The following is a 57,671-nucleotide window of genomic DNA, read 5'->3' as shown; positions in this document are numbered from 1 at the left end:
GGCAGTACGAGCCCGAGCGTCACGCAGGTGACCGTTGTCGGGCGATTCGATGCGCCCGACACGCTCGACGACCAGCTCGTCGTCCCCCTCGACACCGCTCACCACCTCTCGCTGGAACCCGGCACGGTCCACCTCATCACGACCTCCGGGGGGACGCTCAACGAGACGCCGAGCGCTGGCACCGACGATGGGGTCGCCGTGACCGGACTTTCGACCCCCTCGCCGATCGCCGAAAACGAGACGCTCAACGTCACGGTCGACGTGCGGAACTTCGAGTCGCGGCGCGAGAGCAAAGAGATCGCCGTCCGGGTCGGCGGCGACACGCACACGAAACGGGTGACGCTCGGGCCTAACGAAGAGACCAGCGTCACGTTGCAGGTTCCCGCGCCCGCACCCGGCGAGCGGCGGGTGTCGGCGGGTTCCTACTCCGAGAACGTTACCGTCCTCCCGGCTGACGCGCTCGTCATTCCGGATGGATACCCTGAGCGCGGCCCGCCGGGGGCGAGGCTGGTCGTCCTCGTGGAATCGGTCTCGGGAGAGCCCGTTCGAGGCGCCACCGTCGAAGTAGGCAATCGGACGTTCGAAACCGACGATCGGGGCGCCACTCTCGTGACCCTTCCGGAAGAGGAGGGCGAGTACGCGATCACCGCGACGAAAAGCGACCGTCCGGAAGCGACCCACCGGATGCGCGTGGTCGACGGCGCGACGCGACAGCTCTCCTCGGAAGTGGAGATCTCCCCGGAGGAAGCAAGCGTTCTCACTCGGCCGCAGGTGAACGTCACGCTCGTAAATCCCTGGGCGGAAGAACTCACGCGGGACGTGAGCGTCGTTTCGCCCACGGAGACGGAGACGCAGACCGTCACGCTCAACGCGACTGAAGCCGTCTCTTCCGAAAAGACGCTCGGCGGGGCCTCCGACGACAGAACTTCGCCCGGCGACTACACCGTTCAAGTGGTTTCGGACGGCGAAACCATCGCCCAAGAGCAGTACACGGTCGTCGGCGACGACCGCGTCTTCTCGACGATGGCGAGCGACGCCGAGTTCTCGCCCGGAACCGGCGTGGGGCGCGCAATCGAGAGCGTCTTCGGCAACATCCAGGTCCTGCTAGCGGCGATGGTCGTCCTGGCGGGACTGACGACGATTGGAAGCACGACGGCGACGTTCGCCCAGGCAGTCCACGCTCGACGACGAACAATCGGCATCTACCGGGCGACGGGTGCGGATCCGACGTGGATCCTGAAAACGGTTCTCTTGGACGTCTGTCGGCTCTCGGTTCCGGCGGCGATCATCGCTACCGCGACGACGCTTCTCCTGACTCGGGCGCTGGTCGCGACGGACCTCCTCACTGTCTTTGGGATTCGCGTCTCGCTCGTCGTCTCACCGATCGTCGTCGTCGGGATCATCGCCGGGTCGGTCCTGCTGGCGCTCGTGAGCGCCCTGATCGCGCTGCTCCCCGCCTTGGAGAGCGCGCCAACGCGGTTGTTGACGGATTCGAACGTCGAACCGCCAACGACAGAGCGAACCTCGGAGAGCGACGTTCCTTCTACGTCTGATCGCGCACGCGAATGACGGATCTCCGATTCTTCGTCCAAAGTATGGCATGTCGATGTTCCGTGACGTCGGCGCGAATGATTGCCAAAGATGAACTCCTGACTGGGTATTTAGTAGCCGATTAAACAGTAACCATCCGAGTAGTTTAACAAATCGTTGATGAGGGGTAATACAAGCGACTCTCGTGACCAACAGACAAATCATTGTGGCGTCGTCCGCATTCAGGATGTCATCGTTGAAGTACTCCTTCACGGCCCGTAACGTCGACATTACTGTGACTGGCTTAAGTATCCGATCGACGACGTGCTTCTCACTATCACCCGCGAGCGATCTGAGGATGTGACTACCAATCGGCGGAACAGACGTAAAGGGTATCTCTCGATCGGATTCCAGTCGACGTAGTCTAAGCGACCGCTCTGATCGTACCGCGCTATGGAAAGCGGCCAACTAGTTCATCAACAAGGAAGCCGCTTCCGAATGACCGCTGTTTCTCGGACAGTCGAGCGAGAAACCTCAGTCGACGGATCTGTTCTCCCACGTTCTGTGGTTTGTACAACAGACATCAATTTCATTTCAACGACGATCGTCGTGGACAGCCGAGTACGAAAGTGTACCGACTTTGACCGCCGTTTTCCCGTGGAGTGAAGCAGTACCGCGTGCGCTCGTGCGCTCTCGTGTCTCACTTCCCACCCGGTGAGGGCTTCCAAGGAGATGGTGAGTGATTTTCCGAGTTGTCTGCCGATCGATCCGTAAATTACTTGTTCTTTGAATGAACACAGTCTCCTATGTTTTTTTGTCCGGATAACTGATCACGTAACAGTACAGAATTTTATTCTATAATAGAAGGTTAAATTTTTACCAGTAGAAAAAACACAATATAGTATGGCCGAATATTGTGTCGATGGCTTCCTGTTCGACTGCGTTCGCATGACTCGTCGGAAACTTCTCAAGGTGATGGGCGTAGTCGCCGGGGGTTCAGGGATCACCGTAGGTCAGCGCCAAAGTATTGAAAACGGAGATAGTCACGTCGAGGAGCGTATGAGAGCGCTCACCCAACAGTACACGCGCGATCATTATACCACTGCACCGAAGAGTGGGTTCGATGACAGTGCTATGCAGGCAGGCGAACTGTACTGGCTGACCGATGATGGCGAAATCGGCGTCAAGGATGAAAACGGTGGAGTAATTCGTCCTCCGATGGGATCGCCCAACGGGCCCCTTCCATCGATAAACACGGAACGGCTCTACAACGCTTTTGAGCGCATCGTCAAGCCATCTATGACGACTGGTGAAATTCAGTCAGCTATTGACGAGGTGAGTAATGCTGGAGGGGGGGTTATCCAATTCGGACCTGGAACATACAACCTCTCCGTCCAAGGTCAGGACGCCGACGGTGAGGACTACTGTCTGGCGATGAAATCAAACGTTGTCCTCCAAGGCGCGGGCGACCAAACGGTGCTTTTCTATGACGCCAATTCCAGTGTTCCAGATCTTGCCTCGCCTATCTTGTGTTCGAATGTCACAGACTGGGAAATTCGGAACCTGAAGGTAGACGCGGGCGTTCGCGCTCAAACGACCGAGCGGCACGATTCGATGGGCATCAAAGTTGGTGCCCGTCGGGGAGATGGTACGACGGGGTGTGATCGCTTCCGAATTGATAACGTTACTGTCACTGGAGGTTTCCGTCACGGCATCGAGACCAGTGACGGCAGTACTGTCGGACGTATCGATAACTGTCTTCTGGATGATGCCAGCGGCGACGACGACATTTCAATCTCAGTAAATTGCCGTAACGTTTATGTTAATGAATGCATCAGCATTAACAAGCGCCGTGCTGGTGATTGGACGACTGACTGTTTCGAGATTGAAGACGGTGCGACTGACTGTGCATTCATCGACTGTGTAGCTATCGACCCCGTAGCTGGTGGGTTCCAAGTGGGTAAGACGCACGGACAAACCATCGCCACTTATGGGCCATGTACGGACGTGTGGTGTGATGGGTGTACGGTCATCACGCCCGGCCGTACGGGATTCACCGTTGGAGGATTCCACCAGAGTGTCGAGCGCATACGCCTTGTAGACTGCGAAGTTAGAGCTGCTTCGGGCGTTGGGATTCTCATTAACGCTGGGGCTGCGACGCTGAAGGACGTGACGGTCGCTGATTGTAGAGTGTATAATGGACGCGACAGAGGGCTGCAAGTTCGCGGCGGGACAGTTAGTGACCTCTCCATTACTGATTGCGTATTCGACGCTAACCACCGAGAAGTTGCATTATCCATGGAGAGAGTTGCCACCTCCGCAAATTTCGAGGATTTGATCATTGAAAATTGTCGGTTCAAGAACACGGCTAATGCTGGTCTGAAGTTCGAAAATACGGCAACAGAGTACAGCGGTAATTCGATTGTTCGAAACAACTATTTCAAAAACAATGCTTTCAAAGACATTGTCTTTGCCACTGATGCTAATATCCGGAAATACGTACGGACGCTTCACAACGAGGCCAAAAATGGAGCTGATTACTCACCTGTCGTTCCAACAAATCCTGAGAATGGGACCGAATATCTCGATGATGGGACTAACACGGAAACGGGGGCTCGAGGGAAACGAATTTACAACGGAACGTCATGGCAAGATGCTTGGACAATGTAGTTCATTTTAGACTAAAGAAAAAGCAGCGAGAGTTTCACGGGTCACCAGACCCGCGGTACTTCACTAACGATGATTCTCATGCAGAGAGTGCAGATGGCTATCACCTTTTGAATCCCGGCCTTTTAAGTGTAATGCGAGCGTTAGCGTGCCCATTGATAGCATAGCACAGTCCAAATATGATAAATTATTAAATAATGATCACAGCCACATTCACCGTGAAATTGCCGCTGCTTAAACAAACACTTTCGAACACGCCCGGTCTCATTCTCACGATTGATCCTGGACAGTTCCCATTTGTTGGGGAGCCATCAGCGAAACTCCTTGTCTGGGCCACGGGAGATGAGCCCGATTTCGATCACTTTGAAGCGCGAGTCGAGGATGATCCAACTGTTGAGAAACTAACTCTCCTTGACACACAGGGTTCAAAACGGCTTTATCGAGCGGATTTCCCGCGGGATGACCTCGAGGACCTCTTTGCAACATTGTTCTACGATCACGATACGCTTCTCGTTCGTGGCACGATCACTGAGAACGGGTGGGAATTCAAGGTACGAGCTCTTGATCGCTCTGCTCTTTCGATTATCCATGACGAACTCCAAGAGCAGGAGGCCTCGCTTCATATTCATACGATCCACTCACAGACAGGCGAACAACCGCAAACGCTCCTAGGTCGGTTGTCTGAGAATCAATTTACTGCCTTGAAAGCAGCGGTTGATCGCGGATACTTTGAAGTCCCCCGAAAGGTCACACAGACGGAGTTAGCAACTGAATTTGAAATTTCGAGTCAAGCATTCTCCGAGCGGTTACGCCGCGCGATCGGAGCAGTCCTCACCGACGTTTTCGATGATTCCTCTGAATAAACGGAAACTGAGAAGTAGCGGTCGATATGGATCACCCTCATTGGGTACGTTCAGGGCGTTTAGGATAACCAGACAGAGTTATACGGTATCTATTAATTCTAGATATATAAGTCGGAGGAAAAAGCTATGAGATGTCGATTTGGGCAATGTCATCTGATTGACAATTTATGCACTGTTTATGAGTTGGCTCGAGAGTAGTGCCACATACTCGGCATTCGTAGATGATTTCATCTGACTTGTCGATGGGCACGACTATATATAAAGCTCGTGAAAATAGACTCGTCGAATTTCCCCTTCTAATACTCATTACGGCAATATTCTCTCCTTGTATATTAAATAGCCACAGGATAGTTTATGATCGTTTAGTACACTGGGTAGCGGATCAAAGAAACTCAGCGAGACGCACAATAGTGTGACTTGTTTACGAGATACAGAACACACCCACACCGAACTTCAGATGAATTCTTGGCTTCCTGTAACACGATTTGGTAACTTGGACAGACCCACACCGCATTTCAGATGAATTCACGCGATCACAGAGAAGAATTCGAACGGCTTCGAGATATTGATCTTCCTCATGAAACCCTATGAAACAGCAGCGAGAGGCGTTGTGGGTGAGAAATCATCTGAAATATGGTGTTCGGTTTAGTGGCCGATTGGAACCGCACGGAACATTTACGGGGGTGTCTGCTTATCAGCCAAACTCACGGTTAGTATATAAAGACGGCTAAGACCTCGAACTCTTCTTTGTGAAAATTCGCTGTATTGGTTAAAACCGTGACTCTTAGCAACTCACAACTACTATTACTTTACCTATACAGTTAATTATATAATAACACGGGGAAGCCTCCGTTTTCCACGAGAACAATAACATCAACTATTCAGACGAGAGACGCCCAATCACCGCCAAATTAGCCTCTTTCGCCCCCGTAGTAACAAGCCTCCACGAATCGACCCTCCACTTCCCTTGGAGCCGAATTCATCTGAAATCCGGGGTGGGGGTGTCGCAATTTCTTGGTACGCGTTGCTCGAAAAGACGACAAGGTCAACTATCACTCCGTCTGGAAGGCTTCAGCCAACTGCTCGCGCATGAACTCCCGACGCAGTCGGCGAGACCGCGAGTCTGAGAAACAGTTCTGCCTGATTCAAGGAGAGAGTCCCGCCGTTTACGGCGGGCGTGAATCCGACAACAGGGACACAACCGCCGACGCCGCTCAGTCCGGGGTATCCAAGTCGTCGGCCGCGTGGACAAGCATCCCGCGCCACGTTAGCCCGTACTTGTTCTTCACGTCTTTTAGCCGCTCGTACTGTTCCTCGTCCGGCACTTCGATGTGGATGTTCGTCACAATTCAATCTATGAATAACCATAGATTTATGTTTTACCATCCTGTAGGAGTCGTTGATGAAGCGGACCAACACGTTCGACGTGGTTCCTCAGTCCGACGCGGACGAGGAGTTACTTCGACGCCTGTTGGACGCTTCTGCCGCACTCTGGAACGAGATAAATTACGAGCGCCGCGAGAACTACGCCGACCCAGACGGCAACGTGTGGGACATCAGCGAGTATCGCGGCCGCTACGGAGGTGTCCTCGGCGCGTCGACCGTTCAGCAAATCGAACGCAAGAACCGCGAAGCGTGGCGGTCGTTCTTCGCGCTCCAAAAGAAGGGCGAAGCCAATGGCAAGCCCGGATACTGGGGCAACGCCGAAGACGGCCGCGAACTCCGCACGTACATCCGAAACACGTCGTACTCGGTCGAATGGGGCGAATACTCCCGACTCGAAATTCTCGTCGGCCACGACCTGAAAGACGAGTACGGGCTTGGATACCGAGAACGCCTTCGGCTCGAAGTCCAGGGCGACCCCAACTGGAAAGAGTACGACAAGCAAGGCCAGTTAGAGTTGTACTACGACGAGAACGCACAGAGATTCAGGGCCTTTCAGCCAGTCACCGTGGACGATTCTCGGCTGGCACACCCACTGGCGGACGAAACCGCCGCGCTGGATATTGGTGCGAACAACCTCGTCGCTTGTACGACCACGACCGGCACGCAACTGCTGTACGAAGGACGCGACCTGTTCGACCGCTTCCACGAGACGACGCGAGAAATCGCCCGGTTGCAGTCGCTCTTGGACGACGGCCGGTACAACAGTCACCGGATACGGTCGCTGCACCGACGACGGACGAGACGCCGCGACCACGCCCAAGACGCCCTCGCCCGCGACCTCATCGAACGGTTGCACGCCGAAGGCGTCTCCACCGTATACGTCGGGGCGTTAACGAACGTGCTCGACACACACTGGTCGGTTCAGGCCAACGAAAAAACGCACAACTTCTGGGCGTTCCGCGCGTTCATCAAGCGCCTCGCGTGTACCGCCGAGGAGTACGGTGTCACGGTCGAAGTGCGGTCAGAAGCGTGGACAAGCCAAGAGTGTCCGCAGTGCGGTTCGACCGACCGGACGACGCGCCACCGCGATACGCTGACGTGTCCGTGCGGGTTCGACGGTCATGCGGACCTCACGGCGTCCGAGACGTTCCTAAAGCGGCAGACGACAGTATCACGGCCGATGGCACGGCCTGTATGCCTCAAGTGGGACGACCACACGTGGTCGGAGTCACCACGCTCTCACCGTCCCAACGAGGAGCATGCGAACCCGCAAGTTGCCTCCGTGGGTCGGTAAGCGATACCCCCAGCGCGAGGATACCCCGGCGTTTACGCCGGGGAGGATGTCATTGCCTTGCTCCGTCGCAATCTCTTCGACGTCTTCGAGCAACCATCTGGCTAAGACGTCAAAGAGGAGAGTGAACACGTGTGCGAAGACGAGATCAACCACGGGCGGTTGTACCCGAATTTAGACACACGGTCTAGCAGGACTATGGTCAACTACCCGCCCTGAACGCCTTCGGCGTTCTGAGGACGAGGCTTGCGTGGCTTGGGTCGGGAGTTGTGGTCCCGGACCGACTTGTGTGCCGATGCGGTCGGTCGGCAGAGGCACTTTACTTGGACGTGACCTCGGCGACTTCGCGGCCGGCCGAGCCGGCTCGGAGCGGTCGCGTCGTCGGTCCGTCCTTTGGGGCCGGGTGACGGCGGCCGTCCATCCCGAGATACCGTCCCTTTGCCTCCCGCAATATTGGCATCGGCACCCGTTGCAGGGCTGTCTGAAGCCCGGTATGGACTACAGAAGACGACGGGCCAGCAAATACTCACTGTTTCGCCCTGCTTTGCAACGCGATTCCTCCGCTCGTTGAGGAAGGGGATTCCTCGCTACCGCCCATTGAAAAGGGGACGATCGATCGGCGAACGAACTCCTATGAGATCACTGAGCAGGGCCAAGACGCGATCGATGAGTGGCTTGAGTGGAGTCAGAAAGAGGCGCCACAGCTCTCTCAGTAGGAGAGGGTTCTTTCACCCCTCTCTCATTCCACAAGAGGCGACTTCAATCGCCGAGCGACGCGCTTCGGCTGCTCAAAGCCCATGCTTCCGATTCGCTTCAGCGTGATCAGCCGCGTTGAGCAGCGAACGGCCAAGGAATCGCGCATTCTCTGATTGGATCCGCTCATGGTGAGTGTCCGTCTTTGTCGATGTGAATCCTTTGGCGCCTCTGTATCGATCCTCCGGCATTACCCAGGTCTCCGATACCGTCACTTCACCGAGCGAGTTCGAAGCTGCTCTAATTTTCTCTGACTGCGATCTTGAGCTAAAGTTACTACAGGCGGAAAATAAGTATGATTTTTCGTCCTTACTGGGCGAGTTGTGGACTGTGTGTAGCGCTCCAGTCGATCCATTCTCGGAGGATTTCGCGACCTTGGTCGCTAATTGCGTAGGAGTTCGTCCGCCGATCGATCTCGCCTTTCTCGACATACTCGTTTTCGACGAGGACGTCTAAATTTGGATAGAGCTGTCCGTGGTTGATCTCATCTCCGTATGCGTCTTCGAGGTCATCCTTGATGTCTTGGCCAGACGGTTCGTCTGAACCGCTGATGACGATTAAGAGGTCGCGTTGGAATCCGGTCAGGTCGAACATTGAAATTGATGATAGACAGTGTGCCGTAATTGTTATTCACTCGTATCATTGTGTAGCGTGGGCATACTCTTCGAAGCTACTTCCGTATGCGGCCGTTGCGCTTACCAACCGCACCGAGGATTAACCCAGATCACGATCCTCACTCGTTTTCGAAGATCTTGGACGTCTCCTCGGCGAGTTCGCTAGCCTCAATGTGCGCGTACATCTGGGAGGTCGTTCGGGGATCGGCGTGACGGAGAACCCGTTGCGCGGCCGCCGCACCGCGTTCGCGGTAGATAGTCTCTCCAACCCCACGCCTCGCGCCGTGTGGTTTCAGATAATCGCCGTCGATGTCGATCTCGGCATCTTTGCACAATCGTTTCAGGACAGACCGTCCGCCGTTTGTCGAGAGCGACGGTGGAACCACACCAGATTTCCGCAGTACTTCCAAGGGCTCCCCCGTCGACGGATTTACGTCATCTGGGAGGGCTCTATACAGCGATGGGGCGTGGCCCGTTACGAACACGGGCCACTCTGGAGACGGCGGGTCAAGTGCATGTTCGAGGCGTTCGATTGGTCTATGCGCCTGCGAGGGGAGTTGGACTTCCTCAATCTGTTGGTTCTTTCCGAGGACGAGCAGCTGATTGTTCTCCAGATCGACGTCCGTCCAGTGCAGGCCAGTTCGTCGCTCGTCTCGCGGATCACTGAGAATCTCACCGCCCCGAACGCCAGAGTACGCGAGGACGTAGACGAGTGCACGATCGCGGAGTTCGACGAGTGCGTCAACGCCTTTCTCGTCGACCGCCTCGTGAGCTCGTCGATCGGTGTATCGAAGTAGGGCCTTGCGGTCTTCGGCCGACCAGAACTGTTGGTCACCGCTCTTTTTCTTCGGTCGTGGCGGCAGTTCGTCGAGAGCAATTCCTTTCCGCGCTGGGTTCTCCGTGAGGTATTCCCAGCGGACACAATAGGAAAGAAACGCAGAGACGTAATCGTAGTATGTCCGTGCTGTCGCAGCGGATATTCCTCCTTTGTCATCTTGATTGTTGCGAGCGTCGACGCGCCGAGAGAGATACTGCGCATAGGTCGCCATACTTCGCTTGTCGACGTTTTCGACGGTCTCGACGCCACGCTCACAGAGGTACTGTCGCCATTGAGTGAGGACGCGGTCGAGCGCGTCGGCGTAGTTGCCCGATTTGTTGCCTGAGTCGAGATAGTCGTCGATGACGGTTTTGAGGGCGTGACCCCCGGGAGTAGCGGTGGGCTCAGTGGACGCCATGTGGTTGGATTGTGGTACAGTGTGGGGGTAGATAAATTCACTGTGCATTACGAGTGTAACGCACAGTACCATCTCAAATATCCCTTTCTCCCGATATCGCCACCTACAGGCGATCTACCTTCCTTGTAGCCAACTATAAATGTTATGATGCTATATGAAATCTAAACGTCTAAGACGCCCACAGTTTCGGAGTTTAGGGTTTGATGTGTGTCTTTATCTCATACCGTTGTGGTTGGATAGGCTCTCGTCCGGTGATTTCCGAATCTGCTCGGGAAATGTTTCGGTGAACAGGTTTCTGAGTGATAGGATTATTCAATCGCCGGACAGCGGCTATTTCGCACCCGTCAACAACGAACAAAAGGCACGCATCAAATCACAGTACTTCAGAACGCGTCCTCGGCTAACTGTTTCTGACGCCTGAGTTTATCGTCGAATTGGTTGTCCCGACGATCCTAACGAGGAAGTCATGGACGAATCGGTGGAAGCCGTCGCTCGAGTGACGGTGGACGAAAACGGCGAAAGAATCGATCCCGTCTTCGGATGGTGTCTGACGTGGCCGTTCAATATGACGGGCCACCACGCGGCGTCGGTGCCAGCAGGTTTAGTCAATGGCCTCCCTGTCGGCATGCAGGTCGTCGGTCCTCGATTCCACGACGACCTTGTTCTTATGGCTGCCGCAGCCGTTGAGCGCGAACGCCCTTGGACCGACGCATACCCAAGAATGTGCGATGACTAGGTATTCGCGACCTATCTTTACACAACTGGTTATTTGATCAAAATCAGGTCTGGTGGGTTTCTGACGATCGTTCTGGCTAAAGGAATCAGCCTTATCGAAGTGACAGCGTTAGCCCTGATGTATGCGACGGCTGTGTTGAATCACTAGAGGGCATCGGGATAGGTCGCTTAATCATCCGTGTTCGGTTAAGCACTGGACCTCTCGTGAAGGCTTCAATCACTCGTTCGTTGAGTAAGAGGCGTGATTTCTCTGGTTGGCGGGCGTCATGAAACATCAACTCCAACAGGTTCGGCAGTGGATGCCCGAACGACTGGGCAAGGTCTTCGAGGATGAGCTGGGCGAGAGACCGGAAGGTCTTCGCCCACATTGAACGTAACGAGCAAAACGGTACGCTCGTCGAGATCATGCACAGCGTGAGTGACGGTGAATCCACGCTCGTGCATATCGGCCAGGCGTTGGTCCAGCACAGTCCTGCTGGACATACGACTGAACGTGCTTCTTCCAGTTCTGGTCGTAGCTAGTCGTTTCGAGTTGTCCCCGGCTCTCAAACGGAAGCTACGCAACGAGGTGTCCTCCGTATTTACATTCTACACTAACCCATCATCTTTGTAAGCCGTAATTCGAATACAGGCGATCTCCATTCCCGTATTCTTCGATCAACCACGTCACAAGTGCCGTGATCTCGATTCCGAAACTCCCGACGAGAAAGATAATCGGTGGTTTACCATCGAGATCGAAGTTAGCTCATCCTCACCGTTACTTCGATCTCAGCATCTCTTGAGCCAGTGTTTGAGTTGGCCGAACCAGGAATAAGTTTCGAATAAATCCGATACGAAAATTTTAACAGATTTAATTTATATAATATAAATAAAAATGTATTTCGTGTATTAGGAGAATAATAAATCGTATGTTGGATGATGACATAGGCCAACCGGAAGAATGCGTAGATAGCGATACCGACATATCACTACTGTCACGCCGTCAATTTAGTGGACTAGCTGCTAGTGCGCTAGCAGCTACTCAATTCGTGGGGTTGAGCGCTGCCGATACCAGTGTCAATAAAGACGGACTAGAATCGACCTCATATACCGTTACAGGACTGAAAGAGCCTGCAGAGATTCTCGTCGATCAGTGGGGTGTCCCCCATATGTATGCTGAAGATGTCGAGGATATTGCGTTCGTCCAGGGCTTTAACGCCGCACGTGATCGGCTCTGGCAAATCGACCTCTGGCAACGACGTTCACTGGGGAAACTATCCGAAGCACTCGGTGAAGAATGGATCGAACATGATCGGGCCGCGCAACTATTTAGTTATCGAGCTGATATCGATGACGAATGGGAAGCATACGGCCCCGACGCAGAATCGATTGCAACTGGCTTTGCTAATGGAGTCAATGCATTTATCGATCAAACAAAAGCGGATCCCGATCTCTTACCGATTGAGTTTAAAGCACTTGATTACCAACCTAGGTACTGGAATCCAGCTGATATCGTTCGGATGCGTGTTCATGCGATCACGCTAAACGTCTCAAGTGAAGTCCAGCGAGCGATTACACTCCGAGAATTTGGTGAAGATGTCGAACGGGTCCGTCAGTGGCTCAATCCCAAAGATTGGGAGATCGAAATTCCAGACGGATTAGATTTGGACGTTATTCCTGAGGATGTCCTTGACGTTTTCAGCGAGGCGACCATGTCTCATACGAGTATCTCGTTCGATGAAGACGACGTTCGCAATCCAGATATGCTTGAGGATCTATCGGTTGTTACGAACAGCTGTGGCGGTGATGAGGAAGAACGTCTCAACGAGTCGGATCTTATGGATATGGAGCTTCCAACGGCAAGTAACAATTGGGCAATCGCACCTGAACTCACCGAGACTGGACGGCCCATCCTCGCGAATGATCCTCATCGAGCTCATAATGTTCCCTCACTCCGGTATATTGCCCATATTAGTGCCCCCGAGTTTGACGTTATCGGGGCGGGTGAGCCGGGACTTCCGGGAATCTCGATCGGTCACAATGGGCACACAGCGTTTGGTTTGACGATCATCTATATCGATCAACAGGACCTATATGTTTACGAAACCAACCCTGATGATCCAAACGAATACCGCTATGGGGATGACTGGGAGGCAATGGATATCGAGACTGAAACGCTCGATGTGAGGGATAGCGACGAACGAGAAGTTGAGTTGAAATTCACCCGACATGGACCAGTAATCTACGAGGATCCCGAAGAAAATATCGCGTTCGCGGTGCGAACTGTCTGGACGGATCCTGGTACGACGGCGTATTTCGGTGGCATTGGATATATGCGTGCCGAGAATCTCGAGGAGTTTCAAGCTGCAATGGAGGGCGATCTCACTGAGGAGATGAAAGGGTGGGGCGCCCCACCGGAGAATCAAGTCGCAGCTGACACTGAGGGGAACATTGGATGGTTCCCTGGAGGGAGAACACCGATTCGACCCAACTGGGATGGACTATTCCCTGTCCCCGGTGATGGCCGCTACGAATGGGATGGATACCTCCACCAATCTAACCTCCCGAGAGAGATCAATCCTGATCGAGGATGGGTGGCAAGCGCCAACCAATATAATCTACCAGATGATTATCCAGTAGACGATCCGCCAATTGGTTTTGAGTTTTCAGCTCCGTATCGGTACCAGCGGATCTCCGAAGTGCTCGAAAAGTTCGATGAGGAGAACAAACACTCGCTTGCGGATTCCACCGATCTGCAGACAGATTTACTATCGATTCCCATCCGAATTCTCACGGATGCGCTTGCCGAAACCGATCCTAACGAAGAACGGTTACTGGAAGCTCGTGAATGGCTCATCGAATGGGACAATGTCCTTGATGCGGATTCTGGCGAAGCAGCGTTAGCAGAAGTATGGTTCGAGAACCACCTCCAAGAAGCAGTCACAATCGAGCTTATTGGTGAGGAAGCGTTCGATCATATCGGCACAGGCGACATTCAAGCAATTCTTGGGGCAGTTGCGGACCCCGAAGAGTACTTCGAGGAGGATGCCGTAGCCACCCGAGACGAACTATTGCTCTCGACGCTGCGCGAGGCGATCGACGAGGTCGAAGAGATACTCGGCGATGAGTGGGATGAGTGGGAATGGGGTGATCTGAAAAAAGCGTTCTTCGAGCACGCATTGTCACCCGGCATTGACGAGACTGGTGAAAGGACACTGAATGTTGGACCAAAGCCGATGGGTGGAAGTGGCTATACAGTAGGAAACGCGGATTACGATGAGGACTTCCAACTGGTGTCGGGTGCATCATGGCGAATGGTCATTGATGTCGGCGAATGGGACAATGCGTTGGCGATGAATGTCCCGGGCCAGTCAGGAGATCCTGAAAGCCCGTTCTACGACAATTTGCTCGATATGTTTGTTGAGGGTGAATACTTCCCCCTTCTGTACACGCGTGAGGCTGTCCAAGATGCTTGCGTAATGCGAATCAATCTCTGCCCTCAACACGACTATTAATCCACTATAAATTATTAATTTTAATCTGTTATTAAATTACCTATTTTATAGATAGGTGAATGTTTACTTCTGCTTCTTAGGTGAGAAAATCATCATCGACGGTGAGCACAAGGCGATCTTTGCGCTTGGCATAGGCGGCAATCGTGGCGTCGTCAGCGCCAGGCCCGAGCTCGTCAACATCGACGACCATCTCGGTGTCATGACCGTTGTGCGTGCGGAGGTGCTTGACGAGCTTGTCGAGACCTATGCGATGCATTTGATGACTCGGATGGACGATACACGCGGTCGCGAGCATATCCGCACAGAGTATGGTCGCATTCTGCGCACACAGTTGTGGGCGGACCCCCGGCCGACGTCGGATCTGTACTATACGTCTGAGGAACGTTACCTGACCGCCCTTGCGGTGGTATGCGACGAAACGACTGCCGTTCTTCGAGAGACAACGCCGGCAATCTTTGATCGGCGAGCGTGGGCAGAAGCGACTGACACGCAGAAATCCGAGCGTGAGTGGCACGCGGATGTTGGGTGGGTGCTGAATGCTGTCGCGACGGCGCGGCAGATCGTGGATGACGTTGCGGCGCGGACGCTTCGACAGCTTGAGGTCACCGTCGATGAGGACGCAAAAGATCCGTGTCATCACCTCACCCGGCTGGCTGTCAGTGTGGTGAAGGCGTATCGGACGACGGTTGACCCGGTTGATCGACAGCGGATCAAAGAACACCATATCGCCGATAAGACGCGAGTGCACCTGTAGGTCCTGTGGCGGTTTCAGTGGGCCTGGTCGAGAGCGGCAGCGCTGGGTCTCTAGAGAGGAAGAGCTGTTTTTGAGCCGTTGTGAGGTGAGTGAGTCGCTGGAGACGGCTGTTAGGTGAAGATCAGCGGAGCTACTTGTCGAGAGGTGGTGAGCGGGACAACAAGACGAGTGGGGAGTAGGCTTGGTTTTGAGGCGTGTCTCGACCAGAGTAGTACTACTTCGTGTCGGCGAGAGGTGTGCTATTTGGAGTACACCCGTGCTGTCATGCGATTTCGAGGACACGCAGAGCAAGTGGTACTACAATCGCGTGAATGATTATCGTCGTGGCGAGCCAGATACTTGTACGGGGGCGGTGCCATCTCCACGAACTGCCAGTGAGACACGGCTGAAAGCACGATACGGTGAAAGGCGCGAGAACGTGGCCAAAATTCGCTGCAACGGCCGGATGGTGTCCGTCCTGTGCTTCGCGTTCGCTGCTACGGATTCGTTCGTAGAATACAATTATTAATGTTTCGATTTGTAGTTGCCACTAACTGGGGAGGTTCCGTGTTTTTCAGCGTGAGTGTTCGCGAGATGACGGACGAAGAACCGCCAGAGCGGGCGGATTCACGGGTGGGTCGGGAGGTTTTCTGGGTTTCAGTCGACGACGAGAGTTTGCGTGATTGTAGTACTAGACGTGGTGAGATTCGGTCGCGGGTCGCGGTCGGGAGGGGAGCGTCGGTTAGACAGGCTACACGTGTTGCTGGGCATCGTGTGCTCCGTGAACGCCGCTGTGACAGATTCAGCGGTTTCTTCGCCAATAAACGGGGAGATCAGCTCTCCTACCATGAGTAGACTGAAATCTCAGTGGTCGGGTGCAGATAGCAATCTATTCAGTGTTGATTCTCACTACCACGACTAATGAGTAGCTCACGCGGACTCCTCCTAAGTATCGGTGGAGTGTTGCTTTGTCTACTTCTCAACGCGCGGCTTGCAGACATTGAGCGAAGAGCATGGCTGTGGTATGGAACATACCAGCAACGCAAGGCGATTGCCTACGTTCTTGACGAGAGCACCAATGAATTCGACACTCTCGAGTAACTTAGGGAGCAGCGGGATACTTTCTGAACCAGCTAACGGAGCGAACGTAGATACGTGTCACGGTGCCAGCAGTGAAGCCCTCTGGAAGAACGAGAAGGGGACATGGTCACAGACGAACTTTATGAGTGTAGATCTTGAACGAGTCAGTAAATGAACTCTCGAACACCACTGCCACCGCAGGCGAAAGAGGCGCTTGATGTGCTTCGCTCGCCAGTCGAGAATGCGAGTGGTGACCTCCCTCGTGAGCAAGCTCTCGCAGTGATTGCGTCTGAGTGTAGCGAGGAGTCTGCGGAGGGGCTGTTGAATATCCTGCACAACCGTGGCTACATCTACTATGTTGGCGAGCAAATCCGCATTACGTAGGCTCGGTGTCTCGTGAGGGCTCAGGATTCACTCTGACCGAGGGGGGTTCTCTGCTGTAACGCTCGGAGTTAGGCGAGTGCAGTCTCTTGGAAGTACTGTGCTTCCCACTCGCGGTGCTCTCGGAGTGCAGTACGGCCTTCGTCGGTGATCTGGTAGAAGTTGGTGCGGCGGTCGATCTGGCCCTTCTCGACGTAGCCTTTGTTGACGAGGACGTCAAGGTTGGGGTACAAGCGGCCGTGGTTGATTTCTTCGTCGCGAGCGTCTTCGAGTTCGGTTTTGATCTGTTGGCCGGAGGGCTGGTCGTGGCCGGCGATAATGGTGAGGAGGTCGCGCTGGAAGCCGCTGAGGTCGAAGAGAGTTATCATCGAGAAGGTACACCAGCAAAGGATATAATCGTCAGCATTGTGTGGTGTGAGTCAGTGATTGAGGGAAGGAAGAGTCTTGAATCTATGTTGTCTATCTGTCAAGTCGGGAACTGTTATTATACCGAACGAGGAGATGGTATAGGGAGGTGGATCTCTACTAACCCACATTGAGTTGAAGGGGTAGGTGTGGGTTAGTCAAGTGATTGAGGATGCGTATCGGGCATGAGAGCTTCGTGGAGCTGCATTTCCTGCTCTGTTAGTTTTCGGGCCGGTTGGAACTATATATAAATGGTATTTTTTGACGGTCATTCTGAATATAAGGTGCGAATGCAACATAGATCACGCCCACTTAGAGGGTAGTCCAATCGTTCAATACAGGTAAAGGAGGTACCGGATGGACTGTCGATTTCATTGATCCACGACGAGTCGTCACAACTATCCCGTGTTCGAACTCGTACCTCGACTCCACTCCTCGAGGAACTGCTCGGCGCGTCGTTCGCCCCGACGAATGAGGGTATTGATGAATTCTGGATTTCGGTCGAGTTTCGAGGGTGCCGATAGATCTCCGCCGAGGGCAAGTTTTCTGACCTCGACCTGCTTGTACTCGGCAGGAAGACTCCCTCGCTCGATCAACTGATTGATCCGTTCAATAAAATATATTTCCTGATACAGCGAGAGATTCCCAGCCAGTTCGTTACGGCGATCGCTGATGTCCTCGACCGACTTTGGGACCTTCTCGCGGTGTTTGGGATTGATCTGGATGACCCAAATCTCGTCCGGTTTCGCTCTCGGTTCGTCAGGAATTGTCAAGAAATCGCGGATCGGTGGATTCTGTGAGAACAACCCGTCCCAATACCAGTGGCCACCAATTTCGACCGCCTCAAATAACGTCGGGATCGCCGCCGAGGCGAGGACCGCATCGGCCGTCACTTCTTCGTTCCGGATGGTGTCGAACTCGCCCTCCGTCACGTCAGCCGCCCCGACGATCAGATTAACGTCGGCACCGTCCGCGAGTTCGGGAACCCGATCGAACTCGACGTGCGCTTCGAGAGTGCTGAGAAACCGGTCACGTGCGACTGAGGTGAACGGCAATTCATATGGGCTGACCACCATCAGCGGCCCTCCGCGTGCGGCGAACTGCGCCAGTCTGACGGCCCACTCGTTGGCGACCCTGTCGAACGGAGACTGAGCCGAAAAGTCCCGCCAGATTCCCTCGAGCGTCTCGATAGCACGGTCCGCTCCGCCGGCGAGAAACCCGTACCAGGCGGCGGTCGCGCAGACCGCCCCGCCGGAGGTTCCGCTCAACCCGATGAGTTCGTATGATCGATCGTCGTGTTCGTCGAGGAGTCGTTTGAGTACCCCTGCGGTGTAAGCGGTGTGGCTGCCCCCACCCTGACATGCTATTGCGACCCGAGTGGAGTCATCGATGTCCGTGCTAGCACTCATATCCCACGATACGGCGTATCACTACGTAAAATAGAAACATCGTAGTACGTCCAAGATCCAACACCGGTCGATGCTGTTCCTGTCTCAATAGTTGATGTGAGTCGTGCAAACTTGGGTTCAGCGGAATTTACGATTCCGCTGGTCGCTCGCTCCGGGTAGATCGGCACGCGGTGCTCGTTCTTTGGCTTCTCTCCTTGAACCCTACCAGAGGTGAACCTCCACGAGAGACGGTCTCCCCTCACGTTTCACTTCCAATGTGAGGATGATCTTGGTATCCAGAAGCCCGACGCACTCTCGACTGAGCAGGGCGGTGAAGACGCCCAGCACCTCTCGAAGTTAGAGCGGTTTATCCGCCACGGTGCAGAAGCGATCGTCGATCGCGTCTATCCCGTGCATGAACGCGCGCGTGAGATCGCGCTTCACTTCGGTGAATGGGGGAAGAAGATCAGCGACGCCAACGGCAGGCGCGTTCGGCTGTGCTCGAAGAAGGACAAGCTGAAGACGCATCTAGAAGCGGCGTTCGGCCAGCGCTTCCAGTGGGTCGAAGTGTACAGAGCGATCGAGAAGCTTGCGGAGTTCGCTCATGGGTCACCGTTGCAGTGCAAGCGCGGGCGGCAAGGCGAGGGCAAGTACGTCCTCGAACTCCGGATGAGCGATGGTCGCGGTCCGTCGTTCGCACGGGGAGACGGCGAATGACTCTCGGGCTTACAGCTGTTGTAAGTCGGACGCACCCTCGTGGGTGTAATCGCGGCCGGTTCGTCGGCCGCTTCACGTCACGCTAGGTTCACAATCCCTCGCGGTGTGAGGACTGGGCGGTTAGGTTGGTGGGTTGGGTAGTGGTGAGTACGGCTTCTCGAACGGCAGTCGACGGCAGTCATGGGGACAGCCACGGGAGAATGGTTGCTTACAGCAGGCGTAAGAGACGAGAAAGGGAAAGCCGACATCCGGCGGTGGATCGCCAACCTGGAGGACTCACTCGGCGAACCGGCCGAATCCGAAACGGAAGTGAATGCTTGCCAAGCTGCCTCGCTGAGCACGCCGGTAGTGATGACGGTGGTACGACGGTACTCTACTATATTTCATATATTGGACTAGTGATACTTAAGTGTGGATAATCACCCTTGCTATCAAATGTGGTTGGTGGAGTGTAATGTCGGCTACCTCCCCAAAGTCAGGCCTCGGGGCACCCCGACTTGTGATTCTAGATAGCAAAGACACTCGAAGACGCCCGTGAGGACATGGAGACGCTTCGAGAGTACGTTCACGACCTCGCCGAAGACACCCGCCAGATCCAGCCAACAGACCCACACGGATAGTAATTCTTTTGTGTGTTGCACAGAATTGTGCAACCATAGGATGTATGAAGTATGCGGTGAGAAGGAACTCAAAGTCATCCTCGCGCTCGACCCAGGAGATTCCATCTCCGGCGTCGCGCGAAAAATCGACGAGAACCGGGAGACGATTCGGCGCGTCGTGAATCGCCTTGAGGAGGCTGGATACGTCGCGTACGATGGGGGCCTCCACCTCGTCGATCAGACGCTCCGCGACGCCGGTCTCGAGTTCCTAACGGCGGCAGCAGCCACCTCACCGCCATCGATCTCGGAGGCGTACGTCCTCCCCCAGTTCGCCGGCATGGACTACGCCTTTACTGCCATCGATGCGGTCTACGTCTGGACCCGCGGTGGCTACCAGGTCGCTCGCGACCCGGCGGACTATCCGTTGTTCATCGCCGTCCACGAGTCCGATCTCGACGCCTGGACGGCGTTCTTCGATCGGTTCGGAATCCCGACTGCGGAAGAGCGCCAGCCCGCTGACGACCTCGATGGTGCGATACAGGTGGTCCTCGAGCCGCGGGCACAGACCGAGGCCGAGATGGTCGATGGACGGTCCGTTATCCCGCTCCAGGATACCGTAGCGTTCGCAAACGAGTACTACGCAACTTTCGAATCAGCACTCGATATGCTCGGACGGATGTACGACGACGTTGACACTGACGCGAGCTACCGCATGGAGCCAGCCTGAACATGAGTCAAGAAGACCGAAGCGAGGCACTCATCGAAGTGCTCGAAGAACTGGAGCAGTCAGATATCGGGTTCGTCCTCGTTGGAGGCTACGCAATCAGTCAGTTCGAGACACGGTTCTCGACCGACCTCGACATCGTCATCGCCCCGGACGACTACGACGAAGTCGTTGCCTTTCTCGAAGCACGCGACTTCGAACGACAGGCCGATCTCGAAGTTCCCCCAGAAGAGACCATCTACAATCGTGAGATCGAACTCTTCGAGCGCACTGAGGGGCTTCCTCATCCGGTCGGCGTAGACATCCTTGTGAACGGCCTCGGCTGCCGACAGACCGAAGCAGAGTGGTCGTTCGACTATCTGCGCAAACACAGTTCCCCGACGACGATTTCAGGCGGGACTCAGTTGACGACGGCACGAGCTGCTGACGGCGAAGTGCTCGTTGCCGCCAAACTCCATAGTGGTCGGAAAACGGATCTCGCTGATGTCCTCGCTGCCCTTCCGTCGATCAACCTCGACATGGTCGAGACGCACCTGCATCGCGGCGATGCTGATGCTCTCCGGGAACAACTCAGTGAGGCACACGCGTTCATCGAAGAAGGCGGGCTTGACCACCGGTTCAAGAGTCTGTTCGGACAATCATCAGCCTCAGCAAAGGATATCGAAACGCTTCTCGAATTCCTCAAGCGGCAACAGGAGTGAGATAGCGCTCACTGCGACAGCAACAGCGACGGTATCTGTGAGTGGCCGTCACCGAAATTGAGCTAGAATGAAAGTGAGCAGGTGCTGTTTGTCGTCACCTTAAGAGCGCGGAGGCGAACACCAGTGAGTGACTCGTCAGATCAATCAGTAGAAGCGGATGGTCTTACACCGAAACAGCGTCTCGAGCCCCCAAACACGTGCCTCATCAACGCCGGTATCATGACGATCAACGACATGGAGACGCTGCGAGCGTTCGTCGCCTACGAGAAGGCCCACCAGCAACGCGTCCAGATTCTCCGCCGGCTCGATGACCGGGCCAGCGAACTTCGATCAGAAGATACCTGAATGGACGCTCGCGGGCTGGTTGTCGGCGCCGCCATGGATGGAGACTTCGAAATAGGTGAGCGACCGACCCGAAATCGAGATTCAGCGACAGTCTGCGTTCGGTGAGGATGGCCAGCTCGAAGTTACGGAGACGAGCGTCGAAACGTCACTTGAGGACTTCGGCGCAGACGTCGATCATCGCGGCCGCGATTCGCGGCTCGATCGGCCCGAAGCCAGTGAGTTCGGCGTCGACGACCGGCCAGAAGTAGCGCAGTCCTCGATAGGAGATCAATCCACGCTCTTCGCGGATACGGACGCTGACCAGCAGACGCTCGTAGGTGACGAGGCAGCGATGCAGTGTCTGTTCGAGGATTAACCAACAACCAGTCTTGTTCCCGGATATCGTTGGTTAATCTTGGAGAGGTTTGTCGTGCCCCGTGGAGCACTGCGGGGCGACGGAGTCCCGCAGGAGACTCCTCATGGCCATTCACGACAGCGCAGACCTAATTAGCAACAGTTCTACTGAGACGCACACTGACGCCCGACAAGCGGCGTACGTGGCGTTCCTCCATCGGGTTCCGTTTGCGATCGATGCGCTGACCCTCGGCTTCCGTCCTGGGTTTCGCGAGGACTGCACGTATCAGCGATCGCAATTCGATACCCTCGACTGTCCGGTTGGGATGCTCGACAATGATTTTCGGAATCCCGACCTTGACCGGTACGTCGACCGAGCGGTCGAGTACGAGCCCGACGTGGGTATTATCGGTGACGCCTACGACGCTGCGGAAGCACAATCGTACGTCAACAAGATTCGAGAGCTCCAGGGGAGTCTACCCGAGATAGAGTTCATTATCGTCCCGAAATGCCGGGCAGCCATTGAGGCGATTCCCGACGATATTGTGCTTGGTTACTCGCGAGGCTACGCGGACACACTTGCACACGAGTTCTCTAATCCAGACGAAATCGACAAGCGTCCCGACGATCTTCCCGATGACGTCCCCTCGAAAGCGACGATCACAATCAAGGAAATCAACGACAACCGCTCCTACTACTGGCAGTAGCGAGATGGCGATAAGATCCGCTCCAAATACAAGGGCCCGGTTAATCCCGACGACTAGCTGAGAGAGCGTCAGGGAGAGTCAAGCTGGCATCAATCGCCCCCCCCGTGTTCGAAGTGAAAATCGGAGGGAATTCCTACAAGAATAGCGAGAGAGACCAGTTTACACTTCGATGACGGGGGGTGTGTCTGAGCGAGGTTTATACATCGACGACGGGGGGAGGGAGTGGGGGCCGAATTACTTCCTTAGTAAATCACTCGTAGTAGGGTTTTCGCTCAATCACATCTGCAAAGCCGACTGATTCGCTCACATCAGTGATCTCGACAGTTACTCGTTCGCCTTGTTCAGTGTCAGGGACGACGAGAACGTAGCCACGGTCAGTACGGGCAATGCCATCGCCCTGTTCTCCGATATCTTCGATATCAACGGTCCGCTGATCTCCTTTCTCAACCGGTGCGAGGCTCTCCCGATGCTGCACCCCTTCGTGGGTTGACGGAGTGTCATCGGCGGTGTCAGTCGCAAAGACAGCCACGCGGTGAACATCACCCACTTGTACATCGCCTGTTGTCACTTCCTCTTTGGGCACTTCGAGAACGTATGAGTCTCGCTTCTCATCCACCCGGGCACTCAAGAAGCAAAGTAGGTTATCTGGAATTTGCATTTGAAACGCTCGTCTGTGACATCTTATCGCTCTCTTATCTTAATCTGGTGATTAGCAGTACGGAGGATTCGTCTGTGGCATCTTTGTGAGCTCGGACTATAGGCACCTAGCCGAAGGCTGAGAAACCGCTACTCGCCGGCGAGTTTTTTGCCCCCGAAGGGTGCGGAGCATTCCAAAACTGGAGTGCTCGCGAGACAACTCATGGCGACGAGTGACTACGCAGTGGTGTCGTTCGACGACTCCGACATCCGACGCGACGAGATGCACAGTACTATTGAACAGTGGATCGACGACCTTGTCGACTCCGTCAACGACGCACAAACGAGCGCGGAATTTCAGGAGTGGCTTTACGTCCAACGTCAGTTCCACGATTACTCTTACCGGAACACGCTACTCGTCTAACAGCAGTGTCCTGAGGCCAGTCGCGTTGCCGGCTACCGAACATGGCAAGAGGAGTTCGACCGTCACGTCGAGGAAGGTGAACAGGCCATCTGGATCTGGGCACCAATCATCACCAAGCGGTGTCCCAAGTGTGAGAACTCGCCGAGCTATCACGCCAACACCGACTGCGAGTACGACGAGACGCCACCCGAAGAGTGGTCGAAAGGACTCGTCGGATTCCGACCAGCCCCCGTCTTCGACATTTCGCAGACCGATGGCGAACCACTTCCCAACCTCGAGACAGCCGCGACAGGTAACGCTGGCGACCTCGTGTCCCAGCTGACTCCAAATTTGGGACAGTAGCAAACCTTAGTATACATAACTGCCATCCAGTACCCTCGTCCAAGGAACTTATGCAGCAATGGTGTTTCTTTGGGCCATCTATGGTGTTCAGTAGTAGTGTTCATTAGTGTTGTTCAGTGGTTGTGTTCATCAATCACACCTATTCACTACATCCATTGTTGAAACTTGATACTGGAAGGAACGGTGTAATTGACCACCGCTACATGGTACAAGCGATGGTGTTCAGTCATGAATGTGTCTGACGTACATTCAAGGTGAAGCGGATGAATGGAGGACGTAATGTTAGCGTATTCAACGTATAGCGAAGCCGGCGGGGTCGGGAAAACGACAATCGCAGCAAACCTCGCAGTCGCGCACGCACGCGCGGGATTGAAACCACTCGTCGTCCCGCTCGATCCCCAGGATGGCGATCTTTCGCGTCTCTTCGGTGTCGATACGCACCGAACGGAGCCTGTAGATAATCTGGTCCGGCATATGATCCGCCGACCAAAGGGTGACTTCGACGACCTGATTCACAGAGTGGAAGGGTTAGATATCGTTCCAGAACACAATATGCTGTCTGATCTCGCCGAGTATCTCCAGCGCGAGAAAGACCAAGCAGAGGCGATGGGTGAAGCGTTTGGCATACACGCCCAACTGCTCCGTGTGCTCCGCGAAGCAGGTGTGCCAGACAAATACGACGTCCTCATTTGTGACCCACCTGCAACCGAGGGACCGCATCTCTACAATGCGATCCATGCAACGCGTTCGCTCGTCATTCCAATCGAACCCAGTGCAAAAGGACGAGCAGCGGTCCAAGGGCTTGAGTCGCTCGTCGCAGGCCTCCAAGATCAGCTCAACGTCGACGTTGGAGTGCTCGCCGCGATTCCGATTGGGTTCAAGGATACGCGCGACCAGCGGACGATTCTCGATGAGATCCAGTACTCGATCCCCGAGATCATCGGCGAACGAGCGTCGTTGATGGAAGGCTGCTGGATGCGGCAGTGCTCCGCATTCCGGTACATCCGTGAGTTCCGCGATCGACGGCGTGACTACGAACTTGAAACCCTCGCCCAATTCGACCGAATGGCCCGCTACCTGGAGCAGTCGGTTGGACTTGACGCGCCGAATCCTCCTGAACCAGGCGATCTCGATCACGGGGTGGTGTCCGCGTGACTGGAATGAAAGAAGGCGCCGGAGAGAACCCCTTCGCCGATGATGATCCAGCGGAGACAGAGCCGAATGAACATGCCACCTCAGACGACTCGCCATCAGCCTCGGAACCCGTGACGGAACCACCTAACCGACAACAATCAAGTCAGCAGCAGATGCAAATCCCCTACAAATTCCGCCGTGATGGCGTCCAAGATGGACGCGATCGTGTCCCGCTCTTTCTCCACGAGGAGACCAAGCGCGCCGAACGCGACGCGTTGCGAGAGCTCGAAACTCGATTCGATGACAGTGTGTCCTTAACGGATCTCCGCGAGGCACTCGTGAAAGCTGGACTCCAGCATTTAGACGAAGTGGAAGATCAACTCGAAGAGTGGGGGTACGGGATGACATGAATTAAGCGGAAGCCCACGACTTTAGTCGTGGGTCTAAGCGATAGGCGTAGCCGAACAGCCACCGACTATTGCCCGTCTGGGGTCTCCAAGTCCTCGGCAGCGTGGATAAGCATCCCGCGCCACGTGAGACCGCGTTTCTCTTTCACGTCAGAGAGCCACTCGTACTGTTCATCATCGACCTTGATGTGTAGAGTTCGTCCCATACCCACCTACAGAACTCATACATTTATGTATGTTCGGGTTATAGGTGGTAGTGATGAAGCGGACCAACACGTTCGTTGTACGCCCCCGCTCCGAGCAGGACCGGGAGTTGCTACACAAACTGTTGGATGCTTCTGCCAGCCTCTGGAACGAACTCACCTACGAACGCCGCCAACAGTACTTCGACGGCGAAAGCATCTGGGACACCACCGACTACCGAAAGCGGTACGTCGGCGTTCTCGGAAGCGCCACCGCTCAACAGCTCATCCGCAAGAGCAAGAGCGCGTGGAAATCGTTCTTCTCGCTCAAAGAGACGGGCGAACACTGTTCCCCGCCCGGTTACTGGGGCAACGAGGAGGACGGTCGAACACTCCGCACGTACATCCGCAACGACCAGTACACACTGGAGATGGGCGACCGCTCACGTCTCGAAATACCCGCCGGGAAGGAACTCAAAGCGAAGTATGGCTTCGGATACACCGAGCGCCTTCGTCTCGAAGTGGCGGGCGTTCCGAAGTGGGACGGCAAACAAGGTCGGTTAGAACTGCACTACGACGAGTCCTCAAACCAATTCAGGGCCTTTCAGCCAGTCACCGTGGACGATTCTCGACTGGATGCACCACTGGCTTCCGAAGAAGCCGCTCTGGACATTGGGGCGAACAACCTCGTCGCCTGTACGACCACGACCGGCCAGCAGTACCTGTACCACGGACGCGACCTGTTCGACCAGTTCCGCGAGACGACGCGGGAAATCGCTCGCTTGCAATCGAAGCTCCGGGAGGGCCGGTACACGTCGAAGCGTATTCGGCGGTTGTACCGTCGACGGACGCGACGGCGCGACCACGCACAGAACGCGCTGGCCCGCGACCTCCTCGAACGCCTGCACAGCGAAGGCGTTGCGACCGTGTACGTCGGGGACTTAACAGACATACTGGAAGCACACTGGTCGGTGCGGGCGAACGAGAAGACGCACACCTTCTGGGCGTTCCGCGCGTTCATCAGCCGGCTGGTGTGTACCGCCGAAGAGTACGGTATCTCGGTCGAAGTCCGGTCGGAAGCGTGGACTTCGAAGACGTGTCCGAATTGCGGTTCGACTACGGACACGATTCGGCACCAAAATACGCTCACGTGTTCATGCGGGTTCGAGGGGCATGCGGACCTCGTAGCCTCAGAATCGTTCCTGAGACGGCACACCGACGTACCACGGCCGATGGCACGGCCCGTGCGATTCGAGTGGGACGACCACGAGTGGTCGGGGACACCATACCCTCACGAAAGTCCCAAAGAAGCGCGCACACACCAGAGTACCCTACCCGCGTAGGGAAATGTCGCTCGCGTGGTGGTTCGGCATGAGCCGAGACCCCCAACGTGAGGAATCCCACGACTTTAGTCGTGGGAGGATGTCAACTTCGACACCTAGGGATACTCGACTTAGAACTCCTTGGCCCTGTTGAAATCCTCTTGCCCTTTGCGGTTTCGTGTTCCGAACTGATGCTCCCGCACCAGCCATAAACGAGCATCAGATTGACATCCTCCACACGAGTGAAGTCATGGGATTCCTCGCGCTCGGGATCGGTCACGCCGACCACCCCGACGGAGGCACCTTCCCGACCGCGGTGGTCGGTCCCGGTTTGTACGCGGAGCGTCGGGGCGGTGAGCGCATGGTGACGCCAGTCCAGTCAGACTGCCCCGCTAACATCCTACGGGCGGTGCCATCTGCCCGACTCGGTTGGGCAGGGTTGCTTGTCGGTGATGGGGACCCCAATCCAACCCCAATTTTCCCTGTCGAGTCAGATTCACAAACGATCCCAGACGGCCGAAATCTTGCGGTAGATGGGCCGTGTCTATCGCGTAGACCCACGACTTTAATCGTGGGCTTCCGCTTGATCCATGTCAGAACAGTTCGTTTCGCCTTTTTGAAACCACAAGTAATCCCTATTCGATATTTTTCACTAGACTGATAGTTCAGACTCCCACGGCCGACCGTCTCCGTCCGGTTGTATATTGCTGTAGACATTGGCCACTACATAATTATCTCTTCTTTGACACGACTAGGTAAAAGCGTTCCTTGCGCCCGAGAGGACAGTCTATCAAAAATAGGGTACTTAAAAAGGCCTTCGTCGCTGAAGAGGTACATTGAGTTGGCAACCGGGTGATGCTATAGCTAGACCCAGCATGCACGGGAGAAGAGCGTCTCGCCATTTCTTGCACCCATTCGATAAACACACAGCGAAAAATGTAAGCAAAGCTAGTGGTGTCGGATGCACTCATGGCTAGTGAGCAAGATGGATGGTCACCAACAAATAGCTGCCAAATCGGAGTGCAGATCAGACGCACACGAAGAGATGGTTTCGGAGAACATCTCCGATGAGCGAACACGAGCGATTGTTGCGGCCCTGAAGGCTAATGGTGGAGAGCTTCAGCTCTCTGAGCTCACTGATGAGGTTATCAAACGAGAGCGGACCAGCCATCAGTGGGCGCCAACTGACGTGGTTCCGGCGTGGGTGTATACGCTTGTAAGCGGAGGTGGCGTTGTGAGCATTCTTGGCTCGTATTTGAAGATCGGTGTCTTTGCGACTCTCTCAGTCAGTATGTGGACAGGCGTGACCTTTGGACTCTTGCTGACGCTCTCTGTCTCTGCAGCTATCGCTCAGAGACGAAACCAGACTGAGTTGTGATTCTGCGTGACACAGTAGACAGGTAGTCTGAGTTGTGACTATCATGGTCTTATCAATTACGGTAGCTATGAATATTTCCGAGAAGGTGGGATTAGTGTTCTCAATGTAGAGAGGGTGGGACACCACCGAGGTCCAAGCGGTCCAGACGATCGCGAGTGTGGGGGCCCGCTACTCCGAACTGGCGATTCGCTCTGCGCTCGCTCGGACGCTCTCGGGACCAAATACACGGTCCTCCCAGTTGGATCGGAATAGCTCTTCTTTACCCTCTGCGACGGCCTGAAGGGCCCCATCCGAGAACGGGAAGTCGGTGTAGCCGAAGACGATACCGAGTTCGATCCGCAGGTGGCCGAACAGGAATTCCCGAGCTGCGTCCTCTGGGACGCCCATCTCGACGACCCGCTCGTACCCGTCGCGGACGGTGTACAGACACGTCGCAAGGAGTGTCTCGACCAGGGCGGGTTCGAGGAGAGCCATCTGCTCTGTCGTCACTCGGTGGGCATTCCGGACGGGGCCGTACATGTCCCGAGCGACGGCCTCACCCCTCGCGTAATCGTCGTCCGGACCCTGGTGAAGCGCACAGACGATGTCCTGTACGTCGCGGCCCTGGCCGCCGAACCAGTCCGTGTCCTCATCATCCATGTCTGTCTCCGCGGTGAAGAACGAGGGGTGACACGGATGGGCGAGGAAGTATGAGATATCCTCGCGGTCGTGTAAGACGCCGGCGTGAGCGGCCGCAGGATCCAGCAGGACGACCATCGTCCCTTCGTCGACCGTCGGGACGACGTCGTCGGTGATTGGTTCGATCAGGTTGTCGGGGACGGCCATCACAACGACGTCGGCCCCCTTGAGGGCCTCGTCGGGCGGCGTGGCGGCGAGATCGCGTTCGGCGAGGCGCTCTCGTCCCTCCTCGCTTGGTTCGACGTAGCGCATCTCGTACCGGTCGGCGCCCTTGAGCCGGTCGGTGATCCGAGACCCCATCTTCCCCCCGGCACCCATGAGTGTGACTGCGACTGTCATTGTCTCTCGTTCGGCGGTTCTCTATCGGCTGGGATAGGGTTTTCGTTCAGGGGGGTGACGCGGTCGGACACGTGGAGGCGAACACTGCGGAGTCGTCCGTCAAGGCAGGATCCCACCATCCCGAACGACCCCGAAGAAGTCCGCCCCCTCGTGTGCCGTCTGGACCTGTCCGCCCTTGAGCGCGACCTGCAGGCCGTCGAACGCCGCCGTGCGGGACGCGGCCCGACACAGTGGACTTCCCGCCCCGACGGGCGCGAGGAACTCTAGGGCGAAGACGTCGAGGTGCGGGGCGACGTTCCCGCTCGTGTCACCCCCGGCGACGCACACGCGTTCGACCGGCGCCGTGTCGAGTATCCCGCGCGTGATACGTCCCTGTTCGTCCCCCAGTCGAGGGCCGACGCGGGTCTCGTCGAGACTCAGTTCGGTCGCTCGCTCGATCGTCCGCTCGACAGCATTGTCGTCGGGGCCGCGGACGGAGTACAGCAGCGGGCTCCCACCCTCCTCCAGCACGCGGAGCGCGGTGTCGATGGCCTCCTTCCGTGCCGCCTCCGCGGTGTCAGGGTCGACGAGGCGGGGCGCGTCGAGGCGTATCCCCTCGAATCCGTTGTCGAGCGCCCAGTCGATCTGGTCGCAGTTCACCGGCGAGGCGCTCCCCGACATCACCAGGATCTGCTCGACCGCCTCGACCGACCTGGGCTGCTCGGAGGCCGAGACGACGCCGGCTGACCGCCAGTATCGCGAAAGCGCGTAGTTGAGTCCGGACGACGACGCCGAGAAGAGCGGATCGTCCCCGCGATTCTCGCACCGCTCCCAGATCAAGCGGGCGACCTTCTGCTGGTGTTCGCGGTCGAGGCCGTCGAAGACCACGATCTCGTTGCTGGCGGCGACCGCATCGAGAGTTCGGTCGAGCGTGGTTCCGTCGTTCTCGTCGATGTGCCGGACGTCGAGGAGTCCGATCTCGCGGTCGGTCTGCTCGCCCAGGTGCAGCGTGAGGTCCGCCTCTGTCATCGGTGTCACGGGGTGTCGACTCATCGTCGGGTGGCGATCGAGTCGGTAGTTCGTCCCCTCGACGGTCGCGAACAGGTTACCGAACACGACGTACCGTCCGCGGGGCTCGAGCGACGGGGTGGCAACGACGACGGGGACGAACGGGGAGTCGAACGTCCGCTGTCCGACGTCGATGGCCCGGCCGATGCTCCCGACCTCGGGCGAGGAGTCGAACGTCGAACAGACCTTGTACTGGACGATCTCCGGTCCGAGCGCATCGAGCACCTCGAACGCGGAGGATAACGACGCTTCCATCTCCTCGGGGCTCATGCTCCGGCTGGTCCCCGCGATGCCAACCGCGCGCACGTTTCCGAACCGTTCTAGGTCGCGGGCGTCGGGAGTCTCCAGGAAGAGTATGGTCGGGACACCGTTGAGGCTCAGCGACTCGAGAACGTCGGTCGACCCGGTGAAGTCGTCGCCGTAGTACGCAAGCAAAAGCCCGTCCATCACCTACAACTCCCGACCGGCCCGAAGTACTTGATCGCTCGCCGCAGCTCCTCGTGGTCCTCGGCGTACGTCTCCAGAGGAATTCCCTCCATTGCGGCCTTCCACCCCTGTTTCAGGTGTGCGACGCCCGCCGCCGGGCCGTCGGGGTGGCCCATGATCCCACCCCCAGCGAGGTACATCAGATCGACGTTCCCAAGCGCCTCGTAGGTATCGGGCGCCTGTCCGGCCCACTGGCCGGAGGAGAAGACCGGCATCACCGTGTCGGCATCGTCGACGATCGGTCGCTGGCAGGCCCGCGCGGAGGCTACGACCGACGCATCAGACTCGCAGAACTTGTTCCGGATCCCATTGACATGCATGTGGTCCGCGCCGGCGAGCCGCCAGAATACCTGATAGGCCGCGTAATCGAACCCAAGCTGCGGACACCGCGACAGTGCACCCCAGCCGTTCCGGTGGGCGTGGATCGGCAGTTCGGCGTGCCGACGCAGTTCGAGGAACCCGCTCAGCCCGACGCTGTTGATGCTCACCATCACGCAGTTGCCGCCGGCCTCGACCACGGCGTCGTGCCGTTCTTTCATCTCCGCGACGTCGCCGGTGATGTTACAGGCGTACATTATGGTCTCGCCCGTCCGGTCCTCATGGCGGTGAACGATGTCCATGACCGCCTCGACGCGCTCCTCGAGTGGCGAATAGGGGGGGTCGGCGATCAGCTCGTCGTCTTTGATGAAGTCGAGCCCGGAGTCGACCATCGTCTCGGTGATCTCCGCGGTCTCGGTAGGCGATAGCCCGACGTTCGGCTTGATGATCGTCCCCACGATGGGTCGTCCCCAGACGTCGACCACCTCCCGCGTCCCCTCAATGCCGAACTGCGGACCAGGACAGGCGTCGGCGAACGCGGCGGGGATATCTAGTTCCCGCAGCCGCAAGCCAGAGAACGGGGTGAGTTCGAATAGGTTGCCGGCGACTGTCGTCAGCAGGTTCGGCAGCGACGGGCCAACGTTCTCAAGCGGGAAGGAGAGATCGACCTCCGCACGCGTATACTGCACCGGCTCCGTCGCCCCCTCGGGCGGGGCGGATCCTGGTAGGCTCGGTTCATCCACGGTCTCCAGTTCGGTGACCCGCTCGACGCGGGCCCCGTGTCGCTCGCGGAGTTCGTCGGTCTCGCCGGGGACGTCGACGAACGTCCCCGAGGACTGTTCGCCAGCCATCGACTCCGCGGCCTCGTCGATCGGGTGTGACGTTTCAATTAGGTATGTTGCGAGGATTCGGGACATGCTTCACTTACGTTAGGCGTCGAACGCACGACTCAACGGTGAGGCCTGCGACGGCGGGGCGGGGCGACGAGTCCGGCCGGTCGCCCCCGGTGCCCGTGTGGCCTGAATCGCGGCATCGATGCGGTACCGACGCGGTATCGGCGTGGCACTGACACGCCCGCGTCGAAACGGCGTCTGACCTAATCGGCATGTTCGACTTCCTAAGTCCGAACGACTCCGCGTGGGGTTATAGGCTCGTCGCCTCTCTACCCCGGGTAGCCCCACTTCTCTCGCCAGTTGTCGGCGCTGGTGGCATGTGGACCAGTTCGAAGAGGAAGGGCTTTGACATCCTCCACACGACTACAGTCGTGGGATTCCCCGAAGGGGAGTTCACGGTTGCACGTTTCCTCGGGGGCGAAGTACGCTTTCGCGTCCCCCCTCGACGGTCGCCGTCCAATTATTCCCAAGGACGTGCTTTACAGTGCGTGTAGCCCTGTCAAAGAGGCCTCCCCACCTGGACGCGCCGGGCGTTTCACCGGGACGGAATACCGGTCCGTCCCTCCGCGAGAGGGTATTCAGCCTCTTGGGTACCACCATCAGCGTCAGACGACCCGTAGGCCCGGACGTGGTGGAGTGGGATTCGACTTTCTTACCCGGTCGAGTGAGACGGTGAAGCCGTCGAGCGGTCGAAGACCGAGACTCGAAACCGGGGAACGTCGGTACTCGAATTACGGCAGCACGGCGCTTAAACTGTACGGATTCATCCCACGATTAAAATCGTGGGCTTTCTCCTGTACTTCTGTAATTGGTACGGAGAGCGGGTGTGAACTACCCCGACCTACTCCCTCGCGCCGAAGGCGCTCGGTCCTTGAGGTCGGGGCTTCCCGGTTCTGTGTCGGCACGTGCACCCGAAGGCACAGCGGTTCCAGACTTCGCAGGCGGTTCCCTCGCTGGGCGGGTCGGAGTGACCCACTCCTCCCGATTCGACACTCGGTCACACCACCCGATGCACGCGTCTTGTCGTCGTTCGAAAGGCGCGACGCGCCTTTCGTGATCACGACACGGCTTCGCCGTTTCGAACCACGTGTGAACACCAGTGGAACCGTGGTGAGCGTCTTCCTCCCCGCTTCGACCGCATGGGGAGTACAAATGCCGCAGACAGTGACAGAACACTATGCGGGCGCTGTATCCTCCTCTCTGCTCGCGGCTTCGCCGCTCGCTGAGGAAGGGGGCGTAGCGCCCTCGATTGGCGGCATTCACCCCCGAGGTCAAGCCTCGGGGCACTCTGCCTTGAGTTCGGTAGATAGTTGCTTCGTTGAGTTCGGCTTGGTGAAAGCAGTGCTCTATGGCACTCGCCACCTCGCGACTGCCATCTGTCGGGAAAGGAATATTATCTACATACCTACTTCTTAAGAGTGCTAGTCATAAATGTACTCAATACCCAGGGCAAGTATATGTACCCTACAAAAAGAACCGTAGATGACAAGGAGGATATTTTTCGTATTCTGTTACTTCTACCAAAGTAGAGTTGCAGCACTAGTACCGAGCATCGATGCATGAAGAACGATTTTGGGAGATAACCAATGTCAAAATCAACAGACGCCCTTTCGACGATCCAAGAAAGATGTCTCTACTGTGATCGTGAGACAAGTCATAAAATTTCAATTATTATCATAACTGAAAGTAAAAGTGAAGAAAATTCGGAATTTTCTCGAGAACCATATCGGGTGAGCAGGTGCATGCAGTGCGGGAGAGAGACGAAAGAACGGATGAACAATGCGTGAACGAGCTACTGGGGATTCATTCACCCTAACAGTGAGCTACCCCGCCCTGCTCGGCCTTGCGGCCTCGCTGAGGACGGGGCTTCCTGTTTCCACGACGTCCTGTGCAGACACCGAATCGATTCCCGTAGGGGGTGCAGTCTCCGCAGGCGTTGATTCGGGGTGAACCACCCCTACTTGGTCGAGTTCGCGAGATAGAATGTTGTACGCTGCGTTGAGATCCCGGTCAACTTCGAACCCGCACGACGGGCACGAGTGTTCCCGTACACAGAGTGGTTTCTCGGTTTCGACGCCACACGCCGAACACTCCTTTGTCGTTTCTCGTGGATCAACGGCGACAACATGCGTACCTTCGCGCTCGCACTTGTACTCCAACATCCGCAGGAACGTGCCCCACGCCGCTCCGGCGCGGTTCCAGCTGTTCGACAGGAGTTCCATCAGTCCTTTCGCGTCGAGGTTTCGACCGCCACGAGGTCGTATTCCCGAGCGTAGTAGTTCGAGAGTTTGTGTAGGAAGTCGCGGCGCTTTCGCTTCAAGTCGGTGTGGCGGCAAGCAACAATCCGCTGCTGCTTGCGGTAGTTCGCCGATCCGTGGTCCTTCCGTGAGAGCGTCTGTTGCTCTCGTTCCAACCGCTCGCGTTCATCCGTGAGGTCGGGGCGTTCGACGGCGGTTCCGTCGGTGTCGTGAGCGTACTTCAGGATACCCACGTCGATCCCGACGCACTTCTCGGGATTCTTGAGTTTCGTTGACACTTCGTTCTCGGTTTTGATCCCGAGGACAGCAAACTACTCGCCCGCGGGTTCTTGTTTCACGACGACCTCCTTAATGGCGGCATAGTTGAGGATTTCTTCCATGCGATCATAGTCGTCGATATTGTACGTATGAAAGACAAATCGGAGGCGATCAGCCGTTTGCATCGGCGGTACAACGCGGACGCCCCTTCCTCAACAGAGTGAGGAAGCAAACGGAGTAGGGAGGGAAAGAGCGCGTTCAGCACGCGTATCGTCTCTGTTATCGAAACACATGATACTGCATCGCGGCCAAACGTGTCCAGGCGGAGAGGCCGCCGTAGACCGTCCGCTCTGTGATCCGTTCGCGTTCAGGATAGATTGGTGCGAACGTGTCGCTAGCCGAGCCTAACGAAATCTGTTGCCAGCCGTCGGTGTCGGCGGTCCACTCGTATGTGCCGGCGTTCGTCACCGCAAACGCAAGGCTCGTTTCAGGAGAGAAAGGTTACCACAATTCACGTGGACGAGCGTCTCAATGTATGCTGTGTGGTGCTGAGACATCAAACAATAACATTCAGCGATCGTCTTAAAGGCAGGGTTGTGTAGTTAATTGCCCCTTCCGCCGCTTGCCGGTCCCAGTGATTATCAGAAATGCAATGAACTCTGGATCACGGTCCAACCATGTCGTCGTCAATTCACGCGGTGAATCGAATGCCAACTTATTCAATTCAATCTGACGGATGAACCCACTGTAGGTGGAGAATTTTGTAGGTAGGAATAGGAGCACGTATCATGTTGATTGGAACGGCAGACCAGTACTGGTCCGAACGTCGCAATCCGGGAGGTCGGTGGCACAATGTCAATCCACATTGACCTTGACCTCATTACACTCGTTGCGGCCATTGTTGGGCTGGGTTTTACAGCCCAGTTTCTCGCCGCAAAGTATCGGATTCCGAGTGTGCTGTTCCTCATTGTTGCGGGCATTGCCATCGGCCCCGATGGACTCGGTCTGATTACCTCTGACACGTTTGGGGAAACTCTCTCTACTATCGTCGGCATGAGCGTCGCCATCATCGTCTTTGAAGGATCGTTTCGCCTCGAATTCGACCTGGTTCGGCGCGCACCAAAGGCGGTCATTCAGTTGATCACGATCGGTGCAGCACTGGCATTCGTTGGAACAGCCCTGACTGTTCGTCTCCTGCTCGGCGCAGATTGGGATATTGCGTTTCTCATTGGTGCGCTCTTGGTCGCAACCGGTCCAACAGTCATCACGCCGATTCTCGCCGTAGTTCCCGTCCGCGAAAAAGTCGCAGTGACCCTTGAGACCGAGGGAATCGTCAATGACATCACCGCCACAATCCTCGCGATCGTTCTCTTCAAAGCAATGACCGCTCAGGAGCTCTCTCCGGAAGGATATGTCCTTCTTTTCTTCGAACGTCTCGTACTCGGTATCCTCATAGGGCTCACGATCGCGGGCGTTGCCTGGTATTTGCTTACCCACGTTAATTTTCCGTCTGACGCTGCACCACAGATAGCCCGGTTGCTCGCATTGGCCAGTGCCATCATCGCATTTGCAATCGCGGATTCGGTGTTCTCAGAAGCCGGTATCGCAGCAGCAGCCACTGCAGGATTCACCCTCGGAAACCTCGACATCCCTTATCGAAACACCATCAGCCGATTCAAGCGAGATGTAACCGTCCTCGTTCTCTCATTCGTCTTCATCACGCTCGCGGCGTTACTTGAGTTCTCCGAACTGCTCGCACTTGGTGTCGCTGGACTCGCAGTCGTCGCGGTATTAATGCTTCTACTCCGCCCGCTGCTTGTCTTCGTCTCAACGATCGATAGTGGGTTCACAGTTCGTGAACGACTGTTCATGAGTTTTGTTGGGCCGCGGGGAATCATTCCCGCGTCAGTTGCGACCCTGTTTGCAATCCGTCTCCAGACAGGAGCGCCCCCCACAGATCCAGCAGGTGCGGATCTCTTGCTCGGGACAGTCTTTCTCGTTATTCTCGCAACGATCGTCATTGAGGCGGGTTTCGCACGACAGATCGCTACAACACTCGGGGTAGTTCAGACAAAAGAACCTGATAGCTCTTGAGAACAATCGCAGGAACGCAGTTCCAATGAATAGCGTCTCTGCCGACGACGATCGTCTCTGCGATAGGAGTACTAGACATGCCGAAATTCGATGTGGGTCGCGGTCAGGGGAGTTGGGTCAGTTAGGTGGACGACTTCACGTGCTGCTGTGCGTCGTGTGCTCCGTGGACCGTCTCTTTGAGTGCTGTGATACCGTGCTCATGGACGAGGCCATCGACACCGACCGTGTCCGCAACCGTTGCCATCTCGGATGCTGAGTCATACTCGTGGATCCCGCCTCCGTAGAAGAGCGTCGCCGAAGACAGTGCATTTCGCACTGTAGCGACGAGGTCCGTCTCAACGAAGGTCCCGGAATATTCGAGAGAGACGACCTCCTGGCCGAGGAGCTGTGCGGCGACCTATGCGTAAGTGGCAACCTCTGCGGTGGTGAGATCACACGAGGCTTGCGTCACCGTCGAGACGACGGGCGCAAGAGTGAGCACGATGCTGGCTGCGGTGTGAGTGTGCTCTCAATCGATGGTGTCCGCGGTGCGGGCCCATGTTGTGTGCGTGTCTGTGATCTAGGCGGCATCGCCTGCGTTCAACACAATCGGGATCAGATAGCCCGTAAATCGGTCGTCCGGGAGCTCGGTGGGACGATACGTTGATTCAAGGTAGATGGGGATACCCTATTGACATCCACCCGCGCCTGAAGACGCGGGCATGCGCTCGATTCCATGTCAGAGGAATTGAAGACTGGCGATGGGTGGCCAATATCCTATGGTGGGAGGCCATGCCCTCTCAGGCGTGAGGAAGATCCATCATGGGACGCTGTAACACAATTTGCAAGCAAGGATTACGAGACCGTGTATGTCCCCGAAAAGCGCGAAGTACTGATGAGACGTGACGAACATTCGCAGTATTATATCTGAATTGAGGCGCTAAGACCCCTTCCTTAGCGAGCGCCGAAGGCGCGAGCAGGGAGGGGATACAGCGCCGCACAGTTTTCATACGTATTCGGTAGCAGAACCACAGGCCCACGTTCCGCAACACTTAGACACACAACGTGTGTAACTTGTAGTGTGGCAAAGCGCAAGAACATCTCGATCCGCGACGACCAAGAGGAGTGGATTCAAGAGAACTACCTAAATCTCTCCCGATTCGTCCAAGATAAACTGGACGATCTCATAGAAGAACGATCGTAGATGCGCTACAACTACCGGTACAGGCTCGATCCGTCCGACACTCTCCGTGGGACGTTAGACCGACACCGCGACCTGTACCGGCAAGTGTATAACCACTTCCTCCACCGACTCAAACGCATTGACGGGACGACGAAGTACGGCGAGGTCAACGAACTCCCGTCGATCAAGAAGTGGTGGTCCGATCTATCCGACCTCTACTCCCGAACGCTTCAGAACGCCGTCGAGCGGTTGTACGACAACCTCTCACGGCTCAAAGACGCGAAGGAGAACGGTCGAAAGGTCGGGTCGCTCAAGTGGAAAGCGCCGAACGAGTACCGATCGTTCACGTATCGACAGTCCGGCTTCAAACTCAAGAACACGAGTGGTCGAACTGTCCTACGACTCTCAAAGATCGGAGAAATACCCGTGCGGCTTCACCGTGAGCTACCCGACAGTGCGAGGATCAAGCAGGTCACGGTTAAGAAAGAACCGACCGGAGAGTGGTTCGCCGTCCTCGGCATCGAAACCGAGAACGACGCGCCACCGAAACCCGAGAATCCCGATCGGTGCGTCGGGATCGACGTGGGGATTCTGTCGTACACTCACGACTCGGACGGCTTCTCGGTCGGGTCGCTCGATCTCTCTGAGGAACGCGAGCGGTTGGAACGCGCACAGCGCGACCTCTCGCGGAAGGAACACGGCTCGGCGAACTACCGCACCCAACAGCGCGTCGTTGCCCAACGCCACACCGACTTGAAGCGAAAGCGTCGGGACTTCCTTCACCGACTGTCCGCATACTACGCGCGGGAGTACGACCTCGTGGCCGTCGAAGACCTCGACGCGAAGGGCCTGATGGAACTTCCGTCGAACAGTCGCAACCGGGCGTCGGCGTCGTGGGGCACGTTCCTTCGGATGCTCGAATACAAGTGCGAACGTGAAGGCACGCACTTCGTCGCCGTCGATCCGCGAGGAACGACCAAGGAGTGTTCGCAGTGTGGCGTTTCGACCGAGAAACCGTTGTGGGCCCGTGAACACTCCTGCCCGTCGTGCGGTTTCACAGCGGATAGGGACGCGAACGCGGCACTGAACATCCTTTTTCGCGGCCTCGATCAAGTAGGAGTGGTTTACTCCGATTCAATGCCTGTGGAGACTGCGCTCCCTACGGGAACCACTGCGGTTCCTGCAAAGCGCGTCATGGAAGCAGGAAGCTCCGGCCTCACGGAGCGAACGGCGCAAGCCGTGAGCGAGTAGGCCGGGGTAGTTCACTGGACTGATCGCTGTCGGCCCCTAATGGACACCACGGTTCCTGCTGCACGTGTGGACAACGGAGACTCTGTCTCGTTGATGTATACAGAGACCCGCTTCGAAGACGATCACCAGATACCCTCGAAGACATCACCGAGAACACCCAGCAACTCCGTGACGAAAAACAGCAACAGAAATCTACCAAAGACCAGCGTCGCCAAAACAAGAACGACCAGTACAAAGACCAACTTCGTGGTGGTGACCGGGTGGTCGAGCCGCGAGATGAGCACCGGAAGCCGTGTCTGGTCGAGCACCTGATCGATGATACTCCCGAAGATCCCACGGCTGTACGACTGCGTCGCGTCCCACACTATGGAAACGGCGTTCACCTGAATCTTGATCGCGCCCTGTGCGATGCCGAAGGCCACGTTGTGGTTGACACGCGTTTCGATGTCGACCGGCACCTCGGCGGCGCTCCCAACGGCGGTGAGCTCGCCGAGCTCGCACCTCGCGCCGGCGACTCGCGACCCGGTGTCGCCCTCCAAGTCAGGCTGGATCACCGTGAGAACGTGGACAGGTTCGCTTCATTCCTCATCCTTCAACACTACCCAATAGCAGGCCGTGCATCGACCGACGGATGGATAACGGTGGTTACGGTGTGTATCTCCTCTGAAGGGCGAGAGTTTGCGTCTGATTCGACGTAGGACGCCGTCCCGCCCGGACACCATCGGTGCAAGTGAACCGAGCAGCCGTCGATCGACACCCGAGACGCAAATCGATGGTACAGACACACCACCGTTACAAGTGAATACGAAAAACCTTCGAGGGGGAAGACGAGCAGAGAGACACCACTGTTGCAAGTGAAGCGAGGCTCAAAGGAAGGGGACCTCCGCAACCGTCAGACACCACTGTTGCAAGTGAAGATCGGAAATCGGTGGGAGTTTATCGCCGTTCCAAACGCGAACGTCGCCGCACAACTCGTAGGTGAACTTTCCGCGCAGCGTAGCCCCTCGTTGTCGCGCCGAGAGATTAGAACAAAAAACGAGAGAGATGGAGGAAGGAACAGGATAAAAGAGAGACACCACTGTTGCGAGTGAAGCTCCTCGAACCCACCCCCGTTCGTCAGATACCAGGGATGTCGGTTCAAGTTCGTAGAGACGGCCACTTTCGAGCGTACCGAAGCACCAATACCTGGATGCGCGATAAATCGTTCGTCCTTTGATCCGAACTGACCGAAAAACGCGGAAAGTATGTCAACTCTTTAGTTGTAATTGTGCAGGGGTAGTCTCTTCCCCCCTAGTCGCACACTCGCTTCACTTGCAACAGTGGTGTGTGTGTGTAGACGGTGACTTATAGAGATGACACACACACATACACACATACACACATGTGTATAAGATATGTGTGTTGATCAGCACGTGCGTGCTGATCAACGTATAGTGATCGTACCGGTACGACAGATACAAACCACCAACAACGACATTCAGTCAAAAGCGAGCGTCCAATCTACCTTCACCTGAATCACTTGAATCAGTTGTAACGGTGGTTTTATAATGATTCGCCGAGAGTGCTCCGATACATGCGCCGGTTCGAGCGGAAACAGAACATCTTCACAAACAAAGACGCCCTCAGTGAGTCTTATCAACCCGAGCGCATTCAGGAACGAGACGAGGAGATCGACGAGTACATGGACGCTCTCCAACCCGTGGTCGATGGATGGGAACCGAACAACATCTTTCTCTACGGAAACACGGGCGTGGGGAAGACCGCGGTCACCGAGTATCTCCTCGACATGCTTTTGGAGGACATCGCGACCTACGACGACGTCGATCTGAACGTCGTTTCGGTAAACTGCAAAACGCTCAACTCGTCGTACCAGGTCGCGGTTGAACTCGTGAACGAACTCCGCCCGACTGGCGCGGAAATCAGTTCGACAGGATATCCGCAACAGACGGTCTTCAAGAAGCTCTATGCCGAACTGGAAAAGCTCGGCGGCACCGTGCTGTTAATGCTCGACGAAGTCGATTCGATCGGCTCTCGGGACGAACTACTCTACGAACTTCCACGCGCCCGTGCGAATGGAAAACTCGAACAAGCCAAAGTCGGTCTCATCGGCATCAGCAACGACTTCAAATTCCGCGACCGGCTTGATCCGCGCGTCCAGGACACTCTCTGCGAGCGCGAGTTGCACTTTCCGCCCTACGACGCCCCCGAACTCGAAAATATCCTGCGGTCGCGTTCCGAGGTCGCGCTCGCCGACGGCGCGGTCGAAGACAGCGTGCTCAAACTCTGCGCCGCCCTCGCGGCGAAAGACAGCGGCAGCGCGCGACAGGCGCTCGACCTCCTCCGCCTCGCCGGCGAACACGCGGAGAATCGGGACGACGAAACCATCACGGACAAACACGTCGAGATCGCACAGGACAAACTCGAACAGGAGCGCGTCGTTGAGGGGATGCGCGAACTCACCGTCAACGGCCACTTCGCGCTGCTGGCGGTTGTTTCGAAAGCCGCCAGCCGAGAGACTCCGTGCAGGATGCGTAACGTCTATCAGGAGTACGTCAGACTCTGTGAATCCGCCGGCGTCGATCCGCTGGCCCAGCGCTCCGTGCACAATCACCTCTCGGACCTCCGCATGTTAGGTATCCTCTCCGCCGAGGAAAACCGTAGCGGCTCTCGCGGAAATTACTACAGCTACGCGTTAGACGTCCCCTTCTCCAGCGCGCTGACCGCGCTCTCGGACGTTCTGTCGCTGACTTCCGTCCTCGACGAGATCCGAGCCACCGCGCGGCGAAACGATGTCGCGTGACACCTCACGAATTGGCATTCCGGTCGGGAATCGTCTTTCACTTGCACGAGTGGTGTCTCTCCGATCGTTTCTCGCCCCCTCACCACTGGGGGCACGTCGCGTAGTTGTTACCGACCGCTTCGGCCGTGCGCGATGTAGTCCGCACCTCGTCGCCTCGTATCCCATCGAGATTGTGAGGTTCCTCATTGAGGTGTTTACAGAGATTCGAGGAGAAAGCCCACGACTGTAGTCGTGGGAGACTATCACGTAACTCGTTCAAGTCTCCTCGGAATCGTTTCATTCCACTTTCCCGGAAAAACTATTGTTCCGATAAACATCATTCACTTGCAACGATGGTGTGTCCGACAGCACGAATCGGCCGGAAATCGCGCTTTCGCGGCCTGTATCCTCTCATTCACTTGTATCGGTGGTGTGTCTGAGACAGAAGTGAGATGGAGCGTTCGATAAACGGCCCGTGTAGAAACTCACCTAAATTGTGAGGCGGAGGCCCCTCTCTACTCCGTTCGCTTCGCTCACTCCGTTGAGGAAGGGGAGGAGCCGACAACTCCGTGACGAACTACGTTCTTAAGCAGCCCCACTCCCGAACATTAAGTAACACCGACACGCTGTGTGAAACGTCGTGGAATACCGTCGTACCGCCATAATCAAGCTCGACGTGCCTCAAGACGCCGATGCGTCCCTCCGTGAGACGGTCGAGCAATTCAAACACTGTGCGAACACCGCGAGCGAATGGTGTTGGCACGGCGACGACGGATACCACGTTACCTCGAAGGCCAAAGCAGAACGTGCGTTGTACGACCAACTACGGGACGAAACCGACCTTACCGCGAACCTCGTGCAGAAAGGAGTCCGCCGAGCGGTCGAAGCCGTCAAGAGCGGTGTGGCGAGACTGCAACGCGGTGAACGAACGTCGCAGCCCTACTTATGCGCAGAGAGCGCGGTCTACGACAAACGAAGCGCGACGTTCCACCGCGACCACGTATCGCTTTCGACCGTCAACGGAGGGGTCGAGTGCGACTACATCCTTCTCGACGATTCTGAGCGTCATCCACGAACGTACCTCGATGACGAGGACTACGAGTTCCGTATGGCGACCCTACAGCGTCGGGATGGTGAGTAGTTCCTTCATGCCTCGATGCGGAAAGCCGAAACCGACGACCCCGAATTCAATACCGAGCACAGAACAGTCCTCGGTGTGGACCTCGGGGTGAACAACATCGCCGTTTCGTCCACTGGAACGTTTTGGTCTGCCGATGAGTTCAACCACTGGCGTCGAGAGTACGAGAAGCGCCGTGGCTCGCTTCAACAGCGAGGAACGCGTGCGGCACACGAAGCCATCGAAGGCGTCGGTCGCAAGGAGTATGGGCACTTCGAAATATACCTCCACGGCGTAGCGAACGAACTCATCGAGGAAGCCGTCGAATACGGCTGTTCGCACATCGCCTTCGAGGACCTAACGCACACCCGCGAGAACATCCCGCAGGCGACGTGGCGCCACGTCTGGGCGTTCCGCCGGCTATTCCAATACGTTGAGTACAAGGCGGCAGAGCACGGCGTCGAAGCCGTACAAGTCCCACCGGACCACACGTCTCAACGCTGTTCGACGTGCGGCTGTACTCATGAGGACAACCGCGACGGGGAGCACTTCGAGTGCTTGAAATGCGGGTATCAGAACCACGCGGATTACAACGCGGTCGTCAGATCGCGCGCGATCTGACGGGCAGCAAAGTCGCGAAGCGACTTTGCGACGGCGAAGAACATCGGATTCCGGTATCTCCGTCGGAGGCAAAACGCAGCCGACGGAGGCGCACCCGTAGACGTGCGCTTAAATCGCGGGACGCTGAACGTGAGTGGGGAGTACCTCCCCTCTGCTACCACGGACGGTGGCATAGAACGGGAGTCCACGCGAAAGACCGACCCTCAACGAGCGAGGTCGTCAGACCGAGCAAAGTAGGGGAGTGTAGTTTACGACAGCCTGAAATACGATAAATCGAATCGCGCGATATGATCGTCGTCCGTTTCGAAGGACATCCTCACGCCTCTTCGAGGCGCATTTCGATCGGACGCTACAGTTTAGTTATTTCACGGCTTAGCTCCGGTCATGACCGGATCTCTCTCGCGGAGCTGCGACGTTCACTGGCTTTCCACGCCATCTATCGTCTTCGACGACACGTCCGGGCCGCTCTACGGCCAAGTCTCGTACGACCGCACTTCGTACGACCGCGTCACGTGCGACACCGTACCGACCGTACCGTTGGCTCATCTACGGGAGAGCGGCTCACTGGGACAACGACGGGGAAGCACATGGTAGATCTCGCGCTCTCGGCCGGCCGCCTCCTGGCCGCGTTCGTTCTCGTGTTTCTGAACGGATTTTTCGTGGCATCGGAGTTCGCGTTCGTTCGTATCCGCGCGACGTCCGTCGATCGACTCGCCGACGAGGGAAGGGCAGGCGCGGAGACGTTGCAAGAGGCCGTCGGGAGCCTCGACGATTACCTCGCGGTCACCCAATTGGGAATCACGATCGCCTCCCTCGGACTCGGGTGGATCGGCGAACCGGCCGTGGCGGCGCTCATCGAGCCGGTTCTCGAACCCGTGCTTCCCGAGAGTGCGATCCACCTCGCGGCGTTCGCCATCGGTTTCGGCTTCATCACGTTCCTACACGTCGTGTTCGGGGAACTCGCACCGAAGACGATCGCCATCGCCCGGGCGGAGCGAATCGCGCTCCTCGTCGCCCCTCCGATGAAGATTTTTTATTATCTGTTCCTCCCTGGACTCGTCGTGTTCAACGGGACGGCTAACTTCTTCACACGACTGATCGGCGTCCCGCCCGCTTCGGAGACGGAGGAGACCTTCACCGAGGAGGAGATCCTGATGGTGTTGACCAGGTCCGGAAGCAAGGGGCACATCGACAAGGAGGAAGTGGAGATGATAGAGCGCGTCTTTGACCTCGACGACACCACCGTCCGCGAGGTCATGGTTCCGCGGCCGGATGTGGTGAGCGTCCCCCCGGATCTCCCCCTGCCCGACTTACGAGCGCTCATCATCAAGGAGGGTCACACCCGGTATCCGGTCGTCGACGAGGGGGGCGGCGGGCAGGTCGTCGGATTCGTCGACGTGAAAGACGTCCTGCGAGCGATCGAGGCAGAGACCGGTGGTTCGGCCGGCCACGACGGCCGGGACGCCGTCACGGCGGCGGATCTCGCGCGCGACATGCCGGTCGTTCCGGAGTCCGGCCGCATCGACGATCTTCTGACCGAGTTCCGGTCCGAACGGAGCCAGATAGCGGCGGTGATCGACGAGTGGGGGGTTTTCGAAGGAATCGCGACGATCGAAGACATTGTCGAGGTGATCGTCGGCGACATTCGAGACGAGTTCGACGTCGACGAACGAGAGCCGTCCGTTGACCGACGCGGCGACGGAACGTACGCTGTCGACGGAAGCGTCCCCATTTCGGCCGTCAACGAGGCGCTGGACACCGCGTTCGAGGCCGACGAGTTCGGGACGATCGGCGGACTGGTGTTGCATCGGCTGGGTCGCGCACCGAAAGTCGGCGACCGGATTGAGGCCGACGGGTACGAGTTCGCCGTCGATCAGGTGGAAGGTGCCCGGATCTCCTCAGTCGTCGTTCGAGAGAAGGATCTAGGGGACGAATCGCTGGCCTGAGGTACCTCGGGCCGCTCAGATCGTGTACTGCTTTTGTGCCCAAAACCACCTCCGTGCCATGAACTGCTTCCGAATCGCGAGCCTCATCTAGTTCGTGAGCCGCTTCCGTGACGACGATGCCGATTGAATTACATTTCAAGTTGCACACCTTCGCCCGTTAACGCGTCGACCGACTTCGGCGCTTTGGACGCGCTCACTCCGACGCGCTTAACTCGGAGAGAAGGCGACGCGTGTGGCCGAGCGAGTACGAGACGCCGGTTCGTCGTTCGATGTGTTCTCGCAGGAGCACCGGGGTCCACTCGGCCGCGTCGTATCCATGCTCCGCCGGCGGCTTACCGAGGTCACCCCGAATAACCTCCTGCTCCACCGCCGAGAGTTTTCGTGGCCTCCCTGGTCGTTTCTCGTCCTCGATCGCGTCCTCGATCGACTCGTTTTCGAACCGATCGAGCCAGTAGTACACCGTGGAACGCGGGATTCCGTACCGCTTGCTCAGCGTCGAGACGGCGACCCCGTCCTTGTACGCGAGCGCGACCATCAGTCGCTTCGCCGGTTTCGCTTCCGACGCGGCACCCAGCGCTTCTCGGATGGCATCCGCGTCGACATCAGCCAGCTTGCTCATGGTCACTCATTACGATAGACGAAGAATAAGTCTATGTATTTCTGTTCGAATTGACTTGACCGACGCCCATCGGTTCCGTTTGGCTCTTCGGCCGTTCGTCAGTCGCTCTTCGATGGCTCTTCGAAGGAATCGTGATTGGAGGGGTTTAATAGTCCGCATCACCAACTGGAAATCGATGAGCGACTCGCGCGACGGGGCGACTTCCGAGAACGTCCCCGATCAGACGAATAGTAAAGTCGGTCGACTGATAGAACGGTACGGACTCAACGGGATGGGCGATCGGATTGAACGGCTCTGGACCGGCGACGGCGTCGAAGACCGGAGCCTGCGGGACCTCGCCGATTACTTCAACCAGCGGATCCTCGAAGCCGAGATGGACGAGCACGGAATGGAGACGCTCGACGGCGAGGTGAAGAACATGTATCGACTCCTCACCGAAGACGACATCAGCGGCGGGATCCGAACGGAGGCGGAGAACACGCTGAAGCGAAACGGGATCGACGTTGACCAGGTGATGCGGAATTTCGTCTCCCATCAGGCGGTGTACACGTACCTGACGAAGTACCGCGGCGCGAAGAAGACGAAAGACGACCCCGGTCCCGACGCTCGTCTCGAAAAGAGCCGCGAGACGATCCGACGACTTCGGAGCCGCCTCGTCGCGGTGGCGGAGTCGACGCTGAAGCAGTTACGCAACAGCCGCGACATCGTTCTCGGCGAGTTCAGCGTCTTCGTCGATATCCGCGTGCTCTGTGAGGACTGCGGCTCCCAGTATCCGGTCTCGGAATTGCTCGAAAACGGCGGCTGTGACTGTCAGCCAGATGAATGATTTCCCGCTTTCGGACGCTGAGTCGTCGATTCCGAATCGAACACGTCGGTGGCTCAGCGTTCGTTCCTTCCGCAGAGAGCATTACGAAGCTAGTGCCGTCAGGATTCTCCGAATCGTATATCAAGAATTATATGACCTGAAACCCGAAGTGGATATATGAGTCAGGCACAGTCCTCTGCAGGTCGCGTCGAAGTCGACGTCCGGAACGTCGGCGGGATCGAACGCTCGACCGTTCAATTTGAACCCGGGATCACCGTTCTGGCCGGCCGAAACGCGACTAACAGGACGTCGTTCCTCCAGGCGTTGATGGCGGGACTCGGCAGCGATCGCGTTTCTCTCAAGGGCGACGCCGAGGAAGGCAGCGTCGAGTTGTCCTTCGGCGATCGGACGTACACTCGGACGCTCACGCGCGAGGGTGGCACCGTCGTCACGAGTGGTGACCCGTACTTGGAAGATCCGACGCTCGCAGACCTGTTTGGATTCCTCCTCGAATCGAACGAGGCGCGCAGGGCGGTCGCGCGCGGCGACGATCTCCGCGAGATCATCATGGAGCCGATCGACATGGACGCCATCCAAAACGAGATCGAGGAGCTTGAAGCCGAGCGGCGGCGGATTGCGTCGAAGCTGGAGGAGCTCAGCGACCTCGAAGGGCGGCTTCCGCAGCTCGAAGAGCGGCGGACGCAGCTCTCGGCCGATATTGAGGATAAGCGCGCGACGCTCGAAGAGACAGAAGCCGAGATCGAATCGGCGGACGCGGACGTCGAAGACACGCGCGAGGAGAAGGCGGAACTCAACGACAAGCTCGATCAGCTCAGCGAGAAGCGGTCCGACCTCGAAAACGTCCGATTCCGCATCGAATCCGAGCAGGAGAGCCTCTCGACGCTGCGAGACGAGCGGGACGAACTCGCCGAAGAGCGCGAGGAGATGCCCGACGCGCCCGTCGGTGAGATCGAAGAGATCGACTCGAAGCTCGATCGCCTCCGGGACCAGATCCAGACGCTCGATTCCGGCATCACGGAACTGCAGACGATCATCCAGTTCAACGAGGACATGCTCGAAGGCACGAGCACCGAGGTGCTCGAAGCGCTTCGGGAGGACGTTGGAACCGACGCGAGCGGCGGCTCGGTCACGGATCAACTCCTCGACGAATCGAAAACCGTCGTCTGCTGGACGTGCGGTTCAGAGGTCGAGACGACGCAGATCGAACGCACCGTCGATCGGTTGCGCGACCTGCGCCAGACGAAGGTCGAGGAACGAAACGAGCTGCGCGAGCGGATCGACGAGCTGAAGCGGGACCGCTCTTCCTTCGAGAAGGACCAGAGCCGCCGAGAGCAGGTCCAACGACGGCTCCGCCGGACCGAAGACGAGATCGAGGATCGCGAATCGACGCTCGAACGGCTGAAAGATCGTCGGAAGTCGCTGACGGACGAGATCGAACGGTTGGAGGGTGAGGTCGACGAACTCGAAGCCGAAGAGTACAGCGAGATACTCGACCTCCACAAGCGGGCCAACCAGCTCGAATTCGAGCTGGGTAAGCTCGAGAGCGAACTCGACCGCGTCGACGAGGAGACGAACGAGGTCGAGACGCGGCTCTCAGAGCGCGAGGAACTCTCGGAGCGGCGCGACGAGATCCGCGACGAGATCGAGGACCTCCGGACCCGCATCGAGCAGATCGAGACGCAGGCCGTCGACGAGTTCAACGAGCACATGGAGGCGGTGCTCGACATCCTCGACTATGCGAACCTCGAACGGATCTGGATCGAGCGGACCGAGCGCGAGGTCCGCGAAGGCCGCCGGAAGGTCACGCGGGCGTTCTTCGACCTACACATCGTCCGAAAGACGGCCTCGGGTTCCGTCTACGAGGACACCGTCGATCACCTGAGCGAGAGCGAGCGGGAGGTCACTGGGCTGGTGTTTGCGCTGGCAGGCTACCTGGCCCACGACGTGTATGAGGCGGTGCCGTTCATCCTCCTCGACTCGCTCGAAGCGATCGACTCCGATCGCATCGCGGCGCTGGTCGAGTACATCGACGGCTACGCCGACTACCTCGTCGTCGCCCTCCTCCCCGAGGACGCGAGCGCCATCTCGGAGGAACACGAGCGGATCTCCGAGATCTGATCGGGCACGGGCGGAGTTTGCTTCCGTTCTTTCCGTGATGGGATCGACCACGGTATCGATCCCTGATACTACCTGACTCAAGGAGAGAGTCCCGGCGTTCACTGCGGGCGTGAATCCGACAATAGGGACACAGCCACTGACGCTCAGTCCGGGGTTCCCAAGTCTTTCGCCGCGTGGAGCAACATCCCTTCCCACGTGAGACCGTGTTCCTTCTTGATTCGCTTCAACCGTTTATGTACGTCGTCGTCAACTACCACGTGGATGTTTTTCACCATACAAACATACAAAACTTACACATACATTAGCCTTCGGGTATATGAAGTCGTTGATGAAGTGGACCAACACGTTCGAGGTCGTTCCTCAGTCCGACGAGGACGGGGGGCTACTTCGACGCCTGTTAGACGCTTCTGCCGCACTCTGGAACGAAATCAACTACGAGCGTCCCAAAATCGCGGTGCGATTTTGTGTGCGCACGAGACCTTCGGTCTCGTGAACGCCGTGAGAACTACGCCGACCCCGACGGCAACGTATGGGACAGCAGCGAGTATCGCGGCCGCTACGGCGGCACGCTCGGGGCGTCGACCGTTCAGCAAATCGAACGCAAGAACCGCGAAGCGTGGTGGTCGTTCTTCGCACTCAAGAAAAAAGGCGAAGCCAACGGCAAGCCCGATTTCTGGGGCAACGCCGAAGACGGACGAAAACTCCGCGCACGTACATCCGCAACACGTCGTACACCATCGAGTGGGGCGACTACTCTCGTCTGGAAATCCTCGTCGGCAAAGACCTGGAAGACGAGTACGGACTCGGACGGCAGGAACGTCTTCAACTCGAAGTCCGGGGCGAACCCAACTGGACGGAGTACGACAAGCAGGGCGGGTTGGAACTGTACTACGACGAGCACGCACAGACGTTCAGGGCCTTTCAGCCAGCCACCGTCAACGATTCTTGACTGGCACACCCACTGGCTTCAGAGGAGGCCGTTCTGGATATTGGTGCGAACAACCTCGTCGCCAGTACCACCACAACCGGCCAACAGTATCTATACGAGGGGCACGACCTGTTCGAGCGGTTCCGCGAGACGACGCGAGAAATCGCCCGTCTGAAATCGCTCTTGGACGACGGTCGGTACAGCAGTCACCGGATACACTCGCTGTACCGACGTCAGACACGCCGACGCAACCACGCCCAAGACGCACTCGCCCGCGACCTCATCGAACGGTTGTACGACGAGGGCGTCTCCACGGTGTACGTCGAGATTCAACCGACGTGCTCGACACGCACTGGTCAGTTCGGGCCAACGAAAAAACGCACAACTTCTGGGCGTTTCGCGCGTTCGTCAAACGGCTGGCGTGTACCGCCGAGGAGTACAGCATCTCGGTGGAGATTCGCTCGGAAGCGTGGATAAGTTAAGAGTGTCCGTAGTGTGGTTCGACCGACCGAATGACGCGCCACCGAGACACATTGACGTGTCCGTGCGGTTTCGAAGGACACGCGGACCTCACAGCGTCCGAAACGTTCCTGAGACGGCAGACGACGGCATCACGGCCGATGGCACGGCCTGTATGCCTCAAGTGGGAAGACCACACTTGGTCGGAGTCACTACGCTCTCACCGTCCCAACGAGGAGCATACGAACCCGCAAGTTGCCTCCGCGGGTCGGTAAGCGATACCCCCAGCGCGAGGATACCCCGGCTTTAGGTCGAGGAGGATGCCATTCATCCGTTTCCGAATCCGGCCTGCGGCGCGATGAGGATCGGCCGGCTGGACGAGAGGATCACGTCCTGGGCGACGCTGCCAAACAGCACCTTCCCGGTCGGGCTCCGTCTGCGCGCGAAGATGCAGATGAGGTCGGCGTCCCTATCGGCCGCCGCGTCGAGGATCGCCGTCGACGACGACTTCCCGCTCGTCTCGCAGAGCGAGACGTCGAACCCCTCCTCGTCGAGACGCTCTTCCGCGCGCCGGACCGCGGCCACCTGCCCGACGGTCGCCCCCTCAGGGTTATCGGTGAAATTGTGGTGCACCACGACCTCGACGTTCTCCGGGTCGAAGAAGTCTGAGACCAACTCCGCCTGGATCCCGGCCCGCTCTTCCTCCTCGCTGACCGCGACGAGCACGCGTTTTCGTGTCATGCCACATCCTATGGAGTGATCCGTTATAAAGAATAAGGAGAATACCCGCGTCTTTAGGCGCAGGAGGATGTCAATAGTATTCATCCCTCCGACGAAGTTCACCCGCGAAATTCTGCCACACCGATCATTGGTATTTCTGTATCGAGACTGGGTCCACGGTGTAAATTCCAAACTAGCTACAAGTTTAGAACGTTTGGATAACACGAAGACGGCCGCTCTCAGCGAACGTATCGCCTTTTGCGCCGATTTTCACCCCGGTCAAATTCGTCTATTCGCCGACTGTATGATTCGAATCATATGATTGTGACGTATGATAGAAGTATCTCAGGTGGTACGAATGGCACGTCACATGCGATCGATACCGGCTCGATTCGACCATCACTCGCGGACGACCGTTCCGTCGAGGTACGCTCGCGTCTGATCCGTCGTCGCCCGCATCTGCTTGCTAAATGTGACCACCCGTTCGCCGTCCGCCGTCCGGTCGTCCTCGACGGCGATCCGGAGGCTCTGGTCGCGGAGGTGGTCGAGCAGTTCGTCGATCTCCTCGGGCGTTCCCCGGACGCGGTGACGTTCGCCGACGACCTCGCTGTCCCGGACGCGACGGATGGTGTCAACCATCGGCGCGAGGATCGACTCGCCGAGTTCGCGCGCCCGCTGCTCCTCGTCCGCGTCCGTTTCCTCCCACTCGACGGTCTGGAACGCCTCGCGGACGAGCCGGCGGAACACAAACTCGCGACCGTGGTCGAACGGGAGCGAGAACGCGTAGGCGAGGTCCCCCCGGTTCGCCGCCGAGGTCGTGTACTTCAGAAGGCGCGTCCCGTCGAGCGACTTCATGATCACGCCCTCGCGCCCCTCGGCGTCGAGTCCGCGGACGATCTCCGCCACCTTGGCCGCGCTCGACTCGGGTTCGAACACGCCGAGCGGCGGTACTTGCGGAACGCCGTGTCGCTCGCAGAACCGTCGTCGCCGTCGCACCGGAAGCGGCTCGCCCGTCGCTCGATCGCGGACGTCGAACGCGCGGAACGCGAGCGAGTCAACGCCAGAGTACTCGTGGGCGGTGTAGGGATTCTCTGGACCGATCATCTCCCCACACAGCGCGGCGGACGGGTCGTCGTCGAAGAACGCGTCGAGATCGAGAAGCGACTCGACCTTCCGCGTCGTGAAGGGACAGACGAGGCCGCCGCGGGTGAACGCGAGCGTCTCCCCGTCGATCCGGACGATCCGCACGTTGTACCCGTTCAGCTTCTCCTCGACCGCGAACGCCCCGTCGAAATGCCGTGGGACGCCCGGGTCGAGCACGAGCGTCCGGGAGATCTTCGGAAAGCCGCGCACGACGACCCCGTCGAAGAGCGCCGTCCCTCGCGGAACGCTCTGTCGCCCGTCCGGCAGGAATCGGTACTCGCGGCCGCGGAACTCCCGCCGCTGGAAGTGTTCCGAGAGGGCGTCGAACGCCGATCGGGAGACGCCGAGTTGCTCGTGGTAGCTCATCGTCGACGACCTCGGCGACTCACGGTTCGACGAGGATCTTCACCTGTTCGCTCTCATCGTCGAGTAAGCGCTCGAATCCCTCGTCAACGAGGTCCGGGAGGTCAATCCGGGCGGTGACGATCGCCTCCGGGTCGAGATCGCCGTTTTCGAACATGTCGATCACAGCCCCGAACTCGCGGGCGGAGAGCGGGCCGCCGAGATACGCGAGCGTCCCCGTAATCGTGCGCTCCCCGAGGACGACCGCGTTCGGGTGCATCGAAATCTCCTCTTCGAAGATGCTCACGACAGTGAGGGTGCCGTCGGCCTTCGCGCTCTCCAGCCCCTGCCTGAACGTGGTTTCGATCCCCGCGACCTCGAACGCGACGTCCGCGCCGCCGCCCGTCTCGGCAACGACGCGGTCGACCGGATCCGTCTCCGTCGGGTCGATGAGGTGGTCCGCGCCGCTTTCGCTCGCGAGTTCACGTCTCGCCTCGCGCGGCTCGGAGACGAGGATCCGTCCCGCACCGGCTGCTCGCGCGGCCTGCACGACGGCAAGTCCGATCGGACCGCTCCCGAACACGGCGACCGAGTCGCCTGCACGCAGGCCCGACCGATGGACTGCGTGGAGGGCGACGCTGAACGGTTCGGCGAGCGCGCCGTACTCCACCGGCACGTCCCCGAGCGGGACTGCCTGCACTGCCGGAACCGTCACCGTCTCCGAGAAGCCGCCGCCGCCGCCGGAGAGACCGACGAACCCGACCGACTCGCAGAGGTGGTACTTTCCCTCGTCACAGTAGCGACACTCGCCACACCAGACGATCGGGTTCACGGCGACCGCCTCGCCGACGTCGTGCGAGGTCACCTCCGCGCCGATGTCGGTGATCACGCCGCCGAACTCGTGACCCATCGTGATCGGCATCGCCTCGCCGGTGACTGGGTGCGGTTCCTCGCCGGGGACGAATATCGGACCCGCGACGTACTCGTGCAGGTCCGACCCGCAGATGCCGCACGTCTCGACTTCGATGTGCACGTCGTTCGGCCCGAGCGTCGGCTCCGCTACCTCCTCGATTCGAACGTCACGCCGTCCGTGGTACGTCGCCGCTTTCATGTCACTTGGTACCACGACCCGGCGGGGAATGAACTATTTGTCACTATCCCGTGACGATCGTACGATTCTGAACGTTCGAGGGATGAACGTTCGAGGGATGAACGTTCGATGACGCGGGTCGACGCGTGCACATCGAGCCGAGGCGTAGCTATATGCCGCCGCCGTGCCAACCGATACCAATGCCAGCTCACCCGCTCAAACAACGGTTCGTCCTCGACACCTCCCTCTTTCTCACGGAGGAGATCCGGCGGGAGGGAGAGAGCGTCGAGGACGCGATCGACCGGTTTCTGGACCTCGTCGCGCGCGCGAAGCTCGAACTGAATATCTCCTGTTATATGCCCCCGTCGATCCACCAGGAGCTGACGACGATGCTCGAAAGCCGCTCCATCTCCGAGGAGACGCTCTCGAAGCTGAACACGTGGGTCATAAAGAAAAGCCCGGCGCGCCTCGAAGTCATGATCCCCGCGGAGCTCGTCTACGGCTTCATCGATGAGATGAGCGACCGGGTGAACCGGGGGCTTCGCATCTCCGAGAAGGCGGTCCGGAAGACCGAGGAGTCCCGCGCGGAGCGACGCGACGACCACGAGCACATGAGCGGCGTCGACCAGGTCATCTCCGGCCTCAGAGACGAGTACCGGCGGACGCTCCGGAAGGGTGTGCTCGACTCGCGAGAGGATCTCGATCTCCTCATCCTCGCGCGCGAACTCGACGCGGGCGTCGTCACGGAAGACACGGGGATCATGAACTGGGCCGACGACTTCGGCCTGCGCTACATGAAGGGCCGGGACTTCCCTGCGTTGCTAGAGGAGTATCTCCGCACCGTCGACGCTGGCGGCTGATCAATCAGCCGTCCTCCCGTTCTCCCTCTCTCGTCTCTTCTTCCCCCCAGTTCGCCCCTTCGCTCTCCGAAACGAACAGGTCGCCGTGACGGTCGGCGAGGCCCGTGTACTCGCCCGTCGAGTACCGCTCGAAGATCTCCTCGGCGTCGATCGCTGTCTCTTCGAGCGGCGCGATCCGCGCGGGGACGCCGCGGGCGAACGAGTGCGCAGGAATCTCGACGTGCTCCGGGACGACCGTCCCCGACGCGACGATGCTCCCGCTCCCGATCGTGACGCCCGTGTTCACCGTCGCGTTGAACCCGACGAGCGCCCCGTCATCGACGGCGCACTCGTTGAGGACCGCGCCGTGTCCGATCATGACGCGATCGCCCGCGACCGCCGCGTGGAGGACGGCGTTGTCGCCGACGTGCGACTCGCGCCCGATCCGGACGGGACCCACGTCGCCCCGCAGCACCACCCCGGGCCACACGCTCGCGTCGGCCCCGACGGCCACGTCGCCCACGAGCGTGGCCCGCCGCGAGACGTGCGCGCTCGCATCGATCTCGGGTACGTTCCCCTCGAAGCCGTATCGCCACCAGTTCGTCTCTCCCATAGGCATCTAGTACGATCGTGCAGGTTATCAACCCTCACTTCGGTCGACCGTTAGCGACTTTCACGCCGACTGATCCGCTCGACGAAGCGGCGGGGGCTTCAGCTGCTTTCGTTCGCCCGCACCGTCACACGGTCAGGACGGGCCGCCCCGCGCCGTGCACGACGCGCTCCGCGACGCTCCCCAAGTGTCCTGATAGTCGATGGCTGTGCCCCTGATACCCGAGGACGATCAGGTCGGCGTCGACCTCGTCGGCGAGGGCGAGTATCTCGCCCGCGGGGTCGCCGTGGCAGACCCGTCCGCGGGCTTCGAGCCCCGCGGCGTCGACGCGGTCGGCGAACGTGTCGACCATGTCGTGGCCCCTGTCCTCCAACTCGTCGATCACGAGTTCGGCGCTACTCAGCGCCGGTTCGCCGTACCGCCCCGTGTCGACGACGTTGACGACGTGAACCGCCGCGTCGAATCGGACGCCGAGTTCGAGCGCGTGCTCCGCGGCCCTGTTCGACGGGTCGCTTCCATCTATTGGCACGAGAATCGTATCGTACATCTCTCTTCCCCTAAGTAGGGGTATGCTCTCGGAAAGAAAACTCGTAGCGGCGATTGTCAATCCGTAAGAACCGCCGACGTACCCAGGGTGGACGCATCGCGTGGTTCCGTCGGATCGGCGCGGTGGCTGCGTCCGGTTACCCTCGATTGGCGACGACCACGACCTCGTCCGTGTCCGTCGCGCCCCCGTCGTCGGTTACGCGTAGAGCGACGCGCGCTCGTCCGCAGTCCGTAAACGTCAGCTCGGCCGTGCCACCACTTCTGTCGAGCGTTCCGACGCCCCTGTGTCTCCACTCGTACGACGCAATTTCGCCGTCCGGATCGGACGATCCCGTCGCGTCGAACGCGACAGTGTCACCCAGATCGAAGGTACGCGTCGCCGCCCTGGAGGGACTCGATGCGATCTTCGCAACAGGCGGCTCATTCTCGGCAGGTTCATCGCTATCGCCGCCCGTGCCGTCGTCTTCGCCACCGGATCCGCCTTTGTCCGTCTCCTCTTCCTCCTCGGATCCGTCGTCACCGCCGGTCTCTTCGTTGTCGCCTTCATCTTCGTCCGCGCTGCCGAGGTCAATCTCGCCGCCGACGAGCTGTCTGACGACCTGCTTCTGCCACTGGATGCGCTTGCTGAGGCCGACTCCAGAGTACGTCTCGAAGAGATACGAGGTTGCATTAAGGTCCCACGTTGTTTTGTGTACCAGAAGCCCGTAAGGAGGCTGGTCTGGTCCGGAAAGAATGTCAGTCTTCAATTCGTACTGCGAATCGGAGACGTAGTTCTCGTTCACGTACGTGGCGGCCCCTTCTGCGCCTTCGAATGCTGCCGAATCGTACGAGTGGAATATTGCCTGACCGACGCCTTCCCCTTCATCGTAACTGCCGTCGTATATTCCTTGCGATTCTTGTAGGTCGACGACGACGTCAGGATCGTATTCGACGATGGTGTCCCAGAGCGCCTGGGCGAGCTCGGTGCCCGGTTCCTCGCCAACCTCAAATTCTCGGTTCAGATCGCTCCCGTCTGACCCGGTTCGCGATTCTTGCTCGACCGCGGTTGCGTTAGCACGCGGAATCGTGACGAGCGTTCCCGCGTTGACATTCCACTCCGCAATCTCGTCCGCGGCGCGAATTCCTGCGGTCTCGTTACCATGAATTCCAGCTACAACAACGACCGTCGGACCATCTTCCGACCCAGCTGTTTCGTATACGGTGGTCTCATCTTCCGTTCCTTCACGTATCGCGAATGTATCTTGCTCCGAAGCTGACTCCTCGTCGGCCGCCGCGCGGCCGAATCCGGTCCCCGCGAGCGCCAAGGTGCCAGTGGCGGCGAGGAACGTTCTTCGCGTAGAGATAGTACGTCGCATTGGCGGTTCGGGGTAGATACCGTCTACCTTTTATTATGTGTCGATTAATGTAGTGCATCTTTGAATTAAGAAATCTTTAATGTCATATGTATATCTAGAACATATGTATCCTGTCTTTTCCGGACAATTCGAACAAGGTCGGCACGGTTAGTCGGGTTGCGGTGTCCTCGACCAAACTTAGGGGCGGAGTTCGCCACGGCGCTTCTCGCCTTTCGAGTCCCTTGAACGGAGATGTCTCGTGGACCTGTCGGTGTTCGTCTCTATCTCACAGGAGTAGCGCTGTCATCAAAACGCCTGTTTTTCGCCACTAGCGGCTGCGAGGC

46 protein-coding genes and 8 pseudogenes (1 of these 54 running past the window's edge) are annotated in these 57,671 nt (G+C 57.8%); 29 read left to right on the top strand and 25 right to left on the bottom strand.

Features of this window, described 5'->3' with window-relative positions:
* From C3L37_RS15885 to C3L37_RS15875, 3 genes are all read left to right on the top strand, one after another.
* On the top strand, positions 1 to 1,569 hold the 3' portion of the coding sequence (locus C3L37_RS15885) for an FtsX-like permease family protein (protein WP_129115567.1). It extends 1,524 nt beyond the left edge of the window; the window shows 1,569 of its 3,093 coding nt (coding positions 1,525–3,093); its start codon lies beyond the left edge, outside the window; its stop codon occupies positions 1,567 to 1,569.
* Positions 1,570 to 2,433: 864 nt separating this feature from the next.
* Positions 2,434 to 4,200 (top strand): right-handed parallel beta-helix repeat-containing protein, encoded by a 1,767-nt coding sequence (locus tag C3L37_RS15880; protein ID WP_129115566.1) that lies wholly within the window; start codon positions 2,434 to 2,436, stop codon positions 4,198 to 4,200.
* Between the two features lie 194 nt (positions 4,201 to 4,394).
* On the top strand, positions 4,395 to 5,060 hold the full coding sequence (locus C3L37_RS15875; protein ID WP_129115565.1) for a helix-turn-helix domain-containing protein: 666 nt from the start codon (positions 4,395 to 4,397) through the stop codon (positions 5,058 to 5,060).
* Between the two features lie 1,214 nt (positions 5,061 to 6,274).
* Here the strand turns inward: C3L37_RS15875 and C3L37_RS25370 are convergent.
* Complete coding sequence (locus C3L37_RS25370; RefSeq protein WP_256417119.1) at positions 6,275 to 6,406, bottom strand: hypothetical protein; 132 nt, start codon at positions 6,404 to 6,406, stop codon at positions 6,275 to 6,277.
* A gap of 56 nt (positions 6,407 to 6,462) precedes the next feature.
* Between C3L37_RS25370 and C3L37_RS15865 the strand changes: the two genes are divergently transcribed.
* Entirely contained in the window at positions 6,463 to 7,740 is a 1,278-nt protein-coding gene (locus C3L37_RS15865; RefSeq protein WP_129115563.1) for an RNA-guided endonuclease InsQ/TnpB family protein, read from the top strand.
* Between the two features lie 1,059 nt (positions 7,741 to 8,799).
* Here C3L37_RS15865 and C3L37_RS15860 read toward each other — a convergent pair.
* Positions 8,800 to 9,084, bottom strand: coding sequence for a PadR family transcriptional regulator (locus tag C3L37_RS15860; RefSeq protein ID WP_129115562.1), 285 nt, complete (start codon positions 9,082 to 9,084; stop codon positions 8,800 to 8,802).
* A 139-nt stretch (positions 9,085 to 9,223) separates the two neighbouring features.
* Positions 9,224 to 10,339: a tyrosine-type recombinase/integrase gene (locus C3L37_RS15855; protein WP_129115561.1), complete on the bottom strand. Its 1,116-nt coding sequence runs from the start codon at positions 10,337 to 10,339 to the stop codon at positions 9,224 to 9,226.
* Between the two features lie 466 nt (positions 10,340 to 10,805).
* On the opposite strand from C3L37_RS15855, the gene C3L37_RS15850 reads away from it, so the two are divergent.
* Entirely contained in the window at positions 10,806 to 11,075 is a 270-nt protein-coding gene (locus C3L37_RS15850) for an amidase family protein (protein WP_129115560.1), read from the top strand.
* Positions 11,076 to 11,274: 199 nt separating this feature from the next.
* Here the strand turns inward: C3L37_RS15850 and C3L37_RS15845 are convergent.
* A pseudogene (locus C3L37_RS15845) lies at positions 11,275 to 11,448 on the bottom strand (IS4 family transposase); the annotation flags it as partial.
* A gap of 534 nt (positions 11,449 to 11,982) precedes the next feature.
* Here C3L37_RS15845 and C3L37_RS15840 point away from each other — a divergent pair.
* Entirely contained in the window at positions 11,983 to 14,568 is a 2,586-nt protein-coding gene (locus tag C3L37_RS15840; protein WP_129115559.1) for a penicillin acylase family protein, read from the top strand.
* A gap of 76 nt (positions 14,569 to 14,644) precedes the next feature.
* On the opposite strand, the gene C3L37_RS25365 is transcribed toward C3L37_RS15840, so the two are convergent.
* The 3 genes from C3L37_RS25365 to C3L37_RS15825 form a co-directional block, all read right to left on the bottom strand.
* Entirely contained in the window at positions 14,645 to 14,758 is a 114-nt protein-coding gene (locus C3L37_RS25365; RefSeq protein WP_267195331.1) for a DUF5615 family PIN-like protein, read from the bottom strand.
* Positions 14,759 to 16,833: 2,075 nt separating this feature from the next.
* Positions 16,834 to 17,130 carry a PadR family transcriptional regulator gene (locus C3L37_RS15830; RefSeq protein ID WP_129115557.1) on the bottom strand — a complete coding sequence of 99 codons (297 nt, stop codon included), beginning with the start codon at positions 17,128 to 17,130 and terminating at the stop codon, positions 16,834 to 16,836.
* Between the two features lie 435 nt (positions 17,131 to 17,565).
* On the bottom strand, positions 17,566 to 18,576 hold the full coding sequence (locus tag C3L37_RS15825) for a patatin-like phospholipase family protein (RefSeq protein WP_129115556.1): 1,011 nt from the start codon (positions 18,574 to 18,576) through the stop codon (positions 17,566 to 17,568).
* A gap of 210 nt (positions 18,577 to 18,786) precedes the next feature.
* Between C3L37_RS15825 and C3L37_RS15820 the strand changes: the two genes are divergently transcribed.
* The 7 genes and pseudogenes from C3L37_RS15820 to C3L37_RS15795 all read left to right on the top strand — a co-directional run bounded on the left by C3L37_RS15820 (position 18,787) and on the right by C3L37_RS15795 (position 22,681).
* Positions 18,787 to 19,272 (top strand): hypothetical protein, encoded by a 486-nt coding sequence (locus tag C3L37_RS15820; protein ID WP_129115555.1) that lies wholly within the window; start codon positions 18,787 to 18,789, stop codon positions 19,270 to 19,272.
* Positions 19,273 to 19,787: 515 nt separating this feature from the next.
* Positions 19,788 to 19,892: pseudogene (locus tag C3L37_RS26010) on the top strand (DUF7389 domain-containing protein); the annotation flags it as partial.
* A 40-nt stretch (positions 19,893 to 19,932) separates the two neighbouring features.
* Positions 19,933 to 20,598 carry an RNA polymerase subunit sigma-70 gene (locus tag C3L37_RS15815; RefSeq protein WP_129115554.1) on the top strand — a complete coding sequence of 222 codons (666 nt, stop codon included), beginning with the start codon at positions 19,933 to 19,935 and terminating at the stop codon, positions 20,596 to 20,598.
* A gap of 2 nt (positions 20,599 to 20,600) precedes the next feature.
* Positions 20,601 to 21,296 carry a nucleotidyltransferase family protein gene (locus C3L37_RS15810; protein ID WP_129115553.1) on the top strand — a complete coding sequence of 232 codons (696 nt, stop codon included), beginning with the start codon at positions 20,601 to 20,603 and terminating at the stop codon, positions 21,294 to 21,296.
* 123 nt (positions 21,297 to 21,419) lie between these two features.
* A complete protein-coding gene (locus C3L37_RS15805; protein ID WP_129115552.1) occupies positions 21,420 to 21,641 on the top strand; it encodes a hypothetical protein in 222 nt (73 codons plus the stop codon).
* 55 nt (positions 21,642 to 21,696) lie between these two features.
* Positions 21,697 to 21,996 (top strand): hypothetical protein, encoded by a 300-nt coding sequence (locus tag C3L37_RS15800; RefSeq protein ID WP_129115551.1) that lies wholly within the window; start codon positions 21,697 to 21,699, stop codon positions 21,994 to 21,996.
* A 103-nt stretch (positions 21,997 to 22,099) separates the two neighbouring features.
* Positions 22,100 to 22,681, top strand: coding sequence for a DUF6610 family protein (locus C3L37_RS15795; protein WP_129115550.1), 582 nt, complete (start codon positions 22,100 to 22,102; stop codon positions 22,679 to 22,681).
* Positions 22,682 to 22,931: 250 nt separating this feature from the next.
* Here the strand turns inward: C3L37_RS15795 and C3L37_RS15790 are convergent, their stop codons facing one another.
* Positions 22,932 to 23,339, bottom strand: coding sequence for a TRAM domain-containing protein (locus C3L37_RS15790; protein ID WP_129115549.1), 408 nt, complete (start codon positions 23,337 to 23,339; stop codon positions 22,932 to 22,934).
* A gap of 201 nt (positions 23,340 to 23,540) precedes the next feature.
* Here C3L37_RS15790 and C3L37_RS15785 point away from each other — a divergent pair.
* The 3 genes and pseudogenes from C3L37_RS15785 to C3L37_RS15775 all read left to right on the top strand — a co-directional run.
* Positions 23,541 to 24,065, top strand: a pseudogene (locus C3L37_RS15785) (ArdC-like ssDNA-binding domain-containing protein); the annotation flags it as partial.
* A gap of 297 nt (positions 24,066 to 24,362) precedes the next feature.
* Complete coding sequence (locus tag C3L37_RS15780) at positions 24,363 to 25,238, top strand: ParA family protein (protein ID WP_129115548.1); 876 nt, start codon at positions 24,363 to 24,365, stop codon at positions 25,236 to 25,238.
* A complete protein-coding gene (locus C3L37_RS15775; protein WP_129115547.1) occupies positions 25,235 to 25,627 on the top strand; it encodes a hypothetical protein in 393 nt (130 codons plus the stop codon). Before C3L37_RS15780 ends, C3L37_RS15775 begins: the two co-directional genes overlap by 4 nt.
* 65 nt (positions 25,628 to 25,692) lie before the next feature.
* On the opposite strand, the gene C3L37_RS24425 is transcribed toward C3L37_RS15775, so the two are convergent.
* The gene (locus C3L37_RS24425) at positions 25,693 to 25,830 is read right to left on the bottom strand and encodes a hypothetical protein (protein WP_164974771.1); all 138 of its coding nucleotides are present in this window, start codon (positions 25,828 to 25,830) and stop codon (positions 25,693 to 25,695) included.
* Positions 25,831 to 25,883: 53 nt separating this feature from the next.
* On the opposite strand from C3L37_RS24425, the gene C3L37_RS15770 reads away from it, so the two are divergent.
* Together C3L37_RS15770 and C3L37_RS15765 are read left to right on the top strand one after the other, a co-directional pair.
* Positions 25,884 to 27,149, top strand: a complete 1,266-nt coding sequence (locus tag C3L37_RS15770; protein ID WP_129115546.1) for an RNA-guided endonuclease InsQ/TnpB family protein — start codon at positions 25,884 to 25,886, stop codon at positions 27,147 to 27,149.
* A 955-nt stretch (positions 27,150 to 28,104) separates the two neighbouring features.
* Entirely contained in the window at positions 28,105 to 28,506 is a 402-nt protein-coding gene (locus C3L37_RS15765) for a hypothetical protein (RefSeq protein ID WP_164974770.1), read from the top strand.
* Positions 28,507 to 28,674: 168 nt separating this feature from the next.
* Here the strand turns inward: C3L37_RS15765 and C3L37_RS15760 are convergent, their stop codons facing one another.
* From C3L37_RS15760 to C3L37_RS15750, 3 genes are all read right to left on the bottom strand, one after another.
* Complete coding sequence (locus C3L37_RS15760; protein WP_129115544.1) at positions 28,675 to 29,523, bottom strand: phosphogluconate dehydrogenase C-terminal domain-containing protein; 849 nt, start codon at positions 29,521 to 29,523, stop codon at positions 28,675 to 28,677.
* A gap of 99 nt (positions 29,524 to 29,622) precedes the next feature.
* Positions 29,623 to 31,017, bottom strand: coding sequence for a four-carbon acid sugar kinase family protein (locus C3L37_RS15755; RefSeq protein ID WP_129115543.1), 1,395 nt, complete (start codon positions 31,015 to 31,017; stop codon positions 29,623 to 29,625).
* Positions 31,017 to 32,291 (bottom strand): ribulose-bisphosphate carboxylase large subunit family protein, encoded by a 1,275-nt coding sequence (locus C3L37_RS15750; protein WP_129115542.1) that lies wholly within the window; start codon positions 32,289 to 32,291, stop codon positions 31,017 to 31,019. The genes C3L37_RS15755 and C3L37_RS15750 overlap by 1 nt, the downstream gene beginning before the upstream one ends.
* A gap of 1,562 nt (positions 32,292 to 33,853) precedes the next feature.
* Here C3L37_RS15750 and C3L37_RS26005 point away from each other — a divergent pair.
* Positions 33,854 to 34,054, top strand: coding sequence for a DUF7835 family putative zinc beta-ribbon protein (locus C3L37_RS26005; RefSeq protein WP_129115541.1), 201 nt, complete (start codon positions 33,854 to 33,856; stop codon positions 34,052 to 34,054).
* A 36-nt stretch (positions 34,055 to 34,090) separates the two neighbouring features.
* On the opposite strand, the pseudogene C3L37_RS15740 reads toward C3L37_RS26005, so the two are convergent.
* A pseudogene (locus C3L37_RS15740) lies at positions 34,091 to 34,884 on the bottom strand (RNA-guided endonuclease InsQ/TnpB family protein); the annotation flags it as partial.
* Between the two features lie 178 nt (positions 34,885 to 35,062).
* Positions 35,063 to 35,251, bottom strand: a complete 189-nt coding sequence (locus tag C3L37_RS15735) for a hypothetical protein (protein ID WP_129115540.1) — start codon at positions 35,249 to 35,251, stop codon at positions 35,063 to 35,065.
* 384 nt (positions 35,252 to 35,635) lie between these two features.
* Between C3L37_RS15735 and C3L37_RS15730 the strand changes: the two genes are divergently transcribed.
* The gene (locus C3L37_RS15730) at positions 35,636 to 36,877 is read left to right on the top strand and encodes a cation:proton antiporter (protein ID WP_129115539.1); all 1,242 of its coding nucleotides are present in this window, start codon (positions 35,636 to 35,638) and stop codon (positions 36,875 to 36,877) included.
* A gap of 121 nt (positions 36,878 to 36,998) precedes the next feature.
* On the opposite strand, the pseudogene C3L37_RS24420 reads toward C3L37_RS15730, so the two are convergent.
* Positions 36,999 to 37,262 (bottom strand): annotated as a pseudogene (locus tag C3L37_RS24420) (geranylgeranylglyceryl/heptaprenylglyceryl phosphate synthase); the annotation flags it as partial.
* Between the two features lie 675 nt (positions 37,263 to 37,937).
* On the opposite strand from C3L37_RS24420, the gene C3L37_RS25360 reads away from it, so the two are divergent.
* Complete coding sequence (locus C3L37_RS25360; protein WP_267195326.1) at positions 37,938 to 38,060, top strand: hypothetical protein; 123 nt, start codon at positions 37,938 to 37,940, stop codon at positions 38,058 to 38,060.
* Positions 38,061 to 39,290 (top strand): RNA-guided endonuclease InsQ/TnpB family protein, encoded by a 1,230-nt coding sequence (locus tag C3L37_RS15720; protein ID WP_129115537.1) that lies wholly within the window; start codon positions 38,061 to 38,063, stop codon positions 39,288 to 39,290.
* A 122-nt stretch (positions 39,291 to 39,412) separates the two neighbouring features.
* Here C3L37_RS15720 and C3L37_RS15715 read toward each other — a convergent pair whose 3' ends face one another.
* A complete protein-coding gene (locus tag C3L37_RS15715) occupies positions 39,413 to 39,844 on the bottom strand; it encodes a hypothetical protein (protein ID WP_146333933.1) in 432 nt (143 codons plus the stop codon).
* 1,019 nt (positions 39,845 to 40,863) lie between these two features.
* Between C3L37_RS15715 and C3L37_RS15710 the strand changes: the two genes are divergently transcribed.
* The 3 genes and pseudogenes from C3L37_RS15710 to C3L37_RS15700 all read left to right on the top strand — a co-directional run bounded on the left by C3L37_RS15710 (position 40,864) and on the right by C3L37_RS15700 (position 45,753).
* Positions 40,864 to 42,090, top strand: a complete 1,227-nt coding sequence (locus C3L37_RS15710; protein ID WP_129115535.1) for an orc1/cdc6 family replication initiation protein — start codon at positions 40,864 to 40,866, stop codon at positions 42,088 to 42,090.
* Positions 42,091 to 42,709: 619 nt separating this feature from the next.
* Positions 42,710 to 44,044, top strand: a pseudogene (locus C3L37_RS15705) (RNA-guided endonuclease InsQ/TnpB family protein).
* A 350-nt stretch (positions 44,045 to 44,394) separates the two neighbouring features.
* The gene (locus tag C3L37_RS15700) at positions 44,395 to 45,753 is read left to right on the top strand and encodes a hemolysin family protein (protein WP_129115534.1); all 1,359 of its coding nucleotides are present in this window, start codon (positions 44,395 to 44,397) and stop codon (positions 45,751 to 45,753) included.
* Positions 45,754 to 45,946: 193 nt separating this feature from the next.
* Here C3L37_RS15700 and C3L37_RS15695 read toward each other — a convergent pair whose 3' ends face one another.
* Positions 45,947 to 46,372, bottom strand: coding sequence for a helix-turn-helix domain-containing protein (locus C3L37_RS15695; RefSeq protein WP_129115533.1), 426 nt, complete (start codon positions 46,370 to 46,372; stop codon positions 45,947 to 45,949).
* 175 nt (positions 46,373 to 46,547) lie between these two features.
* Here C3L37_RS15695 and rdfA point away from each other — a divergent pair, with 175 nt between their 5' ends.
* Both rdfA and C3L37_RS15685 read left to right on the top strand, forming a co-directional pair.
* The gene (rdfA, locus tag C3L37_RS15690; RefSeq protein ID WP_129115532.1) at positions 46,548 to 47,198 is read left to right on the top strand and encodes a rod-determining factor RdfA; all 651 of its coding nucleotides are present in this window, start codon (positions 46,548 to 46,550) and stop codon (positions 47,196 to 47,198) included.
* Positions 47,199 to 47,354: 156 nt separating this feature from the next.
* A complete protein-coding gene (locus C3L37_RS15685) occupies positions 47,355 to 49,316 on the top strand; it encodes an archaea-specific SMC-related protein (RefSeq protein ID WP_129115531.1) in 1,962 nt (653 codons plus the stop codon).
* A 143-nt stretch (positions 49,317 to 49,459) separates the two neighbouring features.
* Here the strand turns inward: C3L37_RS15685 and C3L37_RS25355 are convergent, their stop codons facing one another.
* Positions 49,460 to 49,591: a hypothetical protein gene (locus C3L37_RS25355; RefSeq protein ID WP_267195325.1), complete on the bottom strand. Its 132-nt coding sequence runs from the start codon at positions 49,589 to 49,591 to the stop codon at positions 49,460 to 49,462.
* A 53-nt stretch (positions 49,592 to 49,644) separates the two neighbouring features.
* Here C3L37_RS25355 and C3L37_RS15680 point away from each other — a divergent pair.
* Positions 49,645 to 50,978 (top strand): annotated as a pseudogene (locus C3L37_RS15680) (RNA-guided endonuclease InsQ/TnpB family protein).
* Positions 50,979 to 51,030: 52 nt separating this feature from the next.
* Here the strand turns inward: C3L37_RS15680 and C3L37_RS15675 are convergent.
* The 3 genes from C3L37_RS15675 to C3L37_RS15665 form a co-directional block, all read right to left on the bottom strand.
* A complete protein-coding gene (locus tag C3L37_RS15675) occupies positions 51,031 to 51,444 on the bottom strand; it encodes a universal stress protein (protein WP_164974769.1) in 414 nt (137 codons plus the stop codon).
* A gap of 378 nt (positions 51,445 to 51,822) precedes the next feature.
* Positions 51,823 to 52,932, bottom strand: a complete 1,110-nt coding sequence (locus tag C3L37_RS15670; protein ID WP_129115529.1) for an RNA ligase — start codon at positions 52,930 to 52,932, stop codon at positions 51,823 to 51,825.
* 19 nt (positions 52,933 to 52,951) lie between these two features.
* Positions 52,952 to 54,019 carry a 2,3-butanediol dehydrogenase gene (locus C3L37_RS15665; protein ID WP_129115528.1) on the bottom strand — a complete coding sequence of 356 codons (1,068 nt, stop codon included), beginning with the start codon at positions 54,017 to 54,019 and terminating at the stop codon, positions 52,952 to 52,954.
* 179 nt (positions 54,020 to 54,198) lie between these two features.
* Between C3L37_RS15665 and C3L37_RS15660 the strand changes: the two genes are divergently transcribed.
* A complete protein-coding gene (locus C3L37_RS15660; RefSeq protein WP_129115527.1) occupies positions 54,199 to 54,858 on the top strand; it encodes an RNA ligase partner protein in 660 nt (219 codons plus the stop codon).
* 4 nt (positions 54,859 to 54,862) lie between these two features.
* Here the strand turns inward: C3L37_RS15660 and C3L37_RS15655 are convergent, their stop codons facing one another.
* The 4 genes and pseudogenes from C3L37_RS15655 to C3L37_RS25815 form a co-directional block, all read right to left on the bottom strand.
* Entirely contained in the window at positions 54,863 to 55,450 is a 588-nt protein-coding gene (locus C3L37_RS15655; protein WP_129115526.1) for a gamma carbonic anhydrase family protein, read from the bottom strand.
* A gap of 124 nt (positions 55,451 to 55,574) precedes the next feature.
* Positions 55,575 to 55,994, bottom strand: coding sequence for a universal stress protein (locus C3L37_RS15650; RefSeq protein ID WP_129115525.1), 420 nt, complete (start codon positions 55,992 to 55,994; stop codon positions 55,575 to 55,577).
* A gap of 136 nt (positions 55,995 to 56,130) precedes the next feature.
* Entirely contained in the window at positions 56,131 to 56,775 is a 645-nt protein-coding gene (locus tag C3L37_RS24960; RefSeq protein ID WP_228546271.1) for a PKD domain-containing protein, read from the bottom strand.
* 201 nt (positions 56,776 to 56,976) lie between these two features.
* Positions 56,977 to 57,348: pseudogene (locus C3L37_RS25815) on the bottom strand (hypothetical protein); the annotation flags it as partial.
* Positions 57,349 to 57,671 lie beyond the last annotated feature (323 nt).

Origin of the sequence: Halegenticoccus tardaugens (genome assembly GCF_004116405.1) — an archaeon.
Classification (GTDB): domain Archaea; phylum Halobacteriota; class Halobacteria; order Halobacteriales; family Haloferacaceae; genus Halegenticoccus; species Halegenticoccus tardaugens.
Note: the sequence above shows the minus strand (reverse complement) of the source record. Positions and strands in the feature narration are given on the sequence as shown.

Bases quoted from the DNA above. Each gene is read 5' to 3' on its own strand.
- rdfA (WP_129115532.1), top strand. From the start codon at position 46,548: ATGAGCGACTCGCGCGACGGGGCGACTTCCGAGAACGTCCCCGATCAG.
- C3L37_RS15700 (WP_129115534.1), top strand. From the start codon at position 44,395: ATGGTAGATCTCGCGCTCTCGGCCGGCCGCCTCCTGGCCGCGTTCGTT.
- C3L37_RS15830 (WP_129115557.1), bottom strand. From the start codon at position 17,130: ATGATAACTCTCTTCGACCTCAGCGGCTTCCAGCGCGACCTCCTCACC.
- C3L37_RS15875 (WP_129115565.1), top strand. From the start codon at position 4,395: ATGATCACAGCCACATTCACCGTGAAATTGCCGCTGCTTAAACAAACA.
- C3L37_RS15720 (WP_129115537.1), top strand. From the start codon at position 38,061: ATGCGCTACAACTACCGGTACAGGCTCGATCCGTCCGACACTCTCCGT.
- C3L37_RS24425 (WP_164974771.1), bottom strand. From the start codon at position 25,830: ATGGGACGAACTCTACACATCAAGGTCGATGATGAACAGTACGAGTGG.
- C3L37_RS15840 (WP_129115559.1), top strand. From the start codon at position 11,983: ATGTTGGATGATGACATAGGCCAACCGGAAGAATGCGTAGATAGCGAT.
- C3L37_RS15710 (WP_129115535.1), top strand. From the start codon at position 40,864: ATGCGCCGGTTCGAGCGGAAACAGAACATCTTCACAAACAAAGACGCC.
- C3L37_RS15760 (WP_129115544.1), bottom strand. From the start codon at position 29,523: ATGACAGTCGCAGTCACACTCATGGGTGCCGGGGGGAAGATGGGGTCT.
- C3L37_RS26005 (WP_129115541.1), top strand. From the start codon at position 33,854: ATGTCAAAATCAACAGACGCCCTTTCGACGATCCAAGAAAGATGTCTC.
- C3L37_RS15860 (WP_129115562.1), bottom strand. From the start codon at position 9,084: ATGTTCGACCTGACCGGATTCCAACGCGACCTCTTAATCGTCATCAGC.
- C3L37_RS15770 (WP_129115546.1), top strand. From the start codon at position 25,884: ATGAAGCGGACCAACACGTTCGTTGTACGCCCCCGCTCCGAGCAGGAC.
- C3L37_RS15790 (WP_129115549.1), bottom strand. From the start codon at position 23,339: ATGCAAATTCCAGATAACCTACTTTGCTTCTTGAGTGCCCGGGTGGAT.
- C3L37_RS15650 (WP_129115525.1), bottom strand. From the start codon at position 55,994: ATGTACGATACGATTCTCGTGCCAATAGATGGAAGCGACCCGTCGAAC.
- C3L37_RS15815 (WP_129115554.1), top strand. From the start codon at position 19,933: ATGTATGAAGTATGCGGTGAGAAGGAACTCAAAGTCATCCTCGCGCTC.
- C3L37_RS15755 (WP_129115543.1), bottom strand. From the start codon at position 31,017: ATGGACGGGCTTTTGCTTGCGTACTACGGCGACGACTTCACCGGGTCG.
- C3L37_RS15825 (WP_129115556.1), bottom strand. From the start codon at position 18,576: ATGAGTGCTAGCACGGACATCGATGACTCCACTCGGGTCGCAATAGCA.
- C3L37_RS25355 (WP_267195325.1), bottom strand. From the start codon at position 49,591: ATGGTGAAAAACATCCACGTGGTAGTTGACGACGACGTACATAAACGG.
- C3L37_RS15695 (WP_129115533.1), bottom strand. From the start codon at position 46,372: ATGAGCAAGCTGGCTGATGTCGACGCGGATGCCATCCGAGAAGCGCTG.
- C3L37_RS15675 (WP_164974769.1), bottom strand. From the start codon at position 51,444: ATGACACGAAAACGCGTGCTCGTCGCGGTCAGCGAGGAGGAAGAGCGG.
- C3L37_RS15850 (WP_129115560.1), top strand. From the start codon at position 10,806: ATGGACGAATCGGTGGAAGCCGTCGCTCGAGTGACGGTGGACGAAAAC.
- C3L37_RS15855 (WP_129115561.1), bottom strand. From the start codon at position 10,339: ATGGCGTCCACTGAGCCCACCGCTACTCCCGGGGGTCACGCCCTCAAA.
- C3L37_RS15655 (WP_129115526.1), bottom strand. From the start codon at position 55,450: ATGGGAGAGACGAACTGGTGGCGATACGGCTTCGAGGGGAACGTACCC.
- C3L37_RS15810 (WP_129115553.1), top strand. From the start codon at position 20,601: ATGAGTCAAGAAGACCGAAGCGAGGCACTCATCGAAGTGCTCGAAGAA.
- C3L37_RS15685 (WP_129115531.1), top strand. From the start codon at position 47,355: ATGAGTCAGGCACAGTCCTCTGCAGGTCGCGTCGAAGTCGACGTCCGG.
- C3L37_RS15795 (WP_129115550.1), top strand. From the start codon at position 22,100: ATGGCCATTCACGACAGCGCAGACCTAATTAGCAACAGTTCTACTGAG.
- C3L37_RS15665 (WP_129115528.1), bottom strand. From the start codon at position 54,019: ATGAAAGCGGCGACGTACCACGGACGGCGTGACGTTCGAATCGAGGAG.
- C3L37_RS15670 (WP_129115529.1), bottom strand. From the start codon at position 52,932: ATGAGCTACCACGAGCAACTCGGCGTCTCCCGATCGGCGTTCGACGCC.
- C3L37_RS15865 (WP_129115563.1), top strand. From the start codon at position 6,463: ATGAAGCGGACCAACACGTTCGACGTGGTTCCTCAGTCCGACGCGGAC.
- C3L37_RS25365 (WP_267195331.1), bottom strand. From the start codon at position 14,758: ATGGTCGTCGATGTTGACGAGCTCGGGCCTGGCGCTGACGACGCCACG.
- C3L37_RS15780 (WP_129115548.1), top strand. From the start codon at position 24,363: ATGTTAGCGTATTCAACGTATAGCGAAGCCGGCGGGGTCGGGAAAACG.
- C3L37_RS15660 (WP_129115527.1), top strand. From the start codon at position 54,199: ATGCCAGCTCACCCGCTCAAACAACGGTTCGTCCTCGACACCTCCCTC.
- C3L37_RS15730 (WP_129115539.1), top strand. From the start codon at position 35,636: ATGTCAATCCACATTGACCTTGACCTCATTACACTCGTTGCGGCCATT.
- C3L37_RS15750 (WP_129115542.1), bottom strand. From the start codon at position 32,291: ATGTCCCGAATCCTCGCAACATACCTAATTGAAACGTCACACCCGATC.
- C3L37_RS15880 (WP_129115566.1), top strand. From the start codon at position 2,434: ATGGCCGAATATTGTGTCGATGGCTTCCTGTTCGACTGCGTTCGCATG.